General features: G+C 37.8%; 67 protein-coding genes and 4 pseudogenes (2 of these 71 cut by a window edge). 50 read left to right on the top strand and 21 right to left on the bottom strand.

What is annotated here, in order from left to right:
* On the bottom strand, positions 1-189 hold the beginning of the coding sequence (locus tag ACZZ95_RS12290) for a hypothetical protein (RefSeq protein ID WP_463469252.1). The gene continues 246 nt to the left of window position 1, outside the view; the window shows 189 of its 435 coding nt (coding positions 1-189); it begins with the start codon at positions 187-189; its stop codon lies beyond the left edge, outside the window.
* A 615-nt stretch (positions 190-804) separates the two neighbouring features.
* On the opposite strand from ACZZ95_RS12290, the gene ACZZ95_RS12285 reads away from it, so the two are divergent.
* Together ACZZ95_RS12285 and ACZZ95_RS12280 are read left to right on the top strand one after the other, a co-directional pair.
* On the top strand, positions 805-2,196 hold the full coding sequence (locus ACZZ95_RS12285; RefSeq protein WP_463469251.1) for a helix-turn-helix domain-containing protein: 1,392 nt from the start codon (positions 805-807) through the stop codon (positions 2,194-2,196).
* A gap of 77 nt (positions 2,197-2,273) precedes the next feature.
* Complete coding sequence (locus ACZZ95_RS12280; protein WP_463469250.1) at positions 2,274-2,450, top strand: histone H1; 177 nt, start codon at positions 2,274-2,276, stop codon at positions 2,448-2,450.
* 114 nt (positions 2,451-2,564) lie between these two features.
* Here ACZZ95_RS12280 and ACZZ95_RS12275 read toward each other — a convergent pair whose 3' ends face one another.
* The gene (locus ACZZ95_RS12275) at positions 2,565-2,822 is read right to left on the bottom strand and encodes a helix-turn-helix domain-containing protein (protein WP_463469249.1); all 258 of its coding nucleotides are present in this window, start codon (positions 2,820-2,822) and stop codon (positions 2,565-2,567) included.
* Positions 2,823-3,396: 574 nt separating this feature from the next.
* On the opposite strand from ACZZ95_RS12275, the gene ACZZ95_RS12270 reads away from it, so the two are divergent.
* The 6 genes from ACZZ95_RS12270 to ACZZ95_RS12245 all read left to right on the top strand — a co-directional run bounded on the left by ACZZ95_RS12270 (position 3,397) and on the right by ACZZ95_RS12245 (position 10,306).
* A complete protein-coding gene (locus ACZZ95_RS12270) occupies positions 3,397-5,886 on the top strand; it encodes a SusC/RagA family TonB-linked outer membrane protein (protein WP_463469248.1) in 2,490 nt (829 codons plus the stop codon).
* Positions 5,792-6,307 carry a hypothetical protein gene (locus ACZZ95_RS12265; RefSeq protein ID WP_463471798.1) on the top strand — a complete coding sequence of 172 codons (516 nt, stop codon included), beginning with the start codon at positions 5,792-5,794 and terminating at the stop codon, positions 6,305-6,307. Before ACZZ95_RS12270 ends, ACZZ95_RS12265 begins: the two co-directional genes overlap by 95 nt.
* A gap of 10 nt (positions 6,308-6,317) precedes the next feature.
* Positions 6,318-7,580, top strand: a complete 1,263-nt coding sequence (locus tag ACZZ95_RS12260; RefSeq protein ID WP_463469247.1) for a RagB/SusD family nutrient uptake outer membrane protein — start codon at positions 6,318-6,320, stop codon at positions 7,578-7,580.
* Between the two features lie 126 nt (positions 7,581-7,706).
* Entirely contained in the window at positions 7,707-8,147 is a 441-nt protein-coding gene (locus ACZZ95_RS12255; protein ID WP_463469246.1) for a hypothetical protein, read from the top strand.
* Positions 8,134-9,168, top strand: a complete 1,035-nt coding sequence (locus ACZZ95_RS12250) for a TolB family protein (protein WP_463469245.1) — start codon at positions 8,134-8,136, stop codon at positions 9,166-9,168. The genes ACZZ95_RS12255 and ACZZ95_RS12250 overlap by 14 nt, the downstream gene beginning before the upstream one ends.
* The gene (locus tag ACZZ95_RS12245) at positions 9,098-10,306 is read left to right on the top strand and encodes an alpha/beta hydrolase family protein (protein WP_463469244.1); all 1,209 of its coding nucleotides are present in this window, start codon (positions 9,098-9,100) and stop codon (positions 10,304-10,306) included. The genes ACZZ95_RS12250 and ACZZ95_RS12245 overlap by 71 nt, the downstream gene beginning before the upstream one ends.
* Before the next feature lie 109 nt (positions 10,307-10,415).
* On the opposite strand, the gene ACZZ95_RS12240 is transcribed toward ACZZ95_RS12245, so the two are convergent.
* The 5 genes from ACZZ95_RS12240 to ACZZ95_RS12220 form a co-directional block, all read right to left on the bottom strand.
* Positions 10,416-10,715, bottom strand: a complete 300-nt coding sequence (locus ACZZ95_RS12240; RefSeq protein ID WP_463469243.1) for a hypothetical protein — start codon at positions 10,713-10,715, stop codon at positions 10,416-10,418.
* A gap of 72 nt (positions 10,716-10,787) precedes the next feature.
* A complete protein-coding gene (locus ACZZ95_RS12235) occupies positions 10,788-11,201 on the bottom strand; it encodes a hypothetical protein (RefSeq protein WP_463469242.1) in 414 nt (137 codons plus the stop codon).
* On the bottom strand, positions 11,182-11,730 hold the full coding sequence (locus tag ACZZ95_RS12230) for a hypothetical protein (RefSeq protein WP_463471797.1): 549 nt from the start codon (positions 11,728-11,730) through the stop codon (positions 11,182-11,184). Before ACZZ95_RS12230 ends, ACZZ95_RS12235 begins: the two co-directional genes overlap by 20 nt.
* Complete coding sequence (locus ACZZ95_RS12225) at positions 11,621-12,205, bottom strand: MauE/DoxX family redox-associated membrane protein (protein ID WP_463469241.1); 585 nt, start codon at positions 12,203-12,205, stop codon at positions 11,621-11,623. The genes ACZZ95_RS12230 and ACZZ95_RS12225 overlap by 110 nt, the downstream gene beginning before the upstream one ends.
* 439 nt (positions 12,206-12,644) lie before the next feature.
* Positions 12,645-12,815, bottom strand: coding sequence for a hypothetical protein (locus tag ACZZ95_RS12220; protein WP_463469240.1), 171 nt, complete (start codon positions 12,813-12,815; stop codon positions 12,645-12,647).
* 400 nt (positions 12,816-13,215) lie between these two features.
* Between ACZZ95_RS12220 and ACZZ95_RS12215 the strand changes: the two genes are divergently transcribed.
* The 6 genes from ACZZ95_RS12215 to ACZZ95_RS12190 all read left to right on the top strand — a co-directional run bounded on the left by ACZZ95_RS12215 (position 13,216) and on the right by ACZZ95_RS12190 (position 16,870).
* The gene (locus ACZZ95_RS12215) at positions 13,216-13,608 is read left to right on the top strand and encodes a plasmid mobilization protein (protein WP_463469239.1); all 393 of its coding nucleotides are present in this window, start codon (positions 13,216-13,218) and stop codon (positions 13,606-13,608) included.
* 162 nt (positions 13,609-13,770) lie between these two features.
* On the top strand, positions 13,771-14,535 hold the full coding sequence (locus tag ACZZ95_RS12210; protein ID WP_463469238.1) for a relaxase/mobilization nuclease domain-containing protein: 765 nt from the start codon (positions 13,771-13,773) through the stop codon (positions 14,533-14,535).
* A 19-nt stretch (positions 14,536-14,554) separates the two neighbouring features.
* Complete coding sequence (locus ACZZ95_RS12205) at positions 14,555-14,845, top strand: hypothetical protein (RefSeq protein ID WP_463469237.1); 291 nt, start codon at positions 14,555-14,557, stop codon at positions 14,843-14,845.
* A gap of 18 nt (positions 14,846-14,863) precedes the next feature.
* Positions 14,864-15,058, top strand: coding sequence for a YWFCY domain-containing protein (locus tag ACZZ95_RS12200; protein WP_463469236.1), 195 nt, complete (start codon positions 14,864-14,866; stop codon positions 15,056-15,058).
* Positions 15,015-15,449 (top strand): YWFCY domain-containing protein, encoded by a 435-nt coding sequence (locus tag ACZZ95_RS12195; protein ID WP_463469235.1) that lies wholly within the window; start codon positions 15,015-15,017, stop codon positions 15,447-15,449. The genes ACZZ95_RS12200 and ACZZ95_RS12195 overlap by 44 nt, the downstream gene beginning before the upstream one ends.
* A gap of 284 nt (positions 15,450-15,733) precedes the next feature.
* Entirely contained in the window at positions 15,734-16,870 is a 1,137-nt protein-coding gene (locus tag ACZZ95_RS12190) for a type IV secretory system conjugative DNA transfer family protein (protein ID WP_463469234.1), read from the top strand.
* 35 nt (positions 16,871-16,905) lie between these two features.
* Here ACZZ95_RS12190 and ACZZ95_RS12185 read toward each other — a convergent pair whose 3' ends face one another.
* Positions 16,906-17,340: a DUF1810 domain-containing protein gene (locus ACZZ95_RS12185; RefSeq protein WP_463469233.1), complete on the bottom strand. Its 435-nt coding sequence runs from the start codon at positions 17,338-17,340 to the stop codon at positions 16,906-16,908.
* 314 nt (positions 17,341-17,654) lie between these two features.
* Between ACZZ95_RS12185 and ACZZ95_RS12180 the strand changes: the two genes are divergently transcribed.
* The 11 genes and pseudogenes from ACZZ95_RS12180 to ACZZ95_RS12130 all read left to right on the top strand — a co-directional run bounded on the left by ACZZ95_RS12180 (position 17,655) and on the right by ACZZ95_RS12130 (position 26,861).
* On the top strand, positions 17,655-18,044 hold the full coding sequence (locus ACZZ95_RS12180) for a single-stranded DNA-binding protein (RefSeq protein ID WP_463469232.1): 390 nt from the start codon (positions 17,655-17,657) through the stop codon (positions 18,042-18,044).
* 36 nt (positions 18,045-18,080) lie between these two features.
* Entirely contained in the window at positions 18,081-18,440 is a 360-nt protein-coding gene (locus tag ACZZ95_RS12175; protein ID WP_463469231.1) for a DUF7222 domain-containing protein, read from the top strand.
* A 26-nt stretch (positions 18,441-18,466) separates the two neighbouring features.
* Positions 18,467-18,844 (top strand): Cas9 inhibitor AcrIIA9 family protein, encoded by a 378-nt coding sequence (locus ACZZ95_RS12170; RefSeq protein ID WP_463469230.1) that lies wholly within the window; start codon positions 18,467-18,469, stop codon positions 18,842-18,844.
* A pseudogene (locus ACZZ95_RS12165) lies at positions 18,841-20,156 on the top strand (PcfJ domain-containing protein). Before ACZZ95_RS12170 ends, ACZZ95_RS12165 begins: the two are co-directional and overlap by 4 nt.
* Before the next feature lie 272 nt (positions 20,157-20,428).
* A pseudogene (locus tag ACZZ95_RS12160) lies at positions 20,429-20,898 on the top strand (JAB domain-containing protein).
* Between the two features lie 58 nt (positions 20,899-20,956).
* On the top strand, positions 20,957-21,196 hold the full coding sequence (locus ACZZ95_RS12155; RefSeq protein ID WP_463469229.1) for a DUF6965 family protein: 240 nt from the start codon (positions 20,957-20,959) through the stop codon (positions 21,194-21,196).
* Positions 21,197-21,365: 169 nt separating this feature from the next.
* A pseudogene (gene dinB, locus ACZZ95_RS12150) lies at positions 21,366-22,548 on the top strand (DNA polymerase IV).
* Between the two features lie 221 nt (positions 22,549-22,769).
* Positions 22,770-24,158 (top strand): DNA polymerase III subunit alpha, encoded by a 1,389-nt coding sequence (locus ACZZ95_RS12145; RefSeq protein WP_463469228.1) that lies wholly within the window; start codon positions 22,770-22,772, stop codon positions 24,156-24,158.
* Between the two features lie 56 nt (positions 24,159-24,214).
* Positions 24,215-25,024 (top strand): helix-hairpin-helix domain-containing protein, encoded by an 810-nt coding sequence (locus ACZZ95_RS12140; protein WP_463469227.1) that lies wholly within the window; start codon positions 24,215-24,217, stop codon positions 25,022-25,024.
* A gap of 1,164 nt (positions 25,025-26,188) precedes the next feature.
* The gene (locus ACZZ95_RS12135; protein ID WP_463471667.1) at positions 26,189-26,536 is read left to right on the top strand and encodes an SOS response-associated peptidase family protein; all 348 of its coding nucleotides are present in this window, start codon (positions 26,189-26,191) and stop codon (positions 26,534-26,536) included.
* A 10-nt stretch (positions 26,537-26,546) separates the two neighbouring features.
* On the top strand, positions 26,547-26,861 hold the full coding sequence (locus tag ACZZ95_RS12130) for a hypothetical protein (protein ID WP_463469226.1): 315 nt from the start codon (positions 26,547-26,549) through the stop codon (positions 26,859-26,861).
* Between the two features lie 387 nt (positions 26,862-27,248).
* Here ACZZ95_RS12130 and ACZZ95_RS12125 read toward each other — a convergent pair whose 3' ends face one another.
* Positions 27,249-27,638: a hypothetical protein gene (locus ACZZ95_RS12125; protein WP_463469225.1), complete on the bottom strand. Its 390-nt coding sequence runs from the start codon at positions 27,636-27,638 to the stop codon at positions 27,249-27,251.
* A gap of 71 nt (positions 27,639-27,709) precedes the next feature.
* Positions 27,710-28,174 carry a hypothetical protein gene (locus ACZZ95_RS12120; RefSeq protein WP_463469224.1) on the bottom strand — a complete coding sequence of 155 codons (465 nt, stop codon included), beginning with the start codon at positions 28,172-28,174 and terminating at the stop codon, positions 27,710-27,712.
* Positions 28,175-28,319: 145 nt separating this feature from the next.
* On the opposite strand from ACZZ95_RS12120, the gene ACZZ95_RS12115 reads away from it, so the two are divergent.
* From ACZZ95_RS12115 to ACZZ95_RS12080, 8 genes are all read left to right on the top strand, one after another.
* Positions 28,320-29,345: a DUF4365 domain-containing protein gene (locus ACZZ95_RS12115; protein WP_463469223.1), complete on the top strand. Its 1,026-nt coding sequence runs from the start codon at positions 28,320-28,322 to the stop codon at positions 29,343-29,345.
* Positions 29,346-29,513: 168 nt separating this feature from the next.
* Positions 29,514-30,131 (top strand): hypothetical protein, encoded by a 618-nt coding sequence (locus ACZZ95_RS12110; protein ID WP_463469222.1) that lies wholly within the window; start codon positions 29,514-29,516, stop codon positions 30,129-30,131.
* Between the two features lie 455 nt (positions 30,132-30,586).
* Positions 30,587-31,633 (top strand): DNA cytosine methyltransferase, encoded by a 1,047-nt coding sequence (locus ACZZ95_RS12105; RefSeq protein WP_463469221.1) that lies wholly within the window; start codon positions 30,587-30,589, stop codon positions 31,631-31,633.
* 43 nt (positions 31,634-31,676) lie between these two features.
* A complete protein-coding gene (locus ACZZ95_RS12100; RefSeq protein ID WP_463469220.1) occupies positions 31,677-33,605 on the top strand; it encodes a BbrUII/HgiDII family restriction enzyme in 1,929 nt (642 codons plus the stop codon).
* Positions 33,606-34,507: 902 nt separating this feature from the next.
* Positions 34,508-35,035: a hypothetical protein gene (locus tag ACZZ95_RS12095; protein WP_463469219.1), complete on the top strand. Its 528-nt coding sequence runs from the start codon at positions 34,508-34,510 to the stop codon at positions 35,033-35,035.
* Between the two features lie 269 nt (positions 35,036-35,304).
* A complete protein-coding gene (locus ACZZ95_RS12090) occupies positions 35,305-35,715 on the top strand; it encodes a hypothetical protein (protein WP_463469218.1) in 411 nt (136 codons plus the stop codon).
* A 284-nt stretch (positions 35,716-35,999) separates the two neighbouring features.
* The gene (locus ACZZ95_RS12085) at positions 36,000-36,899 is read left to right on the top strand and encodes a hypothetical protein (RefSeq protein ID WP_463469217.1); all 900 of its coding nucleotides are present in this window, start codon (positions 36,000-36,002) and stop codon (positions 36,897-36,899) included.
* Position 36,900: 1 nt separating this feature from the next.
* Entirely contained in the window at positions 36,901-37,179 is a 279-nt protein-coding gene (locus ACZZ95_RS12080; protein WP_463469216.1) for a hypothetical protein, read from the top strand.
* Positions 37,180-37,541: 362 nt separating this feature from the next.
* Here ACZZ95_RS12080 and ACZZ95_RS12075 read toward each other — a convergent pair whose 3' ends face one another.
* Together ACZZ95_RS12075 and ACZZ95_RS12070 are read right to left on the bottom strand one after the other, a co-directional pair.
* Positions 37,542-37,673 (bottom strand): hypothetical protein, encoded by a 132-nt coding sequence (locus ACZZ95_RS12075; RefSeq protein ID WP_463469215.1) that lies wholly within the window; start codon positions 37,671-37,673, stop codon positions 37,542-37,544.
* A 716-nt stretch (positions 37,674-38,389) separates the two neighbouring features.
* Positions 38,390-38,881, bottom strand: coding sequence for a hypothetical protein (locus ACZZ95_RS12070; RefSeq protein WP_463469214.1), 492 nt, complete (start codon positions 38,879-38,881; stop codon positions 38,390-38,392).
* Between the two features lie 924 nt (positions 38,882-39,805).
* Between ACZZ95_RS12070 and ACZZ95_RS12065 the strand changes: the two genes are divergently transcribed.
* Positions 39,806-40,492, top strand: coding sequence for a hypothetical protein (locus tag ACZZ95_RS12065; protein ID WP_463469213.1), 687 nt, complete (start codon positions 39,806-39,808; stop codon positions 40,490-40,492).
* A gap of 324 nt (positions 40,493-40,816) precedes the next feature.
* Positions 40,817-40,948, top strand: a complete 132-nt coding sequence (locus ACZZ95_RS12060) for a hypothetical protein (RefSeq protein WP_463469212.1) — start codon at positions 40,817-40,819, stop codon at positions 40,946-40,948.
* 334 nt (positions 40,949-41,282) lie between these two features.
* On the opposite strand, the gene ACZZ95_RS12055 is transcribed toward ACZZ95_RS12060, so the two are convergent.
* The 8 genes and pseudogenes from ACZZ95_RS12055 to ACZZ95_RS12020 form a co-directional block, all read right to left on the bottom strand.
* Positions 41,283-41,453 carry a hypothetical protein gene (locus ACZZ95_RS12055; RefSeq protein WP_463469211.1) on the bottom strand — a complete coding sequence of 57 codons (171 nt, stop codon included), beginning with the start codon at positions 41,451-41,453 and terminating at the stop codon, positions 41,283-41,285.
* 26 nt (positions 41,454-41,479) lie between these two features.
* Positions 41,480-41,911, bottom strand: coding sequence for a hypothetical protein (locus tag ACZZ95_RS12050; RefSeq protein ID WP_463469210.1), 432 nt, complete (start codon positions 41,909-41,911; stop codon positions 41,480-41,482).
* Positions 41,889-42,287 carry a helix-turn-helix domain-containing protein gene (locus ACZZ95_RS12045; RefSeq protein WP_463469209.1) on the bottom strand — a complete coding sequence of 133 codons (399 nt, stop codon included), beginning with the start codon at positions 42,285-42,287 and terminating at the stop codon, positions 41,889-41,891. The genes ACZZ95_RS12050 and ACZZ95_RS12045 overlap by 23 nt, the downstream gene beginning before the upstream one ends.
* A 339-nt stretch (positions 42,288-42,626) precedes the next feature.
* A complete protein-coding gene (locus tag ACZZ95_RS12040; RefSeq protein ID WP_463469208.1) occupies positions 42,627-43,184 on the bottom strand; it encodes a DUF2490 domain-containing protein in 558 nt (185 codons plus the stop codon).
* A gap of 77 nt (positions 43,185-43,261) precedes the next feature.
* Positions 43,262-43,990 (bottom strand): hypothetical protein, encoded by a 729-nt coding sequence (locus ACZZ95_RS12035; RefSeq protein ID WP_463469207.1) that lies wholly within the window; start codon positions 43,988-43,990, stop codon positions 43,262-43,264.
* 211 nt (positions 43,991-44,201) lie between these two features.
* On the bottom strand, positions 44,202-44,489 hold the full coding sequence (locus ACZZ95_RS12030) for an alkyl sulfatase C-terminal domain-containing protein (protein ID WP_463469206.1): 288 nt from the start codon (positions 44,487-44,489) through the stop codon (positions 44,202-44,204).
* Positions 44,486-44,620 carry a hypothetical protein gene (locus tag ACZZ95_RS12025; protein ID WP_463471796.1) on the bottom strand — a complete coding sequence of 45 codons (135 nt, stop codon included), beginning with the start codon at positions 44,618-44,620 and terminating at the stop codon, positions 44,486-44,488. The genes ACZZ95_RS12030 and ACZZ95_RS12025 overlap by 4 nt, the downstream gene beginning before the upstream one ends.
* Before the next feature lie 48 nt (positions 44,621-44,668).
* Positions 44,669-45,939: pseudogene (locus tag ACZZ95_RS12020) on the bottom strand (alkyl/aryl-sulfatase); the annotation flags it as partial.
* A gap of 820 nt (positions 45,940-46,759) precedes the next feature.
* On the opposite strand from ACZZ95_RS12020, the gene ACZZ95_RS12015 reads away from it, so the two are divergent.
* The 5 genes from ACZZ95_RS12015 to ACZZ95_RS11995 all read left to right on the top strand — a co-directional run bounded on the left by ACZZ95_RS12015 (position 46,760) and on the right by ACZZ95_RS11995 (position 50,891).
* A complete protein-coding gene (locus ACZZ95_RS12015) occupies positions 46,760-47,029 on the top strand; it encodes a hypothetical protein (protein WP_463469205.1) in 270 nt (89 codons plus the stop codon).
* Positions 46,956-47,477, top strand: coding sequence for a bestrophin-like domain (locus ACZZ95_RS12010; RefSeq protein WP_463471666.1), 522 nt, complete (start codon positions 46,956-46,958; stop codon positions 47,475-47,477). The genes ACZZ95_RS12015 and ACZZ95_RS12010 overlap by 74 nt, the downstream gene beginning before the upstream one ends.
* Before the next feature lie 504 nt (positions 47,478-47,981).
* Entirely contained in the window at positions 47,982-48,503 is a 522-nt protein-coding gene (locus tag ACZZ95_RS12005; RefSeq protein WP_463469204.1) for a hypothetical protein, read from the top strand.
* 1 nt (position 48,504) lies between these two features.
* Positions 48,505-48,642: a hypothetical protein gene (locus ACZZ95_RS12000; RefSeq protein ID WP_463469203.1), complete on the top strand. Its 138-nt coding sequence runs from the start codon at positions 48,505-48,507 to the stop codon at positions 48,640-48,642.
* 704 nt (positions 48,643-49,346) lie between these two features.
* Positions 49,347-50,891 carry a PKD domain-containing protein gene (locus tag ACZZ95_RS11995; protein WP_463469202.1) on the top strand — a complete coding sequence of 515 codons (1,545 nt, stop codon included), beginning with the start codon at positions 49,347-49,349 and terminating at the stop codon, positions 50,889-50,891.
* Here the strand turns inward: ACZZ95_RS11995 and ACZZ95_RS11990 are convergent.
* Complete coding sequence (locus tag ACZZ95_RS11990; RefSeq protein WP_463469201.1) at positions 50,883-51,014, bottom strand: hypothetical protein; 132 nt, start codon at positions 51,012-51,014, stop codon at positions 50,883-50,885. The genes ACZZ95_RS11995 and ACZZ95_RS11990 overlap by 9 nt on opposite strands.
* A 158-nt stretch (positions 51,015-51,172) precedes the next feature.
* Here ACZZ95_RS11990 and ACZZ95_RS11985 point away from each other — a divergent pair, with 158 nt between their 5' ends.
* From ACZZ95_RS11985 to ACZZ95_RS11940, 10 genes are all read left to right on the top strand, one after another.
* Complete coding sequence (locus ACZZ95_RS11985; protein ID WP_463469200.1) at positions 51,173-52,237, top strand: PKD domain-containing protein; 1,065 nt, start codon at positions 51,173-51,175, stop codon at positions 52,235-52,237.
* Between the two features lie 327 nt (positions 52,238-52,564).
* Positions 52,565-52,903, top strand: a complete 339-nt coding sequence (locus ACZZ95_RS11980; protein WP_463469199.1) for a hypothetical protein — start codon at positions 52,565-52,567, stop codon at positions 52,901-52,903.
* Positions 52,851-53,882 (top strand): DUF11 domain-containing protein, encoded by a 1,032-nt coding sequence (locus ACZZ95_RS11975; protein WP_463469198.1) that lies wholly within the window; start codon positions 52,851-52,853, stop codon positions 53,880-53,882. Before ACZZ95_RS11980 ends, ACZZ95_RS11975 begins: the two co-directional genes overlap by 53 nt.
* A gap of 16 nt (positions 53,883-53,898) precedes the next feature.
* Positions 53,899-54,063, top strand: a complete 165-nt coding sequence (locus ACZZ95_RS11970) for a hypothetical protein (protein ID WP_463469197.1) — start codon at positions 53,899-53,901, stop codon at positions 54,061-54,063.
* Positions 54,021-54,185 carry a hypothetical protein gene (locus ACZZ95_RS11965; RefSeq protein ID WP_463469196.1) on the top strand — a complete coding sequence of 55 codons (165 nt, stop codon included), beginning with the start codon at positions 54,021-54,023 and terminating at the stop codon, positions 54,183-54,185. The genes ACZZ95_RS11970 and ACZZ95_RS11965 overlap by 43 nt, the downstream gene beginning before the upstream one ends.
* Before the next feature lie 140 nt (positions 54,186-54,325).
* Positions 54,326-54,532, top strand: coding sequence for a DUF11 domain-containing protein (locus tag ACZZ95_RS11960; RefSeq protein ID WP_463469195.1), 207 nt, complete (start codon positions 54,326-54,328; stop codon positions 54,530-54,532).
* The gene (locus tag ACZZ95_RS11955; RefSeq protein ID WP_463469194.1) at positions 54,507-54,785 is read left to right on the top strand and encodes a hypothetical protein; all 279 of its coding nucleotides are present in this window, start codon (positions 54,507-54,509) and stop codon (positions 54,783-54,785) included. Before ACZZ95_RS11960 ends, ACZZ95_RS11955 begins: the two co-directional genes overlap by 26 nt.
* Positions 54,697-55,413: a DUF11 domain-containing protein gene (locus ACZZ95_RS11950; RefSeq protein ID WP_463471665.1), complete on the top strand. Its 717-nt coding sequence runs from the start codon at positions 54,697-54,699 to the stop codon at positions 55,411-55,413. The genes ACZZ95_RS11955 and ACZZ95_RS11950 overlap by 89 nt, the downstream gene beginning before the upstream one ends.
* Positions 55,414-55,446: 33 nt before the next feature.
* Positions 55,447-56,112: a DUF11 domain-containing protein gene (locus tag ACZZ95_RS11945; RefSeq protein ID WP_463469193.1), complete on the top strand. Its 666-nt coding sequence runs from the start codon at positions 55,447-55,449 to the stop codon at positions 56,110-56,112.
* Between the two features lie 102 nt (positions 56,113-56,214).
* Positions 56,215-56,329: the start of a DUF11 domain-containing protein gene (locus tag ACZZ95_RS11940; RefSeq protein ID WP_463471664.1), read on the top strand. It continues 260 nt past the right edge of the window; only the first 115 of its 375 coding nucleotides appear in the window; the start codon lies at positions 56,215-56,217; the stop codon falls past the right edge of the window.

Below are 56,329 nucleotides of genomic sequence, written 5' to 3'. Positions count from 1 at the left end.
CAGAAGTACGTAATCTCCCGCCGGAACTTCCTTAAAATTTTCCTCTAAAGCAGAGCCATTTTTAAAATCTGCAGTTTTCTCTTGGCTGATTGCTTGGCTGGAAACCAATCTTAAATCAGAATTGTCAAAATCGTCATTTGAACATGAACCTAAAAAAATAATTAAACCAGTTAATAGTAAATTTTTCATAATGCAAAATGGTTTGGTTAATTGAGAACTTGTCTCCGTCCATTTTACCCGGGCCAGCAGAACTTTTGCTCAGTACTTTACTGAATCTTTTGCTGTTGAATTCAAGGCAAATCTAAATTGCAAAAAATCATAAATCAAGTGCATGTATGTGGATTTTCGGAAAATCCACTATCGATTTCCATGAAATCAATAATGTATTTTTCTTACATTAATTATTGAAATTCAAATAATTACATTATTTTTGAAAGTCGCTCTCTATTGACCTCTACATTTTTTTTTATTAATCTGATTTATGCTTTATGAGAGCATAAATTCAAAATTTCTATATATTATGAAATGTAATTTACCTGTACTGTCTGCTGCTATTTCTAATTAAATCTTTAACTGCCCAGAATACTCCGAACAGAATTCATGATTCCCTTATTTTTAAAAGTTATGGATATCTGGATGATAAAATCTATCAATACAAAAATGACAGCCTGAAAGCATCTCCATATTTATATGCCTATTTAAAAAAAGCGCGCAGGGAAAAGAATCATGAAGAATTAGTTAATGCATATCAAAATATGCTCGCATCAGTCACCTATGACTCTCCGTTTAAAATACGCTGACAGTATGATACAGACAGCTTTAAAGTCAAAAAGCAATGAACTGATCGGATCTGCTCAGCTATCCAAAGGAATAGTCTATTACAGCCAGAAAAACTATGTAAAAGCATATGATTGTTATATTAAAGCAAATGAAAGCATTTCCAAAACCGAAAATGATTACCTGATCTATAAAACTAAATATCATATTGCCCAGATTAAATATTATCTTGGATTTTATGATGAAGCCATTTCTCTTTTTAACGACTGCACTTCATATTTTAAAAAAAATCAGCCACGCCCCTATTTAAATTCACTGCATTCACTTAGTGTTTGTTACAATAAGATTGGAGATTACAATAAATGCTCCGAAACTAATGCATTTGGAATTAAAGAATGTGAACGGCTTAATATACCGGAAATGGAATTATTTTTTAAGCACTCCGAAGGAATCAATCAGTTCTTTTTAAATAATTATCATACTTCGATTCAATTGCTTCAGGAAGTCATGCCGCAATTAAACAGCATAACAGAATTTGCAAATGAATCAATCGCCAATTTTTACATTGGAAAAAACTATTGGAAACTGCGGCGTCCGGCAAAAGCAGTTCCTTACTTTAACAAGGTGGAAAAAGTATTTATTGAGAAAGGTTACATTCGTCCGGATTTAAGAGAAGTTTTTGAATTAATGATTAAATATTACAAGAAAGAAAATAACCTGAAATCCCAGTTGTATTATTTAGACCAGCTTTTGAAAGCAGATTCTATATTAACAGATACCAATAAGTACCTAATGGGCAAAATTCACAAGGAATATGACACAAAAGAAATTCTCCGTGAAAAAGAAAAAATACAGCAGCGACTTGTAAGAGAGAAATATTATGACGTTATTTTAATCAGCGTGGTTGTAGTTCTGTTCTCCGCTGTAATTTACGGGACCTATAACCACTTTGAAACCAAAAAGCGCAATAAGATCAAATTTGATCTTCTTCTGGAAAAAAATGAAAAGAGCACCTTCCAGAAACAGTCACCCGATAAATTCGAAATTACCGATATTTCGCAGGAGACTGTACAGCAGATAATAAGACACCTTGAAAAATTTGAAAGGGATAAAAAATTCCTGCACAAAGAGGCAACACTAGCCACTTTAACTGTGCGGTTTAATACTAACAGCAAATACCTCTCAAAAGTGATATACCATCGCACCGGCAAGCGTTTTGCCGATTATATCAATGACCTAAAAATTGATTATCTGGTGGAACTGCTCCGAAACTCAAGCATGCATAGAAATTACTCCATAGGATCGCTGGCGGAGGAAGCCGGTTTTACTTCCACTCCCCGATTCACAAATGCATTCCAATCCAAAACAGGAATTTCGTTCAGTTACTTCCTTAAGGAATTGAAAAAAGAGAATTCGTGAAAATATTTTGTTAGTAATACCGTTTTCATTTAAGGCAAAATTTTAATTTTGCCCGATTAATTTAAAAAAATTGTATAATGAAAGACCTAGTTGCAAAAATCCACGCAGAAATCGAAACGTTTAAAACAGAATCTGAAGCTGTAGCTGAAAAAGGAGTTAAAGCCGCCGGAGCTAGAGCACGTAAATCATCTTTGGAAATTGAGAAACTTTTAAAAGAGTTTAGAAAAGTTTCTATTGAAGAATCAAAAAAATAAAATTCATTCTTACTTTTTATTTTTGAAGCCCTTCGGATACTCTGGAGGGTTTTTTATTTGTAATATCTACATTTTATAAATAATTAAAAATATAAAACCTCTAAAAACTTACGTTTAGTTAAGTTCTTTGAAATTAAACAACTCCGCTACATCCGTTTTGAATTCTCTAGAAATGCCAAATAAAACATCGACAGTTGTATTTGTTTTACCTCGTTCTATTAAGCCAATGTGGTTTTTCGCCAAACCTAATCTTAAAGCTAATTCTTCTTGCGAAATTTTCTTACCAGTATTTTCATTTAAACAAAGTTCTCTCAGTTGTCTAATTCTCTTTCCTAATAATTTTCTTTCCGTTAAAAAGCTAACCTTGTCCATTTGATAAAATTCGCATTTTGTCAGAATAAAAAAGGCAACATATATATTGCTTTTAAAGAAATTTTGTTATATTTGTATTTATTATTATAAATTTGCGATTCTTCACATAAAAATATTTGAAGCATTCGCTTTGAATCTCGCGTTAGAAAACTGGTAATTTTTGCAACGAGATGATAAGTAAGATGCTCACGTCTTCGGCGTGGGCTCACTTATTGTTGCAACGGTATACCAGTACCTCTAACGCAGTAAGATGAGTTCCACGCTTTTTTATTTTACTCTCTTAAATTCTTAGCCATCTTCTTTTAATTTGAAATAATCGCGTTTGATCAATGTCTAACTATGTAATAATGCCTATGAATCTTATCTATCAAGCATAAAAAATGGCCCTCAGTCTGCAGCGACCAAACTAGAGCAGAGGACCTTAGCTAATCAAATATCCATTTAACTAACCAATCCCAATATTATGAATTATTTTTCATTTTACAAGGGTGGAAAGGTGCTTTATTGCCTATTTTTTACTGGCATACTGTTGTCTTTTTCCACCATTTATTCCAGAAATTTTCGAAATTCCAAAATGCTTTTTTACCAGAGCCATCAGGTTCAGGGTATTGTAAGTGACGGAACTTCTCCTCTGCCCGGAGTGACAATCACCCTTAAAAGCAGTAAAAATACTGCCGCAATCACAGACTACAATGGCCACTATTCGCTACAAGCTTCTCCTAGCGATACTTTGATAGTATCTTTCATTGGATTCAAAACTAAACTTATTCCAGTAAATGACAGAGCTAAAATTGACATTAAGCTGGAATATGATACTACTACCCTGCAGGAGGTTCGGGTAAATGCTGGTTATTATTCCGTAAAAGAACGTGACCGAACGGGGAGTATTGCCCGAATTACTTCGAAAGATATCGAAACTCAGCCGGTAACCAATGTTCTTGCAACCATGCAGGGACGCATGGCAGGCGTCAGCATTATACAGTCTTCCGGAGTTCCAGGCGGAGGTTTCGATATTAAAATCAGGGGACAGAACAGTTTGCGCGGCAATGCAAATTCGCCATTGTATATTATAGACGGAGTTCCTTACTCTTCAGATCCAATTGGTTCTGTTGTCACTTCTACTGCCTTTCAATCCTCAACCAGTCCTCTTAACAGCATCAACCCTGATACCATAGAAAGTATTGAGGTTTTAAAAGATGCAGACGCCACTTCTATCTATGGCTCACGAGGAGCAAACGGCGTTGTGCTTATCACTACCAAAAAAGGAAAAGCCGGAAAAACAAAATTCAGCTTTACCAGTTCAACAGGAACTGGAACCGTAACACGATTTCTCAAATTAATGAATACACAAGAGTATCTCAATATGAGAAGACAGGCATTTATTAATGATGGGATCTCGTATGGGGCAACTGATTACGATATAAACGGAACGTGGGACCAAAACCGTTATACCGACTGGCAGAAAGAATTATTAGGAGAAACTGCACAAATGAACGATCTGCAAGGTAGTATTTCAGGAGGAAGTGATACTACTCAGTTTATCTTTAATGGAAACTACCATAGCCAGACTACTGTTTTTCCAGGGGATTTTAAATATGTCCGAGGTGGCGGACAACTAAATATCAACCATCGCTCCGAAGATAATAAATTCAAAATAACATTTTCGGCGGGATACAATATACAGGACAACAACCTTCCTTCAACTGATTATTCAAGTCTTGCCAGATTCCTTTCTCCGAATGCGCCAGCGTTATACAATCCAGATGGTTCTCTAAACTGGGAAAACGCAACCTGGCAGAATCCCCTTCGTAACAATTATGCAGAGTATAATGCAAAAACAAAAGATTTAATTGCAAGTACCCTGCTCTCCTATGAGATTTCAAAAAGTCTGACACTTAAAAGCAGTTTAGGTTTTTCTGATCTCACTACACTGGAAACAAGAACCAGCCCATCTACATTGTATAATCCAATTTACAATATTAGCAGTTCACGTTCGTCCATTTATACCAACAATACGGCAAGATCTTCTTGGATTGTAGAACCGCAGATTAATTGGAAAATAAATATTTTGAATGGGGACTTAGATATCCTTACAGGTGCTACATTTCAGCAACAGTTAAGTACAACTCTTTACCAGTATGCAAGCGGATTCAGTTCAAACAGTCTCATTTATAATCTTGCTGCGACCAATAACGTCACCATACTTGGTAATGATGAAAATCAGTATAAATATCAGGCCTTTTTTGGAAGGCTAAATTACAATTGGAATCAACGCTACATTCTAAACTTAACTGCCAGACGAGACGGTTCAAGCCGATTTGGACCAGGTAATCAGTTTGCGGTTTTTGGAGCTGTCGGAGCCGCCTGGCTTTTTTCTAATGAGACTTTCCTTAAAAACATCTCATGGCTTAGTTTTGGTAAACTTAGAGGCAGTTACGGCTCTACAGGTAATGACCAGATTGGCGATTATCAGTATCTAAATACTTATTTAACCTCAGGAGTAAATTACAACGGTGTTATTGGCATTCAGCCTTCCAGACTTTTTAATCCTGATTTTGGGTGGGAAATCAATAAAAAGCTGGAAGTCGCTCTTGAACTTGGATTCTTAAAAGACCGTATTACGATGTCGGTGACCTATTATCAAAACCGCTCCTCCAATCAGCTTGTAGGAATACCACTGCCCGGAACAACCGGTTTTCCGACACTACAGGCAAATCTCGTCGCAACTGTTGAAAACAAAGGAGTTGAATTTACTTTTAATACCATAAATTTCAATACGGAAAACTTTAAATGGTCTACCAGTTTTAATTTCACTGCTTCCAAAAATGAACTTCTGAAGTTTCCTGGTCTTGAAAGTTCTTCCTACAGTCAGAGATACAGAGTAGGAAGTCCATTGAATATTTATCTCATGTATAAATTAAAGGGAGTAAATCAGCAGACAGGTATCTATGAATACGAAGATCTTAATAATGATGGCAAAATTACCTACCCTGAAGACAAGCAGTATCGTCGCCGACCTGAACCCAAAATATTTTGGAGGCCTGCAAAACCAATTCGAGTATAAAAACTGGAAGCTTGACTTTCTGTTCCAGTTTGTAAAACAGCAGAACCAGATATATCCAATGGGGATCGCTGGTAACATGTCCAATAAACAGCGACGAATTGCCAACAGCTGGCAGGATCCTGGAGATGTCTCTCAATACCAATTATTTACTACAGGTCAAAACAGTGCGGCTGTTACAGGTCAGTATTATTACTATGACAGTAATGCAACCCTCACCGACGCATCGTTTGTAAGACTAAAAAACATTTCTGTTTCCTATAGACTTCCTTTAAAACTGCAGGAGACTAGTTGTACAATCATGTTGCAGGCACAGAACCTTTTGACTTTTACAAATTATAAGGATGGAGACCCCGAATTTATATCCTATGGGTTCCTCCCTCCCTTAAAAGTAATTTCAGTCGCAGTACAATTAAACTTTTAAACTACCAATTATGAAATCACTAATCAAAAACATAACACTTTATAGCATTCTTTTAATATTTACGGGATGCGATTCTTTTGTCGAAGTTGATCTTCCAAAATCGCAATTAACAAATGCGGCAGTCTTTGACAGTTATTCCACTGCTGATGCGACCATGGCTGATATTTACGCAAAAATAAGGGATACAGGGCCGCTTAACGGTTCTTACACAGGAATCTCGAATCAGTTAGGGAATTATACTGATGAACTAACAGCTTATGGAGGTCCTTCCAACCCTAGTATTCCTTTCTACAATAATACCCTTTTGGCTTCATCAGGAAATGTTTTGCAATATTGGAATACTTCCTATAATCAAATTTATGCCGCGAATGCAGTACTTGAAGGACTTCAGGCCAGTAAGAATATAACAGAGGAGAATAAAAACAGGCTTTTAGGGGAGGCGCTGTTTATTCGGGCATTGTCCCATTTTTATCTGGTTAAGCTCTTTGGCGGTATTCCTTACATAAAAAATACAGACTACCGACAAAACAGTATTTCTGGTCGGATGAGTATTGATGAGGTTTTTAAAAATATCATCTCAGATCTGGAGAATGCGATATCACTTCTACCTGCGAACTACACCTCCAGCCAAAGACTACGTCCCAACAAATTCTGCGGAAGAGCATTATTGGCCAAAGCATATTTAGAAAACCAATCATATGAAGCCGCGTCAAATGAAGCATCAGCCATAATCAATAATACGGCAATGTATTCTCTTCCTCAATTGAATACCGTTTTTTTACTGAACTCAACAGAGACAATCTGGCGACTTCACTCAGGCGAAACCGGTAAGAATACGCAGGAAGGAACGCTGTTTATATTTCAGCAGGGACCACCATCATTTACAGCCCTGAATGCTCAGCTGGTAGGGTCTTTTTCAAATCTGGATCTTCGAAAATCAAATTGGATAAAGGAAGTAAAAAACAGCGGACAGTCTTGGTTTCATGCTTATAAATACAAGGAGCAGAATTATACTCCTGCTTCCAAAGAGTATTCTGTAATTTTCAGAACCGCTGAACAGTATCTTATTCGAGCTGAGGCTAGAGCCAGAACAGGTGACCTAATAGGTGCCAAAGAAGATCTTAATAAAATCAGAACACGTGCAGGACTTGGCAATACAACAGCCGAATCACAAGATGAAATCCTCAATGCAGTTCTTCAAGAAAGACGATGGGAACTCTTTACAGAATCAGGTCATCGTTTTTTTGACCTGCGGCTGGTTCAAAAGACTTGATGCCGTTCTGTCTGTAGTTAAGCCCGGCTGGGATACCAATGACCAGCTGTTTCCAATACCTGAAAATGAAATGAAGGTTAATCCAAATCTAAGACCCCAAAACGTCGGATATTAAAATTTTACAGTATGCTTACTCTTTCTAAACCAAAAAACTTCTTTAATAGAATACCCTTTTTAGTTTTGTTTTTAATTTTGTTTTTAGTAGCCTGTCCCATGTGGGGGCAGGCGTTACTAAAAAAACAGCTTTCTTCCGGCGATTACGACCTCTGGGGTTCTTTAGAGTCAGACAAGGTATCACCAAATCAAAACTGGGCAAGCTATAGGATGACCTACCACAATGGCAGTGATACGCTGTTTGTCAAAAACACTGTTAACAATAAAATGATTGCATTTCCATCAGGTAGTCAGACAACTTTCACAAAATACAATTACTTTATATATTATTCTGGAGATTCCATACACATTATCGATCCTGAGAAAATTAGGAAAGAGCATTTTCATGCCTCCCCGAATTACAGCTATTCAGAATTGAATAATCTGCTAATCCTTAAGGATGAAGCAGACTAATAAACTGTTAATTAAAATCCCGCTGGAAAAGACAGTAAGAGAAATTCCGCTGGTCAGAAAATATAGACTAAGCCCAGACTCAGGCACTCTGATTTATACCACAGCTAATGATGGAATTAATTATGTTTATATTTTAGATCTTCATAAAATCAGTAACTCAAAAATAATTGCAAAAGGCACTGATTCCTTCGAGAATTTTACGTGGTCGAAAAACTCAAAGGCAGTTTCGTTTTATTCAAAAAGAAGCCCAACCAGCATTGAATCTTTATTTTTCTACGCTTTGCAGTCTGCCAAAATATTTGAGCTTAATCCAAAATTGAATAACACAATTCCCAAAGATGCAGTTATAACTGATAAATCTGGTGAAGGATTGGTTGTTGCTGATAACTTAGAGATGGTATATTTTAAAACAATGCTTAAACCAACATCTGGAAAAGTTCAGCATTCAAAAGTTGAAATATGGAATACCAATGATAAATGGATATACCCGGAAGAACAAAACTATGGAAAATTTGACCAGCGACCACAAGTAATGCTCTGGCGACCTTTTTCAGGAAATATTACTTCGATTTCTTCGGACACCCTTTCAAAAGTTGTACTGGCAGGAGACTGTGCTCATGCTATTTTATTTAATCCACAGCAATATGAACCTCAGTTTGATTTTCAGGGGCCGGCTGATTTTTATATTATGGATGTTAAAACCGGAAATAAAGAACTACTGCTTAAAAAACAATCCTCTATATACTGGGATTTAGTTCCCTCTCCTCTTGGACAATATATTGCTTATTACAGGGAAAAAAACTGGTGGATTTATGATATCAAGACCAAATCCCATACAAATATCACTTCAAAGACTAGAGTTTCTTTTGAGGGTAAAATCCGTACATTTGAACCTTCTACCACATTTGGAAATCCAGCCTGGAGCAAAGGTGATAAAGAAATTCTACTTTATGATGAATTTGATATTTGGGCAATTACACCCGATGGCAAATCTGCCCGAAGGCTTACCCGTGGTCGCTGAATCAAAAATAAAGTTCCGTATTGCTAAAATTCCAAATAAAAATGTATTGGTTTTTAAATACAGCGGACTTGTTATTCCCAATATCAATCTTGAAAAAGAACTTCTCCTGCAGGCTCAAGGTCATGATGCGAAATCTGGATTTTTTAAGTGGGACAAAAAAAATGGTGAACAGCCGATCGTTTATAGAGACTCTCAAATCAGTGATCTAAATTACAGCGTAGAAAAAACGACATATTTTTTCACTGAGCAAAAATTTGATCTGCCTCCACGATTAATGTCGATACAAAAATCATCTTATCCTAAACCACTTTTCCAGAGCAACGCTCATCATGATAAATTTTATTGGGGCAGAAGCGAACTTATACATTTTCAAAATTCAAAAGGAAAAGATGTAAAAGGTGTCTTATATTATCCTGCATCATTTGATCCTCAGAAAAAATATCCCATGATTGTGAATATCTATGAAGAGCACTCTAAGGAACTTCATTTTTACCAAAATCCGACAGCTTATAATACGCCTGGCATTAATTCATCCGTTTTTACTTCACAGGGATATTTCTTATTTCGTCCTGATATCATCCATGAGAGCGAAAATGTAGGTCCATCGACATTAGATTGCGTTACTGCAGGAACTAGTAAAGTTATTGATATGGGGCATGTAGATCCAAAGAAAATAGCTTTAATTGGGCACTCTTTCGGAGGCTATGAAACTGTTTTTATTATTAATCATACTCAGATGTTTGCTACCGCAGTAGCAAGTGGGGCTATAACCGATTTGAGAAGCTTTTATCTTAGTGTAGGCTGGAACAATTCAAAACCTAATATGTGGCGTTTTGGAACCGAAGAATGGCAACTTAACGGCAAAACTCCATTCGAAAATCCTTCAGATTTTGCTAGAAATTCTCCTCTTGCATCAATTAAGAAGCTTGAAACACCACTTCTCATGTGGAGTGGAAAAGAAGACACCCAGGTTGACTGGCATCAAAGCGTCGAATATTATCTCGCCCTCAGAAGGCTCGGAAAAAGAAGTGTTTTGCTTTTATATCCAGAGGAAAATCATGTGCCAATAAACCCAGTTAATCAAAAGGATGTTTTTGAAAAGGTGCTCGCAGTGGATGGACTACTATCTAAAGGATAAAAAAATATTCCCATGGATAAAAAAAGCAATGGAATAATTATAAACAGATAGAATTTAAAAATGCCGTTCAATTGAACGGCATTCCTTTAAACAGTTAGTATTTTTAAAATTAATTTTGGCGCCACAAAATCTCTTGACAATCCTGTGCCGGACCAAAAGCTTGGGTGCCGCTTGTGCCACCGCCCACATGACAAACATACTGATCAGGAGTTGTATTACAGTCTTGAGGCTGATCAAGTATACAGTTTCCCAAAAAGTCCTTCGGATAGCCAACTTTAGGCGCCGTTAGCTTCGATGCGCTTTGCATAGATGTAGTTACAAAGGCACCAGATACTGCTAATGCAACAACGGCAATCGGCAGTACATTTTTTAATAGTGTTTTCATAATAATTAAAATTATATTAAACATAGATCTACTTTTTTTTACAGGTGTTCGATCTTCTTTTCCTGACACCGGCCGGTATGATGTAAAAGCTCAGTTTTATTTTAATACTGGTCTTTTTAATTCTTTTTTTATGTTCTCCTTTAACTGGTAAACTGCCAGAGAATTTCCTATCAGTGCATACAAATGCGTATCGGTAACTATAAATGATTTTAATTTATCTTTTCCAATATTATAGATTGGAAAGCTTAAAAGATAAGCATTGTCGCTAATATCGTATAGATCAATTATTGAGGAATGTTCCCACCTTTTTTTATCTTCAAATCTGCCCATTATTCTTGAATTAACAAAGAGCAGGTTCTTGAATGCCGAACCATGCGCATTAACAACAAATGGTGGAGCAGACATCGTCCTGCCAGAACCATTCTTTAGATAAGCAACTTTAATCTTTGCCTTTGAAGTCGTATCGATAGTATGTCCCCTATATTCCAGATTACCGCTTTTCGCAAGCAACAATAAACTCATTTCTATAATAATATAAATAGATTATCTTTTCCATCTGCTCGCTATACAGTAGCACGCCGTCTGTATCAAAGATTCCGTCTATCTGTTTCTCCAAAAGCGAATTATTATACTGTATTTTATCTTTACTTCCGGCTCTAAATACACCAAGTACATTTGATAAACTTGGACCTGTGTTGTTTCGGAATACTATTGTAGCGCTGTCTGCCGGCTCTGCCTGCGTAAAATATGGCATTCCGCTGAGCTTTTTAGCAATCTTCCAATCCTTAACACTGCCTCGAAACATTGCTGGAACCATTCCATCTTTCAGATAAACATAATTGCCTCTGACACTTAGCGTAACATTCTGAAAAGGCATATTCCTAGGATCAAAATCAATTCTTTCAATTTTTTTATCCCGCAAATTTCCGTCAAAAGACACAAGTAGTTGCGGATTGCTGTGATTGCCGAGATATAATCTTCCTCTTGTGAATCCAGCGATATAGAATGAATTGAATTTCAAATCTGTCTGCTGTAGCAACGATGGCCGTATTTTTAGAATATCTTCTTTGAAAGGGATTATTGTAATGCATAATTTCTTCCGACCATTTAAACAAAACAACCACGAGAATGATGCTAAAGATGCACGTAAACAGCATGCTCTTAAAAATGGGAATATAACTTATTTTATTCTCCAGATTTTGCCGCAATATTACAGCTGTGAAAGCTAATACAACAAAAACCAGATTAAAGTACATATGAGTATTCCAGCCCATTTTTTCAAGTATCCCTCCACATGAACAAGGGACAAAAGAACTGTAATGCAACATGATAAAAATATATACTGTAAACATAACCATGAGATTAAAAGCTGATATTAACCCCCACAGTCTTGTGGAACGAAAAATCAAAAGTCCTGCAATTAATAACTCGACAAGAGGAACTATCCAAGATACCCAAGATGCAAAAGCACTCAAAAGAGGAGACTGTCCAAGTCTGCACCTGGAAATTTTCAAAATCCAGTAGCTTACTTATAAGCAAGCATAAACAAAAAGCAAGCACATGCAACAGACATATAATTTCAATTATAATATTTTTCTTTATGGAGCCACCTGAATTCATATCTCAAAAATTTTGTGTTAAGCTTTACTTCTTAGAACTGCTTGCTTGATTATCTATTACAAATTTAAATGAGATAATTCTTATACATGCTTTAAAAATCAAGCCAAAAACTTTGAAAATCAGGCAGATTTATATTTTAACCGGCACCAAAAAAAAAGCCTGCACTTTGTAAGAATCATGCAGGCATTAAATCATAACGATTGTTATTGGAATCAGTCTTTTATCGAGGCGCTGATTCCTGCAAGTTTTTCATGCAGTTCTATAAGCCCTGCTTTCTGAAGGCACTCTTGTGAGAGAATCTCCAATTCTGTTTTTCCCTGCTCGCTTATGCTCTTAAGAAGAACCGAAGATCCTTCCATTAACTTCAGTCCGTCCTGTATCAAATGGCTTAAAAGCGAGCACATTTTTTCGTGAAATTTTCAGATCCATTTTCACCGTCTCATTCATGCCAGGAATACTCAATACCGTATCAAAAACCTTAGCCGCATCATTTGCTGTAATCATAATTTATCATTTAAAAATTAATACTTCGTCCACCGTAAAATTATAAAGTATCATCCCTTTTCACCCTACTCAAAATTTGGGGAGGATTGCAGGGCATGACTGCCTTTTCTAATTTAGCTCTCAATTATTTCGTCAGTGCCTGTTCATTATCTTTTTTGGAATTTCACAACAGGTTTTGAAATGGACTTTCTTTAAATTTTATTAGGCATGTGTGGTATTGATCAACTGATTAGAAAAAGCTGAAAAATGCTTTTTCGAAGCTTTCGGACTGCGGTTTTATGCAGTCAGCAAGATGTCTGGTTGTATCACAACCAAAAATCTTGCTGCCCCTCTGCTCGGAACTCGCTGGCAGTGAAACTTTAAGGTTGAATGAAATTGATTTAATGAAAAAGAAAAGATTATGGAAGAGAAAAACAGCGGCAGAAACAGATGGGCGCACATCCGGCTGACCAAAGAAGAATTTGATTTTATTGATAAGAATTTCAAAGCATCAGCCTGCCGCAAACGCAGTGATTTCGTGCGCAGAAATCTGCTGAGAAAACCTATTGTAATGAGATATAGAAACGAGTCGCTGGATAAGCTGCCGCAGGAGCTTATCCAGCTCAAAACACAGCTGAATTTCATGGGAAATAATTTCAATCAGAGCGTTAAAAAACTCCATACCCTTTTTGAAATTTCCGATTTAAGAGTCTGGATTCTGTCTTTTGAATCTGACAGGAACAAATATTTTTCGCTGGTTGAAGAAATAAAAAAACAAATTGAAAATCTCGCCCAAAAATGGTTGCAGTCATAAACACAGGACACTCGATTAGAGGCATCCTTATCTATAATGAGAATAAAGTTTCCAAGGGAAGTGCCGTGTGCATCGGCGAGGGAAATTATCCCATCGATATTGAAAAAATGTCAGAATCTTTTAAGCTCGGCGTATTTCTAAAACAGCTCCAGCTCAATGAAAATGTCAAGCGCGACTGCAGTGCACATCTCGCTGAATTTTGATCGTTTGGACACGGATTTATCAAAAGAAAAACTCATGCAGATTGCCTCTTCTTATATAGAGAAAATTGGATTCGGCGCACAGCCTTATCTGGTCTACCAACACCACGATGCGGGACATCCACACCTACATATCGCATCCATAAATGTGCGGGCAGACGGATCCAGGATTAACATGCACAATATTGGAAGAAACCAGTCCGAAACGGCCCGTAAAGAATTGGAGATTTCTTTTAATCTGGTTCGGGCGGACTCGAGAAAAAACAGAGTCCGGCGCTTATTAATGCCATTGATGCGGAAAAAAATAAAATATGGGGCAATAGATTCCAAAAGAGCCATCGCAAGTGTATTGAGTGCAGTTATTCCTCACTACAAATACACAACCCTCGGTGAGCTCAACGCAGTATTGAACCTCTATAACGTCAAGGCGGAAAGAGGAAAGGAAAATTCAAAAATGTTTCAGAATAAAGGGCTGATCTACCAGATTCTGGATGGGAACAAAAAGACGGTCGGAGTTCCTATAAAAGCCAGCAGTTTTTATTCCAAGCCTACCCTTTCCCGGCTTGAAATTAATTTTGCCACCTCCAAAACTTCTCGCATGATAAACATGAAAAGAACCCGAAACGCCGTGGATCTGCTCCTTTTGAAATACCCATCCATAACACTCTCACGACTTGAAACGTGGCTGGCGAACCAGGGCATTACGGCAGTTGTCAGAAAAAAATGAACAGGGGCTGATATACGGCATGACATACATAGATCATAACACCAAATGCGTTTTCAACGGAAGCAGTCTCGGACCTGAATATGCGACCAAAGGGCTCCTGCGGCGTCTGGGCCATTCCTCCCATTATGAGAAGCAGTATACAGTTCCTGATGGTACCGCTCAGAAGCACGGCTCTTTTATTTCCGCAGGGGAAGTGCGGCGGATAATTGATGATGTGCTTTACGCCGGAACGCCGTCAGATTACGTTCCCAAACAGCTTAAAAACAAGCGGAAAAAAAGAAGGAAAAAAGGACAGTCAGATAATAATTAACACATAAAAATCAACAGCATGCAGACGGGAGAAAATGAACAGGCGCTTAGAAAAATTTTAGATATGACAAGACTGATGAGCATCGCATTGCTTGCTCATCCATTTTTATTATTACTGCTTCCATTCCTTCAGGCATTGGAATCTCGCTCCGGATTTTGCCCAGCGGATCTTGGAAAATATTTATCGTACAGGCCTTCTGGACAGCTTTCATAAATCTAAACTTTTTGCACTTGGACTCTTGGTTATTTCCCTTATGGGTGCCAAGGGAAGAAAAGATGAAAAGCTTCATTTTAGAACTGCTTTTAATTATATCTCAATGGGTCTTCTGCTTTACTTTGGATCCTATCTGGCTTTTGTAATATTTGCAGATGCTATGGTCTGCTCCGTACTATATATCTCACTGTGTTCTTTGGGCTATCTGATGACGCTTTCCGGGGGCACCCTGCTCTCCCGCATTATCCGCAGAAAGCTTAGTTCAGCAGATATTTTTAATAAGGAAAACGAAACTTTCCCTCAGGAGGAAAGGCTTATTGAAAACGAATATTCCGTTAACCTTCCCGCCCGTTATCACCTCAAAGACAAAGTGCGCAGCAGACTGGATTAACATTATAAATCCCTTCCGAGGCATTCTGGTTCCAGGTACGCCTGGTTCGGGAAAATCATACTTTGTAATCCGACATATAATTACCCAGCATATTGCCAAAGGCTTTTCCATGTTCATCTATGATTTTAAGTTCGACGACCTAACCGTTATCGCCTATAATGCCTGGCTGAAATTCCGTCATCTTTATGCCGTGGAGCCCAAATTTTACATCATAAATTTTGATGACCTCTCCAGAACCCATCGTTGTAATCCGCTTGATCCTGCGGCAATGACAGACATTACCGATGTCTGCTGAATCTGCCCGCACAATCCTTATGGGACTCAACCGGGAGTGGATTAAAAAACAGGGGGATTTCTTTGTGGAATCCCCTATAAATTTCCTGACAGCCGTCATCTGGTACCTTCGAAAATACAACGATGGCGAGTTCTGCACCCTGCCACATGTCATTGAAATGATCCAGACCGACTATGAAAGCCTTTTCACGCTTTTGAGAACCGAAAAAGAGATCGAGGTGCTTATCAATCCATTTGTCAGTGCGTTCCTTCAAGAGGCTGTAGACCAGCTGGAGGGGCAGATCGCTTCTGCTAAAATCTCACTGGCAAAACTCTCTTCACCACAGCTTTACTATGTGCTGTCAGGCAGTGATTTTACACTCGATATCAATAATCCATCTGATCCGAAAATTGTTTCAATGGGAAACAATCCGCAGAAAATACAGACTTACGGAGCGGTGCTTTCCCTTTTTGTCAGCCGTCTTATCAAACAGGTAAACCAGAAGGGAAAACTTAAAAGCAGTATTATTTTTGACGAGTTTCCCACTATCTATCTCAATAATATCGACAGTCTGATTGCAACAGCAAGAAGCAACAAAGTGAGCACCTGTCTGGGGATTCAGGACTTCAGCCAGCTTCGTAAAGACTACGGTCGCGAGCAGGCTGATGTGATCATTAATATAGTCGGAAATATTGTCTGCGGACAGGTCAGCGGGGATACTGCAAAACAGCTCTCAGAGCGTTTCGGAAAGATAATGCAGGATAGGGAAAGCCTCTCTATAAACAGCGCCGATACCTCCATCAGCCGTTCGCGACAGCTGGAATCCGCAGTCCCGCCTTCGAAGATTTCTTCGCTGAGTTCTGGGGAATTTGTTGGCATGACTGCCGATAACCCGGACTGCAGAATTGAGCTTAAAACCTTTCACTGCGAGATCATCAACGACCACGAAAAAATTAAAAAAGAAACAGATAGTTATCAAGAAATTCCGATCATAAGGACAATTGATAATGTTATCATCCAGAAAAATTATCTGCAGATCAAAATTGAAATTCAGGAAATAATCCACAGCGAAATGGAACGGATAATCAAAAGCCCGGCACTTTCATCGCTGGTTCTCAAAAAAGGAAAAATAACTTTTAATCCTTAGATGTTTTCTTGAGGCAGAAAAAAAGAAATGTTTTTTTAGTCGCCGGATTCTTTTACAAGCCGCAGTGTCTTTTCATCCTGCACTCCATTGTAATATTTCTCAAGCACCAGCCTGAAACATTCAGGCGTTTCAGGCAGAAGTCCAAATAGGGTCATGCAGGATTTAAGTTTCCTTTCATCTGGCCTTCCCAGAATTTCCAGTGCCGTTTTATTCTCGATTTGAAGCATTGCATGGGTAATTTCCACCAGACGTTTTCCCAGTATGGGGTGATTTAGATACAGTAAGGCTTCCTGCAGATTTTCAATACCGTAAAATATATTATAATCCGTGAATCCCAGTCCTCTTAGCTGGGGAAAAATAAACCACATCCAGTGGGTCTGTTTGTCGCCCTGCCTGATCTCTCGCAGTGCGTTCTCATACGTTTGTCGCTGTGCCTCTAAAAAACGGTTTAGATCATATCGCTTTTCCATTGCATTGCTTTTTTGTCACCTGAAATTACAAAATATTTCAATGCCGATCCCTAAACAGGCATCTGAAATAGGGGTGCTGACTGCTGTAAAACTAATAAGGAAATTTTCAATGAAAACGGAGTAAAAGAGTCGCGAAAATAGCACCCGCAGGCTCCTGCATGCGCATAACGGCTTTGCCGCCCTTCGGGTCTTATAGCACTCCGGATCCTTTATCGGATGCTTGATTTTATGCTTTCTTTTTCCCGTTTTTCTTTTGAAAAATTTTATGCGGGCTCGAGAAAAAACAGATAAACATTCACTTAAAATTTTACATCATGGAAATCTCAGGACGAATTACCAAAGATGCCGTAACGGCAAAAGTTTCAAATGACAGGGAGGTGGTAAATTTCTCCATTGCCATAAACGACAGCTACAGACCAAAAGGGGCTGACGAGCTTAAAAAAATTGTAACCTACATCGACTGTTCCTATTGGATGGGTTCAAAAATGGCGCAGTGGCTAAAAAAAGGCACTATGGTCGAACTCTTCGGGCGTATAGGTATGAATGTTTACAATAATGCCGAGGGCAAAGCGCTCGGTTCGCTGACCTTTCACACCAGTAATATTAAAATACTGGTTTTCCCGAAAACAGAAAACACTGCTGAAGTTCCCGCAGTTCAAAAGAAAAATACGGATCAGGACACCCCTGACGACCTGCCTTTCTAATTGGAATATACCGTTTCACATCAAAATTTATACGCCATGAAAGCCTTTGAAAAATCAGTTTACATTGAATATCCCGTATCTGCCCAGTTCAAAAAAATAGTCCTCTCCACTATGGAATCTTATGACGGGACAAAAAAAGAGCAGTTAAAATCTTTCTTGGAAGACCTGCAGAAAAATGGATGCATCTGCGGGATGATTTCAGAGTTTGTCTACAACTCGGACTGCAGGAAATTCTATATACAGCATTTGGATGATTTGGAAAATATCCGATACGAAATTGAAGATTCCCTTGGCGAATCTGTCAAAAACCGCCACCGACTGCCCCATTACACCTTTGTATGCTGGCTCTGCTTTGAAGAATACTGTTTTGACATCTACAGAAACAGTTTTGAATAACGCTTTTCAATCTTAAATCTTCCTTTATGAAAACATCAGATAAATTTAAAACCGCCATAGAAAGCTACCTAAGCGAAAAAGCGCAGAACGATGCCCTGTTTTCTGCTGACTTTAAAAAAGAAAGCAAAAGCCTTGAAAGCTGTTTCCATTACATTTTCGGCGAGGTCAAAAAAACAGGGGAATGCGCTTTTGACAATCAGGAAATCTTTGACATGGCTGTCAGGTATTACACAGACGACACGATTGGAACGCCTGCCCCTGTTCAATGCAGAGTAGCAGTAAGTTCCCCTGCCAAACCTGATTTGTTCTCAACTGCTCCCGCAGTATCTCAAAGCACAGTTCCAAAAATAGAAAAAGTGCAACCCGTGAAGCCTGTACAAACCCTAACACTCTTTGACTTATGATACCCAAAACAGTTATAGAAAAAGAAATCAGCGCCTTAAGCACCACCCTAGCCCCAATCACAGCGCAGATGCAAAAGTGGGCGGAAAAAAATATTTTCCTGAAATGGGCGGTGCTCTCAAGGGGAAAATTCCATTGTCTGGAATGCACCCATTCGTGGAAGCCCGACAGCCAAAGCCAGTCCTGCCAGAAGTTTATCAAATGCGCCTCCTGTCAGGGCAAACTTAAAATGCATCAGCACAATCAGGTGCATTTCAAAGAAATCGAATATTTCGCCCTCACCGATACCTGCTCTGGGTATCAGGTGGTGCGCATCATCTGCTCGCACAAGAACATGAAAAAAAATGTTCTTCCTGCCTATTCCCATACCGAAGTCATGCGGCATTGGATAAATCCAAAAGGGGAAGTGCGCACCATCTCAAGAAGCACCAATGTTTTTTCCAATGCCTATGATGCATGGCAGTACTATTCCTCTTTGGAAATCCGTCCAAAGGATTTTCAGAACTCGCCAAAATACCGCATAAATCCCTACAAGGTTTATCCGCACATGAAAGTGATTCCGCTTTTGAAAAGAAATGGTTTTAAGTCTTCCGTGCACGGCATTGCACCGCAGATACTCTTTACCGCTCTTTTAAAAGACCCCGTTGCAGAAACCCTTTTAAAAAGTTCGCAGACCTCTCTGCTCAATCATTATCTCACCTCCCATGAACAGCATCTGCATGAAAACTGGCAGGCAGTAAAAACCTGCCTTAAACAGCGTTATCAGATTCAGGACATAAAAATTTGGGAGGATTATATTGCCCTGCTCCGATGGTTTAAAAAAGACCTCAGCTCCCCTGCGCTTGTCTGCCCCGAAAATTTAGACCAGGCTCATGACAGGCTTGTTGTCAAAAAAGGGAGTTGCAACGCAGAAAGCATCTTGCGCAGTTGCGTGCAGAAATACAGAAAGCAGAGCCGATTTATGAAAATGATAAAAAACATTTCTTCGGACTTTCTTTTACCGATAATGACCTTACCATAAAAGTGCTTGACCGTGTGCAGGATTTTCTCTATGAGGGCGACACGCTCCACCACTGCGTATTTACCAATGAATATTATAAAAAGAAAGATTCCCTGATACTCTCGGCGCAGATTGAAAACAGACCTGTAGAAACCATTGAAGTGTCCCTTTCGAGAATGGAAATTATCCAGTGCAGGGGACTCCGCAATAAAGCCACTAAATATCACAGCAGGATTCTTAGGATTATAAATAAAAACCTGCCTGAGATTGCCGGACGGTTGAAGAAACGAAAAAAGCAGACTGCACCTGCTTAAACCATTTTACTATTGATACCGCAGATTTTACACTGCGGTATTTTTTTTTGCGCGCGCAGACACTTTAAGGTGCAAGAGGCAGTCCCGGCTTAGGGGCTATTGTGGAATGTTAAGTCAATTTCACCACAAAGTTCGGGCACGTCCTTCGGTTCTCCGCAAAAAATTCCCCCATAAATGCAGGGTCGCGCTCCTGCTTTATTGCGTTGCTTTCTGCGTTCGCTCGTCCCTGCCCGCTCAGCGGTGCTGTAATTAATCTTAAAACTACAGCAATTATGAAAAATCAACATCAAAACACAGACTGGCAGAAAGTATCAGAAATCGAACTGATCTATAAAACCAAAGTAAAAAGCACTGAAAGACCGTGTATCACTTCTTCCAGAGATGCTTACCGCATACTGCTTGACAGCTGGGATCCCGGCAAAATAGAATTCTTTGAGCAGTTCAAAGTGCTTGCGCTCAGCCAGTCCAACAGGGTTCTGGGAATCTACGAGGTTTCCTCAGGAGGCATCTCGGGAACTGTGGTGGATATGCGCCTGCTTTTCGCGGCGACCCTGAAAGCTGCGCCGTCGGGATCATCATCACCCACAACCATCCATCAGGAAAAACAGTCCCTTCCGAGGCTGACAAAAATATGACCCGAAAAATCCGAGAAGCAGGAAAACTGCTGGATATTCCGTTGCTTGACCATCTGATTGTAACTCCCGAAACCTATTACTCTTTTGCAGATGAAGGCGCCCTTTAAGGGCGTTTTCATCTTTCATGCCCTTGTGCTGTTCTGGTTTTTTAAGTAATTTTGCCCTATGAATCATGAAGAAATAAAACGATATTTTGAGAACAATCCGTCGCCGAAGGAAGTTGCGTGGACCCAATGGGCGAAGATTACCGACACTCAGGTTTTCCTGAAAAGCTGTTATACCACCATCAGAAATTTTAACGGCCCGATAGACCGCTGCCCGGCATGGTGGCATTTAAGGGATTTTTACATTCTGATGAAGAAAACAGCAGGCCAGCCGATCGGCGAAGAACCTGCTTCAGAATAATTCTGATCCTTCCGTAAATTCTTAATAAAGCAAAAAAGCACCGATTTGGGTGCTTTTTTTATGCCCCGAAAAATAAGGCTTTTTTATTTTTGTTATTATTTAGAACATTTTATTTTTAAAAATTGTCGCTGTCTGTACTAATTTTGATCTGTATAAAATGATTAAGATTATGAGCCGGGCTATTGTACACATCGACATGAACACGTTTTTCGTATCCTGCGAAAGACTCACAAATTCTGACCTTAACGGCATACCGCTTATCATTGGAGGCGGTGAGAGAGGCGTCGTGGCTTCGTGCTCTTATGAAGCCAGAAAATTCGGCGTGCGCTCGGCCATGCCGATCCATATGGCCATGAAGCTCTGCCCTCAGGCAAAAATTATGAAAGGCGACATGGAACTCTATTCCAGGCTTTCTCACGACATTACAGAAATCATCCAGGAAAAAGCGCCCGTAGTGGAAAAAGCCAGCATCGATGAATTTTATCTGGATATCACTGGCATGGATAAATTCTATGGCGACTACAAATGGACCGATGAGCTCGCCCAGCGCATTACCAAAGAAACAGGCCTTCCCCTCACCTTTGCGCTTTCGGTGAACAAAACCGTTTCAAAAATCGGCACAGGGGAAGGCAAACAGAAACAGAACCTTGAAATACCCGAGCATCTGGTGCAGTCATTTTTAAATCCGCTCTCCATCCGTAAAATCCCGATGGTCGGCCAGAAAACCTTTGAGCTTCTTTCCCGCATCGGCATCCGCACCATCCGCACACTCTCTGAAATGCCTGCCGAATCCCTGCGAGCAGATGATCGGCAAAAACGGAACCGAACTCTGGAAAAAAGCCAATGGAATTGACAACAATCCTGTAGAGCCTTATACGGAAAGAAAATCAATTTCAACCGAACATACCTTTTCCCAGGACACCATTGATGTATTAAAATTAAACAGGATCCTTCAGGGCATGGTGGAGAAACTGGCCTATCAGTCGCGAGCTGAGCAGTGGCTCACCTCAACGGTGACCGTCAAAATCAGGTATGCCAATTTTGATACCGAAACCAAACAGTCCAGAGTCCAGTACACCTCAGCGGATCATCTTCTGACCCAGACAGTGACAGATCTCTTTACCAAGCTCTACCAGCGCCGCATGAGGTCGCGCCTGATCGGAGTGCGCTTCAGCGGCCTTGTCAGGGGAACCTACCAGATCGACCTTTTCAATGATACCCAGGAAATGCTTTCACTTTATCAGGCTATGGACAGAATGAAGACCCGTTACGGCTTTGATGCCGTGATGAGATGCGCCGGCGCATCTTTCAAACCCAACAATAAAGACGAAATTTTAAAACGTAAAAAATAAATCATGTTTCTTAACTGCCACTCCTATCATTCCTTGCGCTACGGCACTATTCCGCTGGATGATCTGATAAAACAGGCAGCCGCAGTGCGGTGTCACGGCGGCAGACCTTGACCGACATTAATACCGTAACTGGGATTTATGATTTTATAAAAGGCTGTGAAGCCTCAGGCATAAAACCGCTTGTCGGTATAGAATTCCGATGCAGGCACAAATTGCGTTATATGGGACTTGCCCAAAATGCCGCAGGGCTTGCCCAGATGAACCGCTTTCTGACCGATCATAATTTCAGCGGAAATCCTCTGCCGGAAAAAGCTCCGAAATTTGAATCAGTTTATTTTATCTATACGCTGGAAAATGCGCCTGCACAGCTCGGCGAAAATGAATTTATCGGCATTGAACCTGACCAGCTCGGCAGGCTTTTTATGCCAGAACTTAAAAAGAAGATTTCCAAAATGGTTATCCTGCGACCTGTGGTATTCCGCACCAAAAGGGAATACAACCTGCACAGGATCCTTCGCGCCGTTGACCTCAACGAGCTTTTATCCAAACTCGGACCTGACGACTGCTGCAGAAAATCGGATATGATGATGCCCGAAGCTGAACTTATCGGGCTGTATAATGATTATCCACAGATCATCCAGAATACCCGATGCATCATCGAGCACTGCAATTTCCAGTATGATTTCGAGAGTCCTAAAAACAAAAAGCATTATACCAAAAACAAAAAAGGAGACATTGCCCTTTTAACCACCCTTGCTGAAGAAGGTCTGGTATGGCGGTACGGAAGACATAATGCAGAGGCAAAAGCACGTGTGAAAAAAGAGCTTAAAGTGATAAATGACCTTGAATTCAGCGGTTATTTTCTCATTACCTGGGATATCATACGCTACAGCAACAGCCGGGGTTTTCTTCATATCGGAAGGGGATCGGGCGCCAACAGCATTATTGCCTATTGTCTGGGCATAACAGACATCTGTCCCCTAGAGCTTGACCTGTATTTCGAGCGGTTCCTAAACGAAAACCGTAAAAGCCCTCCCGATTTTGATATCGACTGGAGCTGGAAAGAGCGTGATGTAATCTTAAAATACATATTCGACCGCTACGGTTATGAGAATGTAGCTTTCTGCGGCACCAATGTAGAATTCAAATACCGCTCGATTTTCCGCGAAGTCGGCAAGGTTTTCGGTCTGCCGAAAGACGAGCTTGACATGCTGGCAAAAAATCCAATGAAGCTCCACCAGACCAACTCCATAGTCAAGCTGGTTCAGGAATACGGCATGATGCTCGAGAAATATCCTAACATGCGCGGCATGCATTCCTGCGGAATCCTGATCTCGGAAGAACCGCTGACCAATTACACGCCACTGGAAATGCCTCCGAAAGGATTTCCTATCGTGCTCTTTGACATGCACACCGCTGAAGATATCGGATTTGAAAAATTTGACATCCTCAGCCAGAGAGGGATTGGCCATATTGATGATACGGTAAAACTAATTGAGAAAAACAGAGGCCTTCGAATCAATATTCGGGATACCTCATTATCAAAAAACGAGCAGTCAGCCAACAAATTTCTGGCAGAAGGAAGGACAATCAGGTCGCTTTTATATTGAAAGCCCCGCTATGCGCGACCTTTTGCGCCGTCTGAAATGTGATAATTACAAGACACTTGTCAGCGGCATCCTCAATCATCCGCCCGGGTGTGGCCCAGTCGGGAATGATGAAGGAATATATCTTCCGCCATAACAACCCGTCAAAATTTGAATATTTTCATCCGGTCTTTGAAAAAGAGCTCGGAGAAACCTACGGGATTATGGTGTATCAGGAAGACGTAATCAAAATTGCACTGCATTACGGCGGACTTTCTGCCGCCGACGGAGATATCCTAAGGCGTGCCATGTCGGGCAAGGGACGTTCAAAAGCCGCTTTGCAGAAAGTAAAGGACGATTTCTTTGTTTCAGTCGCTGCAAAAGGGCATCCCGAAGCATTGAGCCAGGAAATATACCGCCAGATCGAATCCTTTGCAGGCTATTCGTTCTGCAAGGCGCACTCTGCATCCTACGCCGTGGAAAGCTACCAGAGCCTTTATTTGAAAGTGCACTACCCTGTTGAATTTATGGTAGCTGTGATCAATAATCAGGGAGGGTTTTACAGAACTGAAATCTATGTGCACGAAGCCAGAATGGCCGGCGCTGTTATCCATACTCCCTGCGTGAATAAAAGCGGGTATGAGACTGCTCTTTACGGCGGCGATATCTATCTGGGTTTTATGCACCTGCAGGGCCTGGATTCCAAGCTCTCGCAGTTCATCGCTTTTGAACGCGAAAGAAACGGCGTTTATAAATCACTGGAGGATTTCATAAACAGGGTTCCCATGGGCATTGAGAATATAAAGGTGCTTATTTTTATCGGCGCTTTCCGCTTTACCGGAAAAACTAAAAATCAGGTCGCTGGTGCAGGTAAGCCTTCTGATGAATAATTTCAAGCCGGAAAACCGCGGGCTAATGCTCATTGAGCGACCCGCAAAAGAATTCAAGTTGCCGGTTCTGGAGCGCTCGGTATTTGAGGATGCTTTTGATGAAATCGAGCTTTTGAATTTCCCCGTATCATGCACCGTTTTTGATCTGCTTGCAGACCAGACACCGCGGAGATGTAATGGTGCGTGATCTTCTGAAATACCATAAAAAACAGGTCCGCATGCTGGCTTACCTGATCTCGACCAAACAGGTGCCGACCAAAAGGGGCAATATGTATTTTGGGACATGGATCGATCATGAAGGAGCCTATTTTGATACGGCGCATTTCCCGGACAGTCTGGTTCAGAATCCATTTCAGGGAGGCGGATGTTATCTGCTTCTAGGGACCGTTGAAATTGACTATCATTTCCCGACGATCACCATTTCCAGAATGGCGAAAATGCCTTTTATCCCTGATCCCAGATATTCGGACTCGGAAAAAAGATATACCACGCGACGACAATATCAAACAGGATGTCAGCGAGCACCCACAGACAGCCTTATCCGCAGGAGCACGAAATTAATCTGCTGCGCCACAGAATGAAATTTTGAAAATTTATTTATGCAATGTCCTAAGAATGAATTAAATTTGATAGAGAAGCAAAAAAAGAAATAGAAAAACAAGCATTCAGTACATCAGTTTTCTGCTGTTTCTTTTCCTAAGCTTTTGTTTTCGTTTGCTCCTTTTCTTTTATAAGTCTTTCAATGCCTTTAATATCTATTGAATATGGTTCCATAAGATGCGTTTTGTCAAACTTAAGCTGTATGAAAAAGAAAAAAGCCCATAAAAGAGTATATTAATAGCAGGATAAGACATTTTTTAAACAGCCTTAAAACGGAAAATTATGTGTTATTATACCCAGCAGAATGCTTCAATAGAAGATCTTAAAAGACGATTTAATGCAGAACTCGACAACGAGGAAACCTATCTGCAGTCGGATTTCATAAATGGGTTTTCCCATCCTAATATCCCTGTGATACTCAATTCCTCTCCGCATCTTATCACAACGGATTATACCTGGGGACTGTCTTGCCTTCCTGGGCAAAAGACATTGAGTTTAGAAAAAACACCCTCAATGCCCGCATTGAAACCATTGACGAGAAAGCGTCATTCAATAATATAACCCATAACCAGTCGCCTTATAATTGCTTCGGCCTATTACGAATGGCACTGGAATGACGAAAAAGGAAAAAGTAAGGACAAATACCAGATCAATTCGCAGGATGATGAAATCTTCACCTTTGCAGGCTTGTACTCAACATGGACGGATCCGGTAACGGATGAGATTAAAAACACCTACACCATGGTGACCACTAAGGCCAATAAAATAATGGATTATGTGCACAACCATAAACACAGGATGCCTATAATGCTTAAAAAGCAGGATGAAACGGCATGGCTGGACCAATCCGTAAAGATTCAAGAATTTGCCTATCCCTATGAAGGAAACTTAATTGCACTTCCGTCAAATTAATACCAGCTTTATGAAACAGGATATCGATTATTTCAATGGCATGAGCACTGAAGATCTGCTTAATAGATTTATGCAGAAGCTGTATTCTAAGACAGAATTCATACAATATAATGACCCTGATGATTTTTTCGATCCGGAACAGGAATACGGAAACCACATAACACAATGTATTGCTGAAGAAAGAGATTTTATACGAGAATTAATCCGAAGTACATCCGCTGAAGCTGGAACAATATTAACTGAGGAGCGGATTGAGGAAATGGTGCGAGCAGAAAAGAGAAGAAATCAACAAAATGACCGGATCGGCAATCGAAGACTATATTGAAAAGATTTCAGTTACTTATATCGATCCTGTTCCGGAATGCGACCAGAAATACCTTTTCATACGATGGTTTTGCCGAATCAGCCAATTTATAAAATCATTATTTCGAAGATAAATACTGTATTAAAACCTGCTTCATGATGGATTTAAAGAAACTAACTAACTAACTATTCAACCTACGTATTCTAATTAGATATGGCTCATTGAAGACTGGACACATGAAAACATCATATTTTAGCAACTAATGCTGTTACTATCGAAACATGTATTGATTATTTCATTGACGACATTTCCTAAACTTCAAATTTATCAAGCAATTTAAAATCTGCTTTAGTTCTTGTTATTCTCGTCGAATTTTTAAATAATTTTTCAACTCCTAAAATTAGATTTTCAAAATACCTCCTGATACAGAAGTTCAATTGTTACCTCTTTTTTGGCTCTCCCCTCTTCCACGAAGATGGTAGTCCATCTCGGTTCGAAATTTTCAACCAAATAATGGAAAGCACATAGAATTTCTTCTACGGAATTTTCCAAATTGATTCCTAAATTCTTTTCATAACCGATAATGCGGAAGAAAATGCCATTTTGAAGCGGCTCATCGTGTCCATCGGCAGTGTTGTCAGGAGCGATCCCAAAGAAGACAATTTCAGTCTTCTCGCAAAGTAATTCTACTAAATGGGAACGAACCGTCAAAAACAAAATTTCATCCTTTAGACCAAAAGGCACATCCATATTACCGGCCCTGATCGTTAACGCAAGATCTTCAAAATGAGGTTCCATAAAGAATAAAATATTTAGTTATCCAAACTCAACCATCCATATTAACTTTGTATATCAAGAAATTACCAACGTCAGTCCAGAATGCCCTCTCCAAATAACTTCTCCACCTGAAATATATAACTTTTCAAAATAGGCGTTGGAAGGAAAAACCTGCTTACTGCGGCAGCTTTTGCATCCAGCTTCTGATTATCAAAAGATCGTTCCAGCAATGCTGTATAATCCTTAAGCTGACTCTCATCAAATATTTTACGCAAATCTCTTTCGGTATTTACATATGATTTGAGCATGGGAAAATCATTATTGTTATCCATTTCATACCTTTCGAGTCCTGATTTAACCTCAAGAAACTCTTTTCCGAACAGAGTTAGAACTTCAGGCAGATTATTACCATAAAAGATATTGGGTATAAGACCGGCTTTATAGTTTGCATAATGCTCCTGCGAAGCTGTCGGCTCTGCCAGATACTTTTCAAAAGTCTGTATTCGGTAGATGTAATCCACTTCAAAGATATTACGATCCTGATAATCAACATTCATATGTTAGTGCATTTAAAGTTATTTATAAAAATAGCTAAATTTTCAATTGCATTTTAATATAACTTGATGTTCTCAGAAATTTCCCATACACCTTCACAAAACCAACTGCCATTTTATTTAACTTTACTGTTTAAACCTATTTATTATGGTGTACAGCAGTTTTGAAGATGAAGATCTTCCCAAAGTAAACCCTAACGAGAACCTTGAAACAATTTCTGAATATCATCTCCTATCGCTGTTCCCTGTTGAAAAATTTCAAATCAGGGCCGAAAAAGAAAGGGACAAGGGAATTGATTTTCATATAGAGCTTAAAAAAGAGCTTGCTTCTGGAGGATCGGGATACACCAACTATCATTGCGCTATCCAGTTAAAGGCATCCAATACAATTCAGCAGTCAGTTGATGGTAGATATGGCTTGCGGCTAACCACTTCAAATATCAATTACCTGCTCAATAATCCGATGCCTGCCTATTATATCTTTTACCACCATCCCACAAAAGCTTTTTTCTATGATAATGTAAAGAATTTCGTTTTGCGGCTCCTAAACCAGAATCCCGAATGGCATAAGCAGAAGACGCACAAAATTTATTTCACCAAAAGACTTGACCAGCAAGCAATTCAGCATATTTATGATGAAACCTTTGCACATGGTGATACTCTAAAGCACATCAATCAATTTATTAAACCACTTGAAAAACGGAATGGTTCAGATCGATTAATTATTGATGCAGACCTTGAGGTCTACAGCGTTGCACAAAACATCGAATTTATTGATCAATTCGGCGCCGATCTGGTAAATAATAACCGTTTCAATACAGTAATTGAAGTAGAGAAAAGAAGCTGGCCGAGGGATAGCGCAACGTCGCGGTTTTATCTTTTTTGCGGAATTGCATATTATCAGAGAGGAAATCTTTTCAAAGCACTTGAACTGCTCAATGATGCAAAGAAGCTTTCTGCCGAATTTGACCCTCAGGGTAAGGCAATAATTGAACATACTATTTTAAGCGCAAGATATCTGCTAGATATGATAACCAAAGACGACTTTGATTTTCAGATGGAAAAGATAAATAGTCTAGTGGATGCCGGATCATTTTTTCAGATTGAAAAAGCTTATGAAACGCTCTCATTAAACAGAGCACAGCCAGTCTGCGACCATCGGACAGTACTATGATACAATGAAGAAGATTATTGAAAATGAAAAAAGCGCATTTGTGCGCATTGTCGCATATAATAAGATTATAGAAGCCGAGTCCTCAATTCTTTTGCATGATCTTGCGATGAATTTTACATTTTTTATAGGACGTGCAGAAAGGCCATTTAAAAGCAGGGCATATCTGGAATGGCGGCTGACTTGAAAGGAAATTCTTGGATCGGCTTAATGCAATTGCAAGCATATGCCGACAAATGCGGCTATCATATGGGAGGAGCATATCTAACATTGGTATCCATAGAATGGAATTATGAAAAGGCAATTCATATTCATTATTTGGGATGCTGGAACAAAAGAAATTTCGACTTGCATGAACCAGTTAACGGCTTAATGGTCCAGATGCTGGAAAAACTGTGCGGTTCACTCGACCAGCTCTCCCAATTATACAAGACAAATGACTACATTGAAAATATGATTTCTAGCATGATTCTAAAATTCCAGATCCAGCATTTTTCAGAAAAATATGAAGAAGCCAATCAGACTAAGGATAAAATTTTGCGAGACATTGATTCACATGGATTTCAGGGGTTGAAAAAAGAATATGAAACCATTTTTAACAACGGAACTGCACACGAGAATTTTGTAGAAAAATACACCTTGCTCATGAACAGCCTTCAAGACTCAGCAGTAGAAAAAGGTTTTGACCCTTACCGAATTCTAAGCGAGAAAGAAATGAATTATAAGACGTTATGGTCTATAAAAGACTTTATTGAACTTGACTTTTCCATACATCCCACAATAGACTAAATGGGAAATCAAAAAAAGTGGCGATAGATTGATTTAAAAAGTATTTTTTTGCAAATGCAGATTCATTTTTATTGTTGGTTAATACATGCAGAAGACTAAAAAACAAATCTTTAAAATACCATAAATACATTTCAAAACTTATTTATGAAAATCTTCATCAGATCAGGGAAAAATTGAAAGCAAAAAAAACTAATATTAACCCAAGCAATTTTTTTCATCTTCCGTTTTTATTGTCATTCTCTTGTAATAATTAAGATGCAGAAAGCCCAATTTCTTCAGTCGCGAGACTCTAATAACATTTTTGCGAGCAATTAAAATTGACAATCAGCAAAAAAAATAACTGAAAAATAACAATTTAAAGAAATTTAAACATAAATTCGTAATGTACTATTTTTTTGACCACTTCTTACGTATTTTTGTCCATGAGCAGATTAAAAAATTATTTAAAAATTTAGATGGAAAAAACTTACAATATCGTAGACCTATTTTGCGGCGTGGGTGGATTAACTCACGGATTTAAAACTGAAGGTTTTAATGTTATAGCCGGAATTGACTTTGACAATACATGCAAGTATGCCTTTGAAAAAAATAACGATTCTACTTTTTTGCATGAGAATTTAATAACAATGCATTCTGATAATATTGCAGAATTATATCCTGCCAAATCGCTCAAAATCTTGGTAGGTCGCGCACCTTGCCAGGCATTCTCAACATATTCAAAGAACAAAGAGACCAATGATAAATGGAAACTTCTCTATAGTTTTAGTAGAATAATAAATGATGTAAAACCAGATATTATTTCAATGGAAAACGTTCCAAATTTATTAAAGTATAATAACGGAACTGTGTTTAATGATTTTGTAACAAATCTAAAAAAATTAGACTATCATGTCACTTATAGCGTAGTTTCTGCGCAAGATTATGGAGTTCCTCAAAGACGTAATCGCTTGGTCTTGTTTGCATCAAAATTTGCTGACATACAAATAATAGAACCTACCCATAAAGATAATTATGTTACAGTTAGACAAGCAATAAGTCATTTGCCACCAGTTAAAGATGGAGTCTCTCACAAAAGTGACATTTTACACCGTACTAGAAAGTTGTCTCCAATAAATAAAAAAAGGATTATGGCTACTCCACATGGCGGTGGATGGCATGATTGGAAACCAGAACTATTACTTGAATGTCATAAAAAAGCAAGTGGCAGAACCTTTCGAGACGTCTACGGCAGAATGAAATGGGATGATGTTGCTCCAACACTTACTACGCAATGTATCGGAATTGGAAATGGACGCTTTGGTCATCCAGAACAGCACAGAGCTATTACAATGAGAGAAGTCGCTATACTTCAATCATTTCCAGAAGATTACCAATTTTACGATCCCGAAACACCTATGTCAACAGTGAGCGTCTGCAGACATATTGGTAATGCTGTGCCCGCAAGATTAGGTCAAGTAATTGCCCAATCAATTAAAAGACACCTTGAAATTTACGATAACTAAAAATTAGCTTCTTCACAGAGTTATTATGGAAAAAAAATTCACGATGACATTAAACCTAAATGTTTTAAATCATTTAGGTTTAAATTTATACAGTAATACTCCTGCTGTTCTATCAGAGGTAATTGCAAATAGTTACGATGCAGATGCAATTAATGTCAATATAACTATCTCACAAGAGAGCGACAAGATAATGATTTTAGACGATGGCAATGGAATGTCTTTGGAAGAAATCAATTCTAAATTTCTGATGGTTGGTTACCAAAAAAGAGAGAATGGCGAACAATTATCAAAAAACTTTAAACGGCCAGTAATGGGTCGTAAAGGGATTGGAAAATTGTCCCTATTATCAATTGCTAATACCATTGAAATTCACTCTATTTCAGAAGGAGGTACCGGAAATGCTCTTAAATTAGACAAGACGGAACTGGAAAGACAAATAAAACAAAACGGAGGTAAATATAACCCTGAGGAAATACCATTTATTAATTTTGGGTCTACACACGGAACTAAAATTATAATATCAGATTTTCCAAGGGATATTGCTCGTACTGAATCATACTTGCGACCTCGCTTAGCAAATCGTTTCGTTTTATTACAATCCAAGCATCCATTTAATATTATTATAAATTCTGTCCCTCTCACTATAGATGATAGGCAGTTTTATAGAAAACTTGAATTCCTGTGGCCCGTAGGGAATTTTGATAAAACAATTTTAAGTAAATATACAAACATTAAGTTTCAGCCATCTCTAAATGGAACTATTGACAGTACTCAATACAGTATAAGTGGTTGGATTGCGAGTGTTGATAAACCCAGTGATTTACGCGATGGTGCTGATAATAACAATAAAATCACAATATTCACAAGAGGTAAATTAGCACAAGAAGATATATTGTCCTTTTATAATGAGGGAGGCCTTTATGCAAGCTACTTAATTGGTGAGTTACATGCAGATTTTCTTGACAACGATAATGATAAGGATATTGCAACTTCCAATAGACAACAGTTCAATGAAAATGATGAGAGATTTGAGAAATTACGTGCTCATATCCACACCCTTTTAAAAGTAATTCAGGCTAAATGGTCAAGTTTGAGATTAGAAAATTCTACAAGCAAGGCAATTGCACAGATTCCAGAATTAAATGATTGGTACAAGCTACAAAAAGGCGACAGCCAAAAACATGCTAAAACTTTGTTTGCAACTATTGAAAATCTTCATTTTGACAAAGACATTGCTAAGAAAAAAGAGGTCTACAAGTTTGGAATTTTAGCGTTTGAGCGCTTACGAGTTGCAGAAAAATTATCAGAAATTGAAAACTTAGATGGGAACAATATAAGCCTCTTCGGCAACATTTTTTCTGAAATGCAAGATATTGAAGCCACATTATATTATGACATTGCTAGCCAAAGAATTGCAGTGATTAATAAGCTTATAAAAAGTGTGTCTGACAATGACAAAGAAAAAATACTGCAAGCAGATCTTTTCGATAATTTGTGGTTACTTGATCCTTCTTGGGATCGAGCAACAGAAGGCACTGAACATATTGAAAGATCAGTGACTGATGAATTTGGAAAAATTACAACTAAATTAACTGAAGAAGAAAAGAAAGGGAGAATTGATATTCGCTACAGAAATGCAACTAATAAGCATATTATTATAGAGTTAAAAAGATATGTTGCTGGTTATAAAATCACAACCGGTACTTTGATGGATCAAGTAGACAAATACGAAAGAGCACTTCGTAAATGTCTTCAAGCATCAGGTGAATCAAATCCAGCGATAGAATCAATATGCGTAGTTGGTAAAGATGCTCTTGAAGATATCAACGAAACAAATCGTAAATTAAGTTCCACCAACGCACGTGTAATTACTTATGACCAATTAATAAGTCATGCACAGGCTAGTTATTCTGATTATCTCGAAAAAAACAAAGAAGTAGGTAAAATTAGAGCATTGCTTGATAAGTTATAATTAAAGAACACAGTTCTCTATCCCTTTAGAATATAAATAATTTAAAAAACTGTTGCCGAAAGATTTTTAATCTTAGAGTTTTTTATATAATCCATAATCAAAAAAATGCAACCACTTTTTTTGAGCAAAAATAATCTAGAAAAGAAAAATGATAGAAGGATTTATGTGCGTTACATTTTGTGTAACTATGATTATTCTGGTACTTGTCGCCAATAGATATAGTAAAATTTCAATAAATATGTTTGGAGTTACTATAAAAGCTAAAAGAAAAAATAGCTTTCTACTGGTGGCAAAGCCACCAGTTATATTTACGTTTTTATAGCTTATTGAGAAAATTAATATTTTAATACTGCTGAATTCAATTTTAAAATTAACATTATGGATAATATAGAATTCAATGAAATTCAAAAAAAAATTCAGCATCTTGAATGCAAAATTATCAAATAGTGCTACTATAAAAGATTGCTTTCATCACATAAAAGACGAGTGCATTGCGCCTATAAAAAGTGCACATAGTCTGCAAAGGCAGGGCGCTTTAATACAACTCGAGAAAACAGTAGCTGGTAATGCATTTCTTTATGCACATACTGAGAGAATTCATAATAAACAGGATGATTTTTTAGATTTAAAACCAATCGGCAGAAAGGTCTGCATCTACTTTTTTCGGATTTTGCGAATTTCATGATACAAACCTATTCTCAAAAATTGAGAATAACCCAGAGATTACAGATATTAATAACGACGAACATTGTTTTTTACATTCTTATAGATCTTTTGCACATTCTTACCATCGCAAACATGAAGAACTAAAATTATATGAAAGTGAAGACCCTGAAACTATTAAATTATTACTTGAACTTCACGGAAATTTTAAACTTCAGCAGCTTAAAAAATATGTTTCAATGGCGCTTGAAGATTTAAAAAAGCCAAAAGAAATGTTAGACTACTGGATTGAAAATTCTATTTTCGATGGACTAGAATATTTGGCTTATGAGTTTCCGCATAAAATACCAGTAGCTTGTGCGGCAGTGACAACTCCACCATATATATTTTCAGGTAAAGCAATTAACATAAGTACAGACCCTAATTATATCTATTCAAATATCATCACTACCGTAATTCCTTTTTCAGATAGATCTGTAGTGATTTTGGCGACGATTTCCAGAAGAACCAAATGGAAAAAAAAATATTTAGATGAACTTGATGATATTAAATTTGAATTGCAGAGAGAAAAATTTCTCAGTTATCATATAATGAATAGTGCTGAAAATTGCTTTATTTCTCCTCATTATTATGATTCAATGACAACTAACAGAAAAAAAAGTTATTGCCACATGATAGATTACGTATCAAGTAATGATACTCCATACATGGGTTTTAACAAACACTTTCCAATAAATTACTTTGCACGTTCCGCTTCAATTACGTAAAATCAAAATCTCGTTAAAGTAAAAAAATTATACTTACTTCTACTTTTTACTTATTAAGTAATTTACTAAGACGGTAAATCTAATATCTATAGAATCCAAATACTATGCTTTCACAAGAGCAAAAAGATCATTTTATATCTTTAAAAGTTGAGATTATTGATTTGAATATTTTATCACATCTTTTTATTAGGAAGATGAACCGGTTCACATATCTTTTCCAAAACACTAGTAGACACCATATTTTCGAGGAACTAGTTGCTTTGCGATATATGGAAAATGGTATAATTCTTCACTTAACAAATCTAGATGACGATAGTTCCAAATTTTCTTTCAGAGAAGCTATTAAACAGATTAATAAAACGTTTAAAGATCAAAAGAAAAAAGATAAATTAAATCAATTACTGAAATTATACAGACGTAATTTAGGGAAACTAAAAAATGACCATCGCAATAAAAGAATTGCTCATTTAAATTATTCTGAAGATTTAGAATTAGATCAATTCATGAATTTTGAAAAAGATTTAAATGAATTGATAATCCAAGCAAATTCAATCGCAGATATTATCTGGGGCGAAAAAATAAATTATTACTTCAAATTAGGTAATCAAGACGAAACATTAGACATCAGAAAACTTACTGAAAATTTAAAGTTTAATGTAAATAGCGAAAAAGGTTTTTAATATTCACTTATTTTTATTTAAATATTTAAAAACTTAAAACTATGAAATCTATACATTATAGTTAAAATTTGCTTTTCAATAAATTATACTATCAAATGAGTTCGAAAAAATAATAAAATCCCTTAGAGTATCAAAAAATTATACAAGCCGAAAACTTACTAGTCGATAAATTCACTTACGAGGTATATTTAGGCGGTGACATAACTTTTGATAAAGATAAGAAAACTGGATATTGGAATATCTCAATATACCAGCGTTTACTTGGCACTCCTTTAGAAAGATTAATGATTATAGTCGCTCTGGGAACAATTAAAAGAATAGAAGAAAAATGGTTTGTTGACGAAACTTCTCCATTTCATCAAATTGGGCCACAAATTGAAAGTGGATATTATTTACCTGATACTGAATCCAAAAAAAATACGGAAGAGACACTTTGCAGTATCAGAAACGGGTTATTTTACTTATTTGAAACAGACTATCTTTTAGAAAAGAATTATTTTAAGGTGGAAGATGTCATCGAACTAACGAAATATTACATGTCGATGAGCATGGTTTCTTTCATTTTTTTCCAATTCCTTGCAAACGTTTCTGCATTAAGAAAACACAAAGGTGATGTTAAAACTTTTCATGAAATAATTATTTCACAAAGAAAATATAATCTATTACAGATTATTGATGTCCAAGAAAAGATGTTGATAAATTTAAAAATCACGAAAAACGACATAAAAGAAATTTTTGAATTCCTATATCCAGATCGAGCACGCATAACTTCTCAAATTATTTTAGAGCAGAAAATTAAGGAATTTAGAGGGAACGAAAAGTGTTTCGTATTGACCGAAGATAGCAAATCATCCGAATTAACTCAAATTATACTCGCGTCAAATGGTTTTAAAATCTCAGAAACTTTAATTTTATCATATGAAAGTTGCGATCAAATTGGAACTGTAAAACTATTTTCTGCCTTTGTTAGACAAAGACTTCCAGATATCAAAATAATTGTGCATCGAGATAGAGATTATTTGACTGATGATGAAATTAAAAAATTACAGTTACAATTTAAGGAAATTGAAACGCATCTGTTTATTACACTTGGAACCGATATTGAAAGTCATTACATTAACAAATTTCATGTTAACAATTCTTGTCCAGAGATAGGAATTGAAGAGGCAACGACAATTAATTGAAATGGCTTTTGAAACTGCAGAGGAAAAATCTATTGGTTTACTAAAAAATAAAGAATTTGGAGAAAGGTACAAGAACAAATCTTCACATTTACATATCGCACTTGAACAACTATATTCAAATAATAAGCTAAGATTCTCACATGGAAAAACCGTATATAAAGCACTCAAAAAATTAATCCAAGCAAAAACAAAAAAGAATGCAAATCTTGAAATTCCAAGTGAGCATTTAAAAATCTTAGAACTTGAAGAAATTGCCAAGTCAATTTGGAAAAGAACATAATCAGGCATTCCTTCACTTTTAAAGTTGTTTAACTATGTAATTAATACATTCTAAAGATCTGGATCTGGGTCACTATTTTATAATATTTTACTAAACCATACACTTCTCGGACATTCTAATTACAACTGAAAGAGATACCTAATTTGTGCTCGCCATAGATTTAACAAATTTCGTCAAACAAAAATTCAATATCGTAAGCAATTCAATAAACAAGAATTCTCATATTAATCTCTAATAAAATTATATAATCCTTTTTATTGTAAAGATTGAAGTAAAATAACCTGCCATTACAGGAAGTAGTAGAAGGTTATAAGGCATCATCCTTTATTAGTCTTAATGTGTGCTTTTGCAACAGGAGAATCTTATAACTGTTTAATAGCAGCTTGTACTTCTGGTCTCTTATAAAATACTGCTTTATCTACAAATAATCTTCCTTCGTAAGTTCCCCTTAACCCAGTATCTTCCGTTTTTGATGATTTCTTAAATAGTGTCATAATAATTATTTTAACCACAAATACAATTATTTTAATTTACTTTAAAACTTTTAAGTGTTCATTACCATTTGCTAAATCTCATTTTTAGAAATTTAGATCTTTAATTAATAGAAATAGTGCTCTGGATATCATTTTAACAATAATTAATTAGAGAAAATTTTATCGTTTATCCGTATTCAATTTTTGTGACACAATATGGCACAATGAATATTGACAAAAAAATTAAGTTAAATATAGCTTCAAGTGTTTAGGATCCATTATATTTAAGAATAGTATTGAGGACTAATAAATTATTCAATAGATATGTTTAAATCTAGGTGCAAAATCGGTGCACCTAGATAGAAAATACAATTTACAACACTATAAAACAGACACTTGCAACCTTAAGTTCGAAACATTACTAACCTAAAATCTATCAAAATATTACCATTTCATTTTTGTGGCAGAAACTTGCTACAGTGGAATAAGAAAAACCAAAAACTCAGCAAAAGTAACGTTTGCCGAGTTTAGGTTCGAAACGGGATGTAAAATATTGACGAAAATGGGGAATTCTGGAGAAAATTTGCCGACTGTGCAAAAAAGCCGCTTTTGATTCTAAACAAAGGAACTTTTTTTGCTAATTTCAAATACGTTTACTCATAATTTCCTAACCGATCAGAGTCGAAGAAAAATAAAGGTTGGCTTCTCCAAACTTTATCGAAATAATCTCTGAAAGATTATGGACCTGTTGCGGGTAGTGGTGCACCAACCTTAGGAATTTTACGAATCAAATCATCAAAAACATTATCATTTTTAACAAGTTCTACAGTAATTATATCCTCATCATTTAAAATTTTAACTACTTTTTCGCAATCACTATTTTCAACAAGAACGAAGTATTTTGATTCCATATGCGAAATGAATTTTCCGAAAACTTTTGCATTATCATCTTTAATTATGAAAGTAACATCTTCAGAATAATCATTGTTCAAGATATCAGCATTTTCGATTGCAAGTATAGGATAATAGAAAAATGAAATTACGTAACTCCCCACTATCATAATATATATAAAAAGTTTTCTAGAAATAATTATAGAATGTTTTGTAAATGATAAAATCAACACAATGATCAGTGTAATTCCAACCGTTATCATTTTATAGGTTTTATCATCTATAAGACTATAGATCATAAAAGATGACGAGACTATAAGTGCAATTACAGCATTCATTAATGTAACTTCTTTTTTTACAATTTCTTTAAATGATGCAAAACAAACAAAAAAAGAATTAATAATATATTAGTCCATGTAGTAGCAATAATTTTTATAAAGGACATATCTATCATTGATGAATCAATATTAAATCGCTTAAAGAAGAATCTCCAATACAACCATCCAAATTGATACAGAACAATACCGCTAATTGTTGTAATAGATGCAATGTTAATTACAATGTTATTTTTTGAGTTTTCCATTTATAATTCAAATTTTAGAGGTAAATATATTAGATAAAAACTATAGTAGCTAAAATTGAAGTTAAACATGGTAATAAAATATTCGATATTGAAAAAAACTCTTTAAAAAGTCTTGATAGATTTTCTACCTTAAAAACCTAAGGTAAATTAAGCCAAAAAATTATGCATTTTTATTCGTTCTAATTTTCATGGCAGGATTATGGCTCCGCACATTTAATAAATTTAATAAATAAATAATATTTAGGTTTATCGATTTAGGTTCAAATCGGATGTACGCCTCAATAATGTATTGATGGATAATCATTTTCCATATTTGAGTCTTGTTCTCGCTAGAATGAAAAAAGCTTCGGATCGCTCCCAAGCTTTTTTATTTTAATTGAAATTTATTCTTTAAGCTCATATTCGGAATACTCAAGTACAAGGTTGTTTCTTTCAGTTTCCTACAAGTGCAATTTTCCAGTTAGCATTAACAAACATTTCTAGAACTATATATGTATTAAATTTAAAATCTACAAAATTTATTATAAACGTAATGAAAAATGCTAGAATAAATATTATTGTAATACCTTTTATTTTCATAGAAATTTTTTTATACTCGAATTTAAAATTTTTATGTTAATAAATTTATCTTGGCAAAGTAATTATTACTCTTACTTTTATAAAAATATAAACAAACAAAATGTCCGAACAAATTTCTAAAAAGTCAGTAATTGATTTGAGCAAAATAATTGCTGTGGGTGGTATTATTCTATATCAATTAGGTTGGCTATACTGGCAAACATTTTTTACTAGTTTAAACATCGATAGTTCATTTATTGACATTCCAATAGAAAAAATTATATCAACTACTTGGTTGATAATTGCTGTCGTCATAATTGTATTTCATCGCGTTCTTGACCTTATATCGGCTAATAAACAAGTAATTCCTCTTTCTGATGGAATACTGTACATATCTCTTGCATTAGCTCTGTTATATTTTGTTTACAATACGGAAGATATATGGTACATTTTAGCAACTATAATATTTTTATTCGTAATATTTAGTTTAGAATTTGTAAAAACATTCTTTGGAACCATAACAGGCAAAAAATATATGTATGCTGTCGCTATTATAATGTATGCACTTGCTTTCTATTTTTATTCTAGTAAAGCAACTAAAGATGCTAATATAATCAAATCATATAGAACTAATGATATTGAAATTATAATGAATGAAGGAAACAAAATTATAATTGGAAAATTTGTTTATTTTATGAATGACAAGTATTTTGTCTTGAGTCAAAACAAAGATAAAAAAATAGTAACCTTAGTTATTAACAACAGTGAAATTAACCACACTAAATTATTAACATCAAAATCTAAATAATCTATGACCAACGAGGTAATTATAAATTTTACGAAGGTGAATTATCCATATGTAGTAGTATTTTTCCTTATTTTATTCTCAGTCGAAATTATTTCAAAGATAACTACAATTTCAAAAAAACTGCCAGCCTTTATAGTCAATTTTGAACATTACAAATTCATAGCATTTAGTACAAGATTTTTAGTCTATTTTTTTCCAATACTTTTAATAGTAGGTTTTATTTTCATTTATAAAAATTCGCTTGTAACTTTTGGGATAACGGGTCTTTTTATAGTATTTTGTACAATGTATTCGATGATATTGATTTTATTCTTATTGAGAAAAATGCAAAATACTACTTCTTTACAAATAAAATATAAAAAGGAAGAGCAAAATTTATATCTAGAAACATTTGAAAATATTTATAAAGCAATTGACACACTTAGTAAAGCAATTACGGAAAAAGACAAAAAGTAATTTAGTAGAACCAAAGCGTTGTTCTTCTGGACTTGAACGGTATCTTCCACAAAAGTTAAGGCGAATTTTTACCGATGTTTCACTGGTTTCACTTTTGTGGCAGAGTCGGGGAACATTGTTTTTATACTTGATACCCTTTCTTCCACGAAGTACGAAGTAGAATTTTGTAAATTTTTCACCCAATCTAACTTTTGTGGCAGAATCGTGGCACATGTTGTTTTTGAAAACAAGAAATCCAAAAAAATCAAGGTGTAGCGAGTTTAGGTTCGAAACTTTTAGATACCCAATATAAATAATAAAGGCACCTCATTTAGGAAAACCCATTAATTTTTCATCAAAAACTCCTGCCAATACCAATACCAATAGTCCAGGTATCATAAGCATTCCATTTGAAATCATAACCCAGGCTTCCAAAGAGCTCCCATCCTTTTGGCGACTCATATCCATATTCAGCACCAGCCCTGGTGAGCAGAAAATCTTCCTCTTTGGCAAACTCACCTCCCATTCCAAGTAAAAAACTCCAGTGTTCATTTAGCTTATAAATCCCAACGATGGCCGTGGCAATGGGATAGTTGCGCTGGATTGTTTCTTTTCCTGGTCACTGGTCAGGTTTTTTTGAACTGCATATTTTTCTATAATAAAATCGGTATGGATACCAGCGGCCCATTTGCCTGTAAAATGATAGGTGTAATCAATTGCCCATGAGGGCAATGAGAGCACTTCCCTATTTCCCTGATCGTCCCTCCCCTCAAAGACATGGGCATGGCTAAGGACAACTGATAACTGATGATGGGCAACAAATGGCTCCCTGGTTTGTTGCGCCAGACAATCAGGGACAAAAAGAAGAGTGAAACTAAAAATTAAAATAAATCCTTGAATGAATCTGGCCTGCTTGCATATGAAAATTTTAAAATTAAAAATGTGATTTACTTCTGATTCTCTAAACCTGTGGTATAGTTTCAATAAGGCCTGTGCTGTCTTGCCTGTACAATTTTAAATATTCCGATGGAGTAATTCCTACATGTTTTTTAAATGCCCTGTAACCTGTTGTCCTTGATTTAAAGCCACAAAACAGCATTAATTCCTCGGTCTTTAGATCTTTCCAGTCCGCATCATTAATTTTTGTTTTAAAATAATCGATTCTCTTTAAATTAATATAATCGGTAAAATGATGATTAATCTCCACATTGATTAGATACGAGATAGTATGAAGGGTAATCCCTGTCTCTTGCGCAAGATCGGGCAGGGAAAACTCGTTTTTCAAAAAGAGCATATTGCTGGTCAGGGCCTTTTCTATTTTTGCCAAATAAAGCTTCTTTTGTTTTGATGTTAACTTCATAGCCTATAATTTTTATATAATGTTACAAGCGATATGATTTGCATTGAAAAACAAGGCATCATTTCCAGCTAATTTTTACCATATTAAATCCAGTGTTGCCCTAATTATAAATCACCTTCGCCCTGGTCAACCTGATTCTTTTTTTCTTTTAAATGGTTTTAGTAAATGGGAAAATATATTATTAAAAACTCCTTTGACCTGAAAAGCATTTACCAATTTGTCTGTTCCGCTTCGGGGCATGATTTCATTGGCGTAGAGTACTTCAATTTTAATATCATCTGAAAAAGCAAACCCGCTGACCTATCATTGCCCGATTACGATCAAATACCTCCGGACCGCTTACCTGGCTTCTGGTTTTAAAAAACAGTTCATCGGAAGCAAAAACATACATTTTTTTACATTTACATCTAAAGTTGATAACGGGCACACGGCCTTCACCTGAAATCTTAGGCGCTCAACAGCTTCCATATAATTTTGATCAGTTTCCATATGTCTGTCCTCGAATCTGGCCCGCAGGTTAATTGTAACCGCCGGAGACTTAAAGACATTATAAGTTACCTGCAGGGCAGTTCTGAATTCCCGTGATTCTTTTTGATTTAATTCCGGAACGTTATTATTGGAATAATTAGAAATAAAGGCAGAAAATTTCCATTTTTCAAAAGCATAATAATGGACCCATCCCCTAAGGTAAAACTGTGTTATGCCGTGAAACATATTAGGGTCATCCGGGGTACTGCTGGACACAAATCCGGCATCTGCCTGCGGCACCCAATTCTGACTTAGGTCTCTTGTAAAATCATACTGATTCCAGAACTGGTTCAATTCATCTGTCTGGGCAACAGCGGCCGACCACAAAATAAAAACAAGAAAGGCAAATATATTTCTGCATAATGACATGATAGAAAATAGATCCTAATTACTTAAATTACAGCGGGCATAAAACCAGAATGCCATCGATTATTCTCACAAATAAATCACTTAGGGAAAAGAAAAATAACCATAGCCCTCCATCCCCAATCTGCCCTCATGCTTTCAGGCGCAATAAGATGTACTCGGGGTCCGATAGCCAATGAAACTTTTTGTGTACCGATGCTTGTCACTCCGCTTATATTTGGGATCAGCCATACTGATGTGGTCCGGGCTTCCCAGTTCTGTGTCCATTCACCCACCAGCCCGATACCAGCTCCGCTTTTCCAGTTGTGGGTTATAAAAGGCTGTAAAAACATTTGGCTTACATCAGGGCGGCCATCACTTCCCGCGACGCTCCACAATTGATTCACCAGTGCGCCTATGGTCCATCCGTTGGTCTGCTTCAGGGCCACAGCTGTGGGGCCTATCCCAAACTTTTTACCAGTAAGGAAATCATCTGTTCCTGTAGGTATTAGAAAAGCAGGCCCTGCTCCCCATGTGAAACCGTTTTTAGTGTTTTTAGGGCTGAAAAAGCCGCTAAGTACCGCATCGCTTAATCCGCTCTGCTTTTCGGCGACCCCTGTAATATTATTTTGGGTAACGATAGGCAGTACAACCCTTCCGATCATATTTAAGTTTTCGTTTATGCTTATGGGTATAACCGGCTGAAAGTTGAGCGTATTGCGGCTTCCCTTTAAATCTCCAATACCGTAATCACTGTTGTTCTGAAAAGGCACGCTGATCAAGCTGGCAATGGGATTGGCAAGCTTCTTGGCTAATTCAGCAGACATCATCCTGAGCATGAAGACTGATAAAAGAGAAAAATAAAATACAGCATAAAAAAAATTTGCTTGGTAACTGACTCATAATTTTAGTACTAATTGTGGCTTTAAGGTGTTTGGTCGCAGATCATAATCTGCGACCATAACCCCTATTGAGAATTACAAAACAAAAGCTCAGTGCCTAATGATATTAAAAAGAGCTCTTCTAAAAATGTCATAATTATTAAGGCTCAACAATATTAAACCAGAAATTGAAACTGTCTATTTTTCCAAGGAATGATGTAAAAGCATTTTGGTCCCCGTCAATTTTTATGGCTTTTGATTTGAGTAAATCAGCAAAAGAAGCTTCTTTCAAACTTACTTTATTCAGGTCACTTCTGTTAATGGTAATAGTTGCGGTAACATTATCTTTTACGCTTCCGCCAATTCTCGGATTTACAACTCCATTTGCTATTATCAAAGCTACTTTTTCATTTACATCCGGCAGAACAATGTTAAAATTGTATTTCATAGCAGTGCATCAGCTTCTGTTCCTTTAAATTTCATGGCAAGGAAATTAAAGAACAAATCAGTACTCATACCACGAACCATGTCCGGACCTGCAGTATCTGGAGAAGGCAGTACCTTAACCCCATTTCTCAATTCTGTTGCTCCTGAAAGATAAAAATTTCTCCACGGACCAGATTCGGCCACATAACCAAGCTGTTCGTAAGCGTCTGCCAAAAGATTTCTTCCATCCTGATTTTTGGGTCTGCAAAAACCAGATGGCTTACCACTTCGGCCACCCAGCGGTATTCTCCTTTATCATACGCTTTTTTAGCATTCGACAGAAGATTATCAGCCCCGCCCATAAATTCGACATATTTTTTCCCGGCATCTACAGGAGTAAGTTTATTTAAATTGGAAGGATTCCCGTCAAACCAGCCAAAATATAATTGATATTGTGCACGTACATCATGGCTTAAAGTCCCGTAATACCCACGGCTGTAAAATTCCTTGTCTAATGATTCGGGAAGCTTTAGCATCTCGGCAATCTCAATTGGAGTATAGCCTTCATTGGCCAATCTTAGCGTCTGGTCATGGATAAAACGGTATAAATCGCGCTTTTCCCAGTAAGGCTTAATGTTTTTATTATCCCAGGTCGGCCAGTGATGAGAAGCAAAAGAAAACTGTACATCGTCTCCCCATTTTGCAAGTGCCAGATCAATATACGCACTCCATTTTTGACCGTTACGAACCTGCGCCCCTCTTAAAGTATAAAGATTATGAAGTGTGTGTGTGATGTCTTCTGACTGGCAGAATGCTTTGAGTTCAGGGAAATAAAACATCATCTCTGCAGGCGCCTCAGATTCCGGCGTGTAAATAAACTCTACTTTTAAGCCGTCTACAATTTTTTCCTCACCGGAAAGTTTATTAATTTTAAATGTACCATCTATAATACCAGACAAACCTGTTGAAGTTGTTTGTCCCAAACCTGTCCCTAAAGTTCCTTTTGCATCTTTCGGAAGTAAATTTCCATACATATAGGAAGCTCTTCTCCCCATTGTATTTCCTCCCATTACGTTTTCACTTATAGCATGATCGAAAAAACCTTCTGGAACATAAATTGGAACTTTGCCGCTTTTCACATCTTTTTCATCCACTACTCCTCTTATACCTCCAAAGTGATCGATATGACTGTGTGTAATGATAACTGCGGCAACAGGCTTTTTACCAACCTTTTCGTTTGCTAATGCTAATCCAGCCTTAGCTGTTTCGGGAGACATAAGAGGATCAATTATAATCCAGCCTGTTTTACCGACAATTAAAGTCATGTTAGCAAGATCTAGACCTCTGATTTGATAAATGGAACCTTTTTTCACCTCAAACAAACCATTGATACTGTTGAGTTCACTCTGGCGCCATAAACTAGGATTTGTAGTTGCAGGTGCAGTACCTTTAATAAAATCATACTGCTTCATATCATAGACCACATTTCCTTTTTCATCTTTTATGTTTCCTGCCGGAATCGTAGCTATAAGCCCTCTTTTAGCATTCTCATAATCCGTTTTGTCGGCAAAAGGCAGATAGGATAACAGATCATTGTTTGCTTTCTGGGTAAAGCTGGTTGCCTCTTTTTGATTTTTGTCTGTTTGTATTTTTTGCGAATATGTTTTTATCACAGCAAATAAGCTTATTAATGATAAAAACCTTACTGTTGTCTTTGATACTCTTTTCATAATTTTAGATTTTAGTTAAATACATAGCAATAAATGATACAACTAAAATTACTTCAAAATTAAAAAGGAAGGGAATTTGTGAGGGAAAAACGTGTTTCAAATTATAATTTGCAACCAAAAAAAGGAATATTTTATTATCTTTTTTTAATGTTCTTAGCTTAAAAGTCTTTAAGGATAAATTAACTTTGAAAATATAACCTATTACATAACAAACAGTTACATAAAGTTATATCATTTTAAAATTTATTGAAATTAAAATTCAGATGAGATGTTTTTAAGCTTTAAACTAACAGAAATATGAAACACGTTTCATATTATAATTTGCAACCATTTTGAAGATATGAAATATTTAAGAATTAACTTATTTATCGGTACTTTGACTAAGAAATTACATTTCAAATGTACTGCTCTTGAAGTAATCCGCTTTAATGCTTATAAAAAAAATATTATTTCATTTTCTGAGGCAGTTTAAGATAGTACCAGGTTTTAAACAGGATATATATGGGCAGTGTCAGTTTTTTTTCAGATCATAGTGATGTTTCTGCTACCTTTTTTAAGTGTGATGCTTCCCATACTTGCAGGGCAGTATTTTGGAATCCGCACCAGGAAAATAAATGAGGAAGTAAATGATTCACCAATCGGCTCTGTAGTAGGGGCGGCACTCGGCCTGCTTGCCTTCATGCTTGCTTTTACCTTTCAGATTGTAGACAGCCGTTACGGCGAGCAGGAAAGAGCTTCTCCTAGAGGAGGTTACTACAATCAGAACAACTTATCTGCAGGCAGGATTAATTCCAGAACCCTTTCGTACTGCTTCGAGAAAGCTTTTGATTGAATATACAGATCTTCGGATAATACTTGCCAGAGACGCATCACTGAGTCGCCTGGAAAATTTGAAGTCCAGATCACAGTCCATTCTTGATTCGCTCTGGAGTTATTCAGAAGTGTTAGCGACCCGGGACAGAAGTTCCGAGGCCTATTCCTTATACACAGCATCTGTAAATAACCTTGTAGAGAATTATAACAAGAGAATAACCCTCACATTCGAATACAGAATCCCTGGTGCCATCCTGTGGGTGCTTTTTATTATCACGTTATTTTCTATGTTCCTGCTGGGGTATCAGTTTGGAATTTCCGGCAGAAAAAATAGCATTCTGGCTGTTTTTACAGCGATAATTTTTTCCTCGGTAATGTTTTTAATTCTTGCTTTAGACCGCCCTGAAACCGGCATAATGAAACTGAATCAGGCGCCAATCAATACACTTGCCAGGCACAGTGCGTGATAGATGACAATACTAAAATCCCATCAGAAAAGAAATCTTTAGATTTTTTATCTGCATGATTTAAATAGAAAAATTCCTAAACAAACTGAATCAAGAGCTTTGAACAGGGACTAAAATAATTGGGGAGCCCTAAGGAAATGGAAATGTGTAAATCTCCATTTCCCTTAATCGAAAAGCGCCCTGCATTGAAATTTGAAATTGATAACATTTAAACAAACGTTATGAAACCAAAAAAATTTTCAAACACAGTACTGGTTATTGGACTTATACTGACGCAGAATCTTACATTTTCCCAGCATACGGCTGATTTAACAGACAGCGAGCATTTCTTCTTCAGCTAATCCATTTTCAGTAGAAAATAATACAGAGGATTATTTATATAAAAGCCCCAAACCTGTACCGCCCTGGTTTGCCAGACGCCTTAAAGTATCAGCAGGACTTTTCATCCCGGTTAACAACACTAAAATAGAGGTAGGAAGCCAAAACGGTGAGTTCGGCACCACGGTGGATTTTGAGGATGATCTGGGCTTTCGAAAATCGTCAAGCACCTTTCTTGCCGACATACAATGGCGGGCATCACGCAGATCGCGATTTGATCTGAGTTTTTTTCATCTCGAAAGAACCACTTCCTACCAGCTGAAAAAAGAAATCGAATTTGGAAATCATGTATATCCTGTGGACGCCAGTGTCAATTCCTTTTTTGAAAACACAATATACCGATTCTCTTATGGGTATGCTTTGTCGCTTGACCCTAAATATGAACTGGGACTGATGATCGGAGCCCATATCCTGAGAAGCAATGTAGGAATCAGTCTTGTTGGCGCCACGGCAGAACTTGGATATAAGGACGATTTTGACTTTACGGCCCCCTTGCCTGATGTTGGGATCTGGGGAGGTTATGCCTTTACAGACAAGCTGGCCCTCACAGGAAATGTCAGCTACCTCTCGCTGAAAATAAATGACATAAGCGGCAAAATTATAAGCTACAACTTATCGGTTATGTACGAAGTGTCTGCCCAATTTTGATGTGGCTGTCGGTTATACAGGGCTGAATTTTAATGTAGATGTAGAAAAAGAAAGACTGCAGGGTTATTTTAAATGGGGCTATAATGGTCCTTCATTAACTGTTTCCTATTCATTTGGTAAAAAGAAGCCATTTGAATGATGAAGATAATAAAAAATCAAATAAACCTCAAAGAAAGCAGTATGATGGTCTGATGTAATCAGGTTCCAAACGTCAAATTACTGTCGAAGAATAGAAATTGTATGTCCCAACCTTGCAATATTAGAGCTTATGGAGCAATTTATACTAATTAAAAGATTAAGAAAAAATTGGTTTCGCATTACTTACATTTGTTTTTTTCGCTAACAGTACATACGGACAGAACTGTACCGTAAATGCTGGAGTCCTTAATGTTACGCTCTGCGAAACTGATGCGCTGGTTTTAACAGGAAATAATCCTTCCCCTATTATTGGTAATGTATTATGGACACAAATATCAGGACCAGCTGTTGTTATTAATACTCCAAATAGCCCGAGCACTACTGTTACGGGTTACACTGGAGGAAATACTTATACTTTTAGATACAGCGCAACGTGTGGTGATGGCGTTTTGGCTTTTCAGGATAAGGTCGTAAATGTAAAGCCTATCACTATTGCAAGTGCGGGCGGTAATATAGCAAGCTGTCCAAATACTACAGGGAATTTATCTATATCCGCTAATGCTCCTCAATATACTGGAGAAACGGGTTACTGGGAAATAGTGGGTACTAATAATGCTGGCGTAGTACTTAATTTTCCGAATTTACCAGCATCAACTATCAGTTTACCTCCAACGAGCTGTGGTGTAACCACACTGCAATGGGTTATTGAAGGGCCTGAGTACGCTCCCGAAGCGCTATCGCAGAACAACATCTCAGATAACGGTCACCAATTACGGCGGGGTTACTCCTGTTTCTGCGGGACCGGATCAAACTTTAAGTAATTGTTACACCACTACGCAGACTACTAACCTAAATGGCACTTACGGCGGCTGTGGTCTGAGCGGACAAAATGGACAATGGTCATTTGTAAGCGGGCCAAATACTCCTACAATTGCCAGTCCAGGCTCTAATAACACACAAATTTCTAATCTTGTTCAAGGAACTTATACTTTTAGATGGACTGTTGCGGGACCTTGTGCGTCTGGTAATGATTTGGTAACAATTACTGTTCCTGCCGCAACGCAGGATGTAACCACTCTTCCAGGTGGTGACGAAGATATTTTCTTTTGTGATAATACTATTACCCAGGTTACCCTGACAGCCCAAACTCCTTTATATGCGGGCGAAACTGTACAATGGACACAAATATCTGGAGATACTGGTGCCGTAATTGTTTCTCCAGCAAATCCAACTACCTTAGTTACCAATATTTCAGATTCTGGTGATCCGTATACCTTTAGATATACCCTTACAAATACAAATACGGGCTGTGTTTTTACGAAAGACTATAATATTCAATATAACGGCCCAAGCAGAACTATAACAGCAAATAATGGTGATGATATCGCCGGAGTCACGGATGCTATGGTATTTACAATTCCACTGACGGTAACGGGAACTGGAGTAAATCAATACAGAATTGCGGCGGGCCCAAGCGGTTCGCCTTTAGGGCCTTTCCCTACTGCACTCCAGAATGTTGGAAATTCACTGACCCTAACCCTTACTACACCAGGAGATTATACTGTGGAATTTATTAGAAGCCAAAATGGCTCGCTTCCTGTTGGATGTGATTTTGGTTTTGATACCATAAATATATTTGTCTCAGGCGAACCGACTCCCTCAAATGCAGGATCTGATGTAAGTCTGCCCTGCGGAGATACAGCCACCCTGCTGTCTGGTGTTTCAACAGATCAAGGCACGCACTATTGGAGTCAGCTAAGCGACCCAAATGACGCTGTCATCGCAGATAGTTTTGCTGTAAACACACAGGTTTCAGGACTTATTCCCGGATCATATGTTTTTCAATATATAACAAAGGGAGGTGGTGTCGCTTGCGGTTTTTCTATTTCTACTATAACTATACATGTATCTGAAAGCACGCTAGGAGTTACAAGCGCAGGCGCTGATGAGATTGTCTGCACAAATTCACAAGTACCGCTGGATGCTTCACCTGCTCTAAGCGGTGAAATAGGTACATGGAGCCAGGTTTCCGGGCCAAGCACGATAACCTTTTCAAATGTAAATGATCCCAACGCTACAGCCTCAGGATTTACTGCAACGGCAGTCGCTTATGAACTGCAGTGGACAATTTCCTATCTGCATCCAGGCCCATCCTGCAGTGCTCCTATTTCTGATACTGTACAGATTACTACAAATGATAGAGCAAAGACCTACCAATTCAGATGCTGGACCAGATGCTTGTTATCCTAATGGGACAACAACATTTAATCTTAGCGGCAATACACCGCGACCACAGGATTTTGGTACATGGACAGTAGTACCCGCGACTGGAGTAACGATAGTTAATCCTGCAGATCCTAATACAGAGGTCATCGTTTCTTCTAATGGAACTTACACCTTCACATGGTCTATTGAAAATAGACTGAGACTCTGTTTGCCAAACCAGAGCAGTGTTACAGTTACTATTGCAGATACGCCACCGTTGGCCAATGCAGGACCAGATCAGGAAATTTGCTGCGAAGACAATAACAATGGCCGCAACCTCCAGCCCTGGAAGCGTGGGAACCTGGACCAGAATTTCTGGTTTAGGAAATTACACCATAAGCAGTGTAAATGATCCTAACGCGGTTTTCACATTCAATACCAGCGGTTATTATATTTTTAGATGGACTGTGAATGCTGAAGTATGCGGTGAAGCATTTGATGATATAAATTTAACTATAGGTATTCCGCCAGATCCTGGTACCGCTGGACCAGACCAAAATGTTTGTAACAGTACCAGTGTTACCATGGCAGGAAGTGCCTACGACAGTTTTTTTGAAAGCGGACAATGGTCTGTTCTTACCGGCGCACCAAATCAGCCCAATATTGTTAATCCTTCTGATCCCAATACTGTAGTTAACGGACTGGTATCGGGTACTTATACTTTTAGATGGACTACCACTGCTAAAAACATCGTTATCTGCCCAAGTACTTTTGATGATATGATCGTTGTCGTTACACCTGGTGCAGACGCAGGATCAGATCAAAATTATTGTGATGTTACCAGTGTTCAGCTTACTGGAAATGCAAATTCAACAGGAACTTGGACTTTGACAAGTACGACAGGCAATCCAGTCGCTGTTACTTTAACACAATCGTCGCCCAACAGCTATCTTGCCAATGCAACTGTTGTTCCTGGGAACAGCTATATTTTTACTTATACAACTACGTCTGCCGTTTTTCCTGACGGTTCTACCTGCGCTGGATCTTCTGACTCTGTTTCAATTGAAATATTTAATGGTGCCAGTGCCGCTCCTGATGCAGGCTCAGATCAAAATCTTTGTATTGATGATGTCGGCGGAATTATTACTTTACAAGGAAATACTGCTCCTGCCGATGTTTCCACAGCCCAATGGCGTTTTGTTCTTCAACCGACTGGAAGTATAGCAGTAATAGACGATCCTTCTGACCCTTTGACTACTGTCTCAAATTTAACAGTACCAGGCTTATACATTTTAGAATGGGTATTTCAAAGTCCTTCCTGCAGAACATTATCAGACATTGTGCGAATAGAGATGAACACTCCGCCAAGTACTGTTCGCCGCCGGGCCTGATGATACTGCCGCTTGTCAGACCAGTTATCAAACTGCCGCCGTACCTCCGGCATCAGGAATAGGAACATGGTCATTTGCGAGTCCATCAGATGATCCTTCAAACGGAGATGTCATTATTGACAGCCCAAATAGTCCCGTGACAACTTTATCTAACATTACCACCTTGGGAACTTACAGATTAACATGGACGGTAAATAATGGACCTTTTATTAATCCTCTCTCTGTCAGCCTTCTTCAGATACTGTTGAAATCACTTTTAACGATATACCTCCATCAGTAGCAAATGCAGGTCCTGATCAAGAAATATGCGATCTTGCCGCTACTAGTATGGATGCGGTAACTGTCACTTCTGGTGTAGGTACATGGACACAGGTTTCCGGACCAAATACAGCAAATATTGCGTCTCCAAATCTAAGCAATTCTCTTATGCTTGGACTTATACCCGGAACATATGAGTTTCTTTGGACTGTTACTACCTTAAATTCAAATGGATGTATTTCACAGGATACTGTACTTGTTACAATTTATGACAGTCCTTCCGCGGCAGATGCAGGACCTGACCAATCAGTCCCTCAATTTACGCCGGTAAATATGAACGCTCGCTGTTCCTGCAGTGGGCACTGGTACTTGGACTCAAGTTTCTGGACCAAGTACAGTTGGGTTTAATGATCGTTCGTCACCAGCTTCTGCTGTTTCCGGAACTGTTTCCGGCACTTATGTTTTACGATGGACTGTCAGCAATGGTACTTGTCCTGTTTCTTCTAATGACATGACGCTGACAATAATTTCTGTTGCAGATCTTGAATTAACCAAATCGGTTCTTCCTGTTACTGGAAGCGCGGGGGATACAGTGACTTTTAATCTCCAAATTTTTAATAATAATTCGCTGGGCGGCACTGTTACTGCTACTGGTGTCGCGGTGCGAGATTATATTCCCTCTGGATATACTATTGTACCGGGCTCCGTAAACTTCGCCGGGCAATATAATGTGGGCGACAATACCATTACTTGGAACAATCTTACTATTCCGGTAGGAAGTAGGTTAACATTAAGTTTTCAAGCCGTTATTAGACCCAATGGCTCTTATGTAAATAATGCTCAAATCATTGCCTCAGATCAATTTGATTCTGACAGTACTCCAAATAACAACATTGTCGCCGAAGATGATCAAGATGATGCTTCCTTAATACTAGACTCAGCCGATTTATCATTACAAAAAACAGTCTCACCAGCGGCAGTAAGTATAAATGACAATGTTATATTTACTATCAGGGTAACCAACAGCGGACCTAATAATGCTTCGGGTATAACCGTTTCAGATCAGTCGCTTGCCGGCTACACTTATGTAAGTGACAATGGAGCGGGAAAATACAATAATACAACCGGCATCTGGAACGTGGGTAATTTAAATAATGGAAACACCCTGACACTGCAAATTACCGCTAAAGTAAATGTTGCCACACCGGCCAATTACATCAATACGGCAGAAATACAAACTGCCCATCAGCGAGATCCTGACAGTACTCCGGGAAATGGATTAATAGAAGATGATCTTGCAAGAGCAAATGTTACACTGCAATCGGCAGATTTAGAACTTTCAAAAACGGTTTCACCTACTTCAGCGGCAGAAGAGGCGCCAAGTTGACTTCACCATAAACGTAGTGAATCTAGGTCCTGGAAATGCAACAGGAGCCGCTGTAAAAGATGTTATTCCTGCTGGATATACTTTAATTCCCGGATCAGTATCCAATGGCGGCGTGTATCAAACAGCCGCTAGCAACGATTGCAATGGAGTGAGCTGTCTTTACCTGCCGGCTCAAATATAAATTTAACTTTCAGCGCCATTGTAAATCCTTCCGGAAATTATCTCAATACTGCGCAGGTCACAGCAAGTGATCTGCCCGATCCCGACAGTACACCAAACAATAACAGCGCAGACAGAAGATGATCAGGACAATGCCGAAATCATTTTTATTGGACCATCTGCCGATTTATCATTGGTGAAAAATGTTGTGGCAGGAAACACAAGTCCAATTGTTGGAAGCCAGATTTCTTTTGAACTTATTATTACCAACAGCGACCCAAATAATGCTCGCTGGTGTTCAAGTTACCGATTTACTTCCTTCTGGTTACCAATATTTAAATTACAGTTCGTCTGCTGGTCTTTACAACAATACTACGGGAATTTGGAATGTTGGAACAGTTGATAATGGAGTATCAGAATCTCTGATTCTGGATGTAAGAGTACTTCCAACAGGAGATTATTTGAATGCTCGCGCAGGTTACGGCCAGTAATCTTCCAGATCCTGATAGTGCACCTAATAATGATGATGGAGATCAAAGCGAAGATGATGAAGATAATGCTGTTACAACTCCTATTCCTGCTTCTGCCGATTTATCACTAACTAAATCTGTCAGCAAAGACTGCACCAACGGTAGGTTCTGTAGTTACTTTTACCATTATCACTACAAACAGCGGGCCTCAAGATGCTTCCTTAGTAGCTGTTACCGACTTACTTCCTACGGGCTATACTTTCAGCAGTTTTAATGCAACAAGCGGAACTTACGACAGTTCAACTGGTTTATGGACATTGGATATTCTTAAAAGCAGTGAATCAGAAACATTACAAATAAACGCAATTGTAAATCCGACTGGAAATTATATCAATACAGCCGAAGTTACCAGCGCCGATACGCCCGACCCAGATTCAACTCCAAATAACAGCGTAACAACCGAAGACGATTATGACTCCGCTGTAACAACGCCAATTATCCAGTTATCTGATTTATCATTAACTAAAACAGTAAACAATCCAGCTCCGCTGGTGGGTTCTCTTGTAACTTTTGAACTTGTGGTAACCAACAATGGACCTCAGGATAATAATGGAATTCAGGTTACCGATATACTTCCATCAGGATATACTTTTAACGGATTTACCCTTTCAACAGGAACTTATAATCCAACAACGGGAATATGGAATGTGGGGAATTTAGTTAATGGAGATTCCGAAACATTACAAATTACTGTCGCTGTAAACTCTTCAGGAGATTACACCAATACTGCCGAAATTACAGCAGGGAATCTTCCTGATCCTGACTCAGCTCCTAACAATGGAATTACGACAGAAGATGACTATGCAAGCAGTTTCAACAGTTCCAGCCGCCGCATCTGCTGATTTATCTCTTACCAAAACAGTCAGTACTGCGGCATGCCGCTTGTTGGTTCGCAGGTAACATTCAGCATACAGGTCAGCAATGCGGGACCACAGCAGGCCGATGGTGTTACTGTTACAGATTTACTTCCTTCCGGATATACCTACGTATCCTATAATGCTACAACAGGAAGTTATGATACGCTGACAGGCCTTTGGACAGTTGGAAATATGCCTGTATCCGATTCTTATACTTTGCAGGTAACAGCTGTGGTTAATGCTTCTGGAAATTACACCAATACTGCCGAAATTACAGCAAGCAGTCAGCCTGATCCTGATTCGGCTCCAAATAATGGAATAACAACAGAAGATGATTATGCCCAGGCGACAGTCATTCCAACAGCTCTGGCATCTGATTTATCATTAACTAAAACAGTAAATAATCCAACTCCACTAGTGGGTTCTCTGGTGACTTTTGAAGTTGTCGTAACCAATAATGGACCACAGGATACTGCTGGTGTAATTGTAACAGATATACTTCCAGATGGCTATACCTACTCTAATTTCGCTGTTTCTGCAGGTACTTATAATCCCGTAACCGGATTATGGAATGTGGGTAATCTAATAAATGGAAAATCAGAAACACTGCAAATTACAGCGGTTGTCAATGCGAGCAGGCAATTACACCAACAGTGCAGAAATAACTTCAAGCACTACTGCTGACCCTGACTCCACTCCTAACAATGGAATAACAGCAGAAGATGACTATGCAAGACAGTTACAACAGTTCCTGTTGCCGCATCTGCTGATTTATCCCTTACCAAAATAGTCAGTACTGCGCAGCCGCTTGTTGGTTCTCAGGTAACATTCAGCATACAAGTCAGTAATGCGGGACCACAGCAGGCAGACGGTGTTACTGTTACAGATTTACTTCCTTCTG

The organism is Flavobacterium sp. AC267 (assembly GCF_979258715.1).
This window is presented reverse-complemented; position numbering and strand designations above follow the sequence as displayed.

What these genes read in the sequence shown, in the direction of transcription:
- ACZZ95_RS12115 (WP_463469223.1), top strand. Translation starts at nt 28,320, where the DNA reads ATGGTGTACAGCAGTTTTGAAGATGAAGATCTTCCCAAAGTAAACCCT.
- ACZZ95_RS12255 (WP_463469246.1), top strand. Translation starts at nt 7,707, where the DNA reads ATGCTTACTCTTTCTAAACCAAAAAACTTCTTTAATAGAATACCCTTT.
- ACZZ95_RS12285 (WP_463469251.1), top strand. Translation starts at nt 805, where the DNA reads ATGATACAGACAGCTTTAAAGTCAAAAAGCAATGAACTGATCGGATCT.
- ACZZ95_RS12080 (WP_463469216.1), top strand. Translation starts at nt 36,901, where the DNA reads ATGGCTTTTGAAACTGCAGAGGAAAAATCTATTGGTTTACTAAAAAAT.
- ACZZ95_RS12035 (WP_463469207.1), bottom strand. Translation starts at nt 43,990, where the DNA reads ATGATGTCTGCTGAATTAGCCAAGAAGCTTGCCAATCCCATTGCCAGC.
- ACZZ95_RS12190 (WP_463469234.1), top strand. Translation starts at nt 15,734, where the DNA reads ATGTCTGCTGAATCTGCCCGCACAATCCTTATGGGACTCAACCGGGAG.
- ACZZ95_RS12220 (WP_463469240.1), bottom strand. Translation starts at nt 12,815, where the DNA reads ATGATTACAGCAAATGATGCGGCTAAGGTTTTTGATACGGTATTGAGT.
- ACZZ95_RS11980 (WP_463469199.1), top strand. Translation starts at nt 52,565, where the DNA reads ATGGATGCGGTAACTGTCACTTCTGGTGTAGGTACATGGACACAGGTT.
- ACZZ95_RS12280 (WP_463469250.1), top strand. Translation starts at nt 2,274, where the DNA reads ATGAAAGACCTAGTTGCAAAAATCCACGCAGAAATCGAAACGTTTAAA.
- ACZZ95_RS12130 (WP_463469226.1), top strand. Translation starts at nt 26,547, where the DNA reads ATGAAACAGGATATCGATTATTTCAATGGCATGAGCACTGAAGATCTG.
- ACZZ95_RS11955 (WP_463469194.1), top strand. Translation starts at nt 54,507, where the DNA reads ATGCTCGCGCAGGTTACGGCCAGTAATCTTCCAGATCCTGATAGTGCA.
- ACZZ95_RS12075 (WP_463469215.1), bottom strand. Translation starts at nt 37,673, where the DNA reads ATGACACTATTTAAGAAATCATCAAAAACGGAAGATACTGGGTTAAGG.
- ACZZ95_RS12145 (WP_463469228.1), top strand. Translation starts at nt 22,770, where the DNA reads ATGGGACTTGCCCAAAATGCCGCAGGGCTTGCCCAGATGAACCGCTTT.
- ACZZ95_RS12055 (WP_463469211.1), bottom strand. Translation starts at nt 41,453, where the DNA reads ATGGGAGGTGAGTTTGCCAAAGAGGAAGATTTTCTGCTCACCAGGGCT.
- ACZZ95_RS11945 (WP_463469193.1), top strand. Translation starts at nt 55,447, where the DNA reads ATGCCGCTTGTTGGTTCGCAGGTAACATTCAGCATACAGGTCAGCAAT.
- ACZZ95_RS12215 (WP_463469239.1), top strand. Translation starts at nt 13,216, where the DNA reads ATGGAAGAGAAAAACAGCGGCAGAAACAGATGGGCGCACATCCGGCTG.
- ACZZ95_RS12030 (WP_463469206.1), bottom strand. Translation starts at nt 44,489, where the DNA reads ATGAAATACAATTTTAACATTGTTCTGCCGGATGTAAATGAAAAAGTA.
- ACZZ95_RS12240 (WP_463469243.1), bottom strand. Translation starts at nt 10,715, where the DNA reads ATGTTTAATATAATTTTAATTATTATGAAAACACTATTAAAAAATGTA.
- ACZZ95_RS12110 (WP_463469222.1), top strand. Translation starts at nt 29,514, where the DNA reads ATGGCGGCTGACTTGAAAGGAAATTCTTGGATCGGCTTAATGCAATTG.
- ACZZ95_RS12170 (WP_463469230.1), top strand. Translation starts at nt 18,467, where the DNA reads ATGAAAACATCAGATAAATTTAAAACCGCCATAGAAAGCTACCTAAGC.
- ACZZ95_RS12275 (WP_463469249.1), bottom strand. Translation starts at nt 2,822, where the DNA reads ATGGACAAGGTTAGCTTTTTAACGGAAAGAAAATTATTAGGAAAGAGA.
- ACZZ95_RS12270 (WP_463469248.1), top strand. Translation starts at nt 3,397, where the DNA reads ATGCTTTTTTACCAGAGCCATCAGGTTCAGGGTATTGTAAGTGACGGA.
- ACZZ95_RS12155 (WP_463469229.1), top strand. Translation starts at nt 20,957, where the DNA reads ATGAATCATGAAGAAATAAAACGATATTTTGAGAACAATCCGTCGCCG.
- ACZZ95_RS12265 (WP_463471798.1), top strand. Translation starts at nt 5,792, where the DNA reads ATGATGGCAAAATTACCTACCCTGAAGACAAGCAGTATCGTCGCCGAC.
- ACZZ95_RS12210 (WP_463469238.1), top strand. Translation starts at nt 13,771, where the DNA reads ATGTCAAGCGCGACTGCAGTGCACATCTCGCTGAATTTTGATCGTTTG.
- ACZZ95_RS12090 (WP_463469218.1), top strand. Translation starts at nt 35,305, where the DNA reads ATGGAAAATGGTATAATTCTTCACTTAACAAATCTAGATGACGATAGT.
- ACZZ95_RS12260 (WP_463469247.1), top strand. Translation starts at nt 6,318, where the DNA reads ATGAAATCACTAATCAAAAACATAACACTTTATAGCATTCTTTTAATA.
- ACZZ95_RS12120 (WP_463469224.1), bottom strand. Translation starts at nt 28,174, where the DNA reads ATGAATGTTGATTATCAGGATCGTAATATCTTTGAAGTGGATTACATC.
- ACZZ95_RS12105 (WP_463469221.1), top strand. Translation starts at nt 30,587, where the DNA reads ATGGAAAAAACTTACAATATCGTAGACCTATTTTGCGGCGTGGGTGGA.
- ACZZ95_RS12040 (WP_463469208.1), bottom strand. Translation starts at nt 43,184, where the DNA reads ATGTCATTATGCAGAAATATATTTGCCTTTCTTGTTTTTATTTTGTGG.
- ACZZ95_RS12250 (WP_463469245.1), top strand. Translation starts at nt 8,134, where the DNA reads ATGAAGCAGACTAATAAACTGTTAATTAAAATCCCGCTGGAAAAGACA.
- ACZZ95_RS12205 (WP_463469237.1), top strand. Translation starts at nt 14,555, where the DNA reads ATGACATACATAGATCATAACACCAAATGCGTTTTCAACGGAAGCAGT.
- ACZZ95_RS12100 (WP_463469220.1), top strand. Translation starts at nt 31,677, where the DNA reads ATGACATTAAACCTAAATGTTTTAAATCATTTAGGTTTAAATTTATAC.
- ACZZ95_RS12015 (WP_463469205.1), top strand. Translation starts at nt 46,760, where the DNA reads ATGCTTCCCATACTTGCAGGGCAGTATTTTGGAATCCGCACCAGGAAA.
- ACZZ95_RS12065 (WP_463469213.1), top strand. Translation starts at nt 39,806, where the DNA reads ATGTCCGAACAAATTTCTAAAAAGTCAGTAATTGATTTGAGCAAAATA.
- ACZZ95_RS12085 (WP_463469217.1), top strand. Translation starts at nt 36,000, where the DNA reads ATGATTATAGTCGCTCTGGGAACAATTAAAAGAATAGAAGAAAAATGG.
- ACZZ95_RS11960 (WP_463469195.1), top strand. Translation starts at nt 54,326, where the DNA reads ATGCTCGCTGGTGTTCAAGTTACCGATTTACTTCCTTCTGGTTACCAA.
- ACZZ95_RS12180 (WP_463469232.1), top strand. Translation starts at nt 17,655, where the DNA reads ATGGAAATCTCAGGACGAATTACCAAAGATGCCGTAACGGCAAAAGTT.
- ACZZ95_RS12070 (WP_463469214.1), bottom strand. Translation starts at nt 38,881, where the DNA reads ATGAATGCTGTAATTGCACTTATAGTCTCGTCATCTTTTATGATCTAT.
- ACZZ95_RS12095 (WP_463469219.1), top strand. Translation starts at nt 34,508, where the DNA reads ATGGCGCTTGAAGATTTAAAAAAGCCAAAAGAAATGTTAGACTACTGG.
- ACZZ95_RS11985 (WP_463469200.1), top strand. Translation starts at nt 51,173, where the DNA reads ATGGCCGCAACCTCCAGCCCTGGAAGCGTGGGAACCTGGACCAGAATT.
- ACZZ95_RS12125 (WP_463469225.1), bottom strand. Translation starts at nt 27,638, where the DNA reads ATGGAACCTCATTTTGAAGATCTTGCGTTAACGATCAGGGCCGGTAAT.
- ACZZ95_RS12060 (WP_463469212.1), top strand. Translation starts at nt 40,817, where the DNA reads ATGCAAAATACTACTTCTTTACAAATAAAATATAAAAAGGAAGAGCAA.
- ACZZ95_RS12200 (WP_463469236.1), top strand. Translation starts at nt 14,864, where the DNA reads ATGCAGACGGGAGAAAATGAACAGGCGCTTAGAAAAATTTTAGATATG.
- ACZZ95_RS11990 (WP_463469201.1), bottom strand. Translation starts at nt 51,014, where the DNA reads ATGACCTCTGTATTAGGATCTGCAGGATTAACTATCGTTACTCCAGTC.
- ACZZ95_RS12245 (WP_463469244.1), top strand. Translation starts at nt 9,098, where the DNA reads ATGATGAATTTGATATTTGGGCAATTACACCCGATGGCAAATCTGCCC.
- ACZZ95_RS12185 (WP_463469233.1), bottom strand. Translation starts at nt 17,340, where the DNA reads ATGGAAAAGCGATATGATCTAAACCGTTTTTTAGAGGCACAGCGACAA.
- ACZZ95_RS12175 (WP_463469231.1), top strand. Translation starts at nt 18,081, where the DNA reads ATGAAAGCCTTTGAAAAATCAGTTTACATTGAATATCCCGTATCTGCC.
- ACZZ95_RS12045 (WP_463469209.1), bottom strand. Translation starts at nt 42,287, where the DNA reads ATGAAGTTAACATCAAAACAAAAGAAGCTTTATTTGGCAAAAATAGAA.